This is a genomic window from Polynucleobacter sp. AP-Melu-500A-A1, assembly GCF_018882125.1.
GTDB lineage: Bacteria > Pseudomonadota > Gammaproteobacteria > Burkholderiales > Burkholderiaceae > Polynucleobacter.
This window is the reverse complement of the sequence record NZ_JACVOZ010000001.1, coordinates 224,078-281,748: the sequence shown is the minus strand read 5'-3', so window position 1 is coordinate 281,748 and position 57,671 is coordinate 224,078. Positions and strand designations below refer to the sequence as shown.

Below are 57,671 nucleotides of genomic sequence, written 5' to 3'. Positions count from 1 at the left end.
GTATCTAATCCTGTTTGCTCCCCACGCTTTCGTGCATGAGCGTCAGTGTTATCCCAGGGGGCTGCCTTCGCCATTGGTATTCCTCCACATATCTACGCATTTCACTGCTACACGTGGAATTCTACCCCCCTCTGACACACTCTAGCTATACAGTCACAGGCGCCATTCCCAGGTTAAGCCCGGGGATTTCACGCCTGTCTTGTATAACCGCCTGCGCACGCTTTACGCCCAGTAATTCCGATTAACGCTTGCACCCTACGTATTACCGCGGCTGCTGGCACGTAGTTAGCCGGTGCTTATTCTTCAGGTACCGTCATTCCCGGACTGTGTTAGAGCCGGTGTTTCTTCCCTGACAAAAGAGCTTTACAACCCGAAGGCCTTCTTCACTCACGCGGCATTGCTGGATCAGGGTTGCCCCCATTGTCCAAAATTCCCCACTGCTGCCTCCCGTAGGAGTCTGGGCCGTGTCTCAGTCCCAGTGTGGCTGATCGTCCTCTCAGACCAGCTACTGATCGTCGCCTTGGTGGGCTTTTACCCCACCAACAAGCTAATCAGGCATCGGCCGCTCTAATCGCGCGAGGTCTTTCGATCCCCCGCTTTCCCCCTCAGGGCGTATGCGGTATTAGCACAGCTTTCGCTGCGTTATCCCCCACGATAAGGTACGTTCCGATGTATTACTCACCCGTTCGCCACTCGCCACCAGGTGCAAGCACCCGTGCTGCCGTTCGACTTGCATGTGTAAGGCATGCCGCCAGCGTTCAATCTGAGCCAGGATCAAACTCTTCAGTTCAATTCCTGTGATCCTTGCGGATCGTCGCACTCATTCAAGAAATTGACTTGGTAATAAAACCAAATCTTTTTACTGTCTATGAGTACTATTTATTTACATCTGTCCCGAAGGACTGGATGCTTTCACTTAGTACCCACAATTATCGGTTGACTAATTTTTAAAGAGGGCTGACTTGTTTTGTATTTCAAATAACATTCAGCAGAGAGGTGAGACTATAGCACCCTTGTAAGGGTTCGTCAACACCTTTCGTAGTCTTTTTCTCTAATATGGCGAAGTATTTTCTGATTCAAAAAATAAACTCAATTGATTCAGGTAGATACAAACCAAAAATATATTTCACCTTTTTTAATAAGTTAAGGGTTTTGGAGCGTTTACTACTTTTTTATGGGCTAAGTCGAGGTTTTCAGTCTTCAAATGCAGTTTTTTGACTATATCCTAGGGAAAACCCTGAAACTGTCATAAAACCCTGCTAACATGTTGCTATGCACAATAAATTAGCAAATGATCACTCACCCAGAAAGCCCTATACGGCCGGACAAGCGGTCCCGGTTCGTGAGCTCCATGCTGGGCATAAAGCTGAGATCCTCAATCATTTATTGCAGCTCAATGACGAAGACCGTCGCCTTAGATTTGGTACGCAAACGCCTGATGAGGTGATTGCTCACTACGTTGAGCGTCTAGACTTTAATAAGGACAATGTATTTGGCGTGTTTGATGACGAACTGAAACTCATTGGCATGGCTCATTTAGCTTATTTACCTGAAATCAAAGGTCAAGCGCGTGCTGCAGAATTTGGTGTTTCAGTATTGCCAGAAGGGCGCTCACAAGGGCTTGGAACAGCCCTACTGCAACGCTCTGCGGTTCACTCCCGCAATACTCGCATTGAGACTTTGTATGTGCATTGCTTGGCTAACAACAAAGCAATGATGCATCTAGCTCAGAAAGCCGATATGCGTGTTGAATATGCCTATGGTGATGCAGATGCTTACCTTAAGTTATCGCCCGCAAGTCCTGCAACCATCGTTGAAGAAGCTGCTAATGAGCAATGGGCTGACTTAGATTACGCAATGAAAGCGAATCTGAAGAAATCGAATCAAGCATGGTGGTGGTTTTTAGGAAAGCCTGGCCTGGCTCGTTAATTTTCGCCTGGAGCGCCACGCAATATCCAGCTTGTTAACAAAGATAAATCAACATCGTTTAATTTTGCGTTTGCAGGCATAGGCACCACCCCCCAAGAGCCTGCGCCACCCTTCAAAATCTTATTCTTCAAAAATGATTGCGCGTTAGGATCATTTTTATATTTCAATGCAATGGATTCAAAGCTAGGGCCAACAATTTTTTTATTGGTCGCATGACAACCTAGGCATGCATTTTTTTTTGCAATTAAAAATGCACTTTGATTTTCGCTCGCTGCATGAGAGATTTGCAAATATGAAACAAGAAAAATAAAAATTATTTTCGTCAATATTTGCAGCACACTCATCCAGCTTTGTAAAAATTATTGGAACTTAGGTGGGCTAGAGGGCTGAGACTCGTCTGCCTTTCCAGCATTTTCTAAACGGGTTTTTTCTGCATTAGAAATAATGTCAAAGTATGCATAAACATCCTTTACGCCACTTGTATTGCTGGCGATTTTTTTAGCTAAGTCTGCCTCCGCTTCAGTCAAAATTCCCATAAGATAAACACTGCTTCCTTCAGCAACAATGACCATGGAGTTCGATGGTAGCTGCTGTGTAAAAATCATCTGCGTTTTTATTTTTGACTCAAGGTAAGTATCGTTGGCACGCATAGTGTAAGTACTATTAGGCCCAATGATTAATTCATTAAACACTGATCGCGCATTTTTTAAGTCCTTAATATAAGACCCTGCATCGCTTTTGATTGCGGCATCTTTTACTTCCCCAGTCAACAATACCTTCTGATTAAATGATGTCACATTGATGTGGGCACCATCGCCAAACTTTTTATCAAAAGCACCGCTTGCTTGCAATTCAATTCCTTTATCAATTGCTTGCACACCAGGCGTTCGACGATCGGCCATGATCGTCGCAGTAGCTGCAACGCCACCAACTGCAATCACACCGCAAGCCGATAATTGTGATACAGCAATTACAGCAACTAATAATTTACTCAGATTTTGAATTTGCATTTGATACTTTCTAAAATTAATCTAGCAGGAGATGGTCGACGCCATCACATAATCCGTGAAGCAACACTAAATGGGTTTCTTGTATGCGCGCAGTTCGAGTAGATGGGGCGCAGAGATGAACATCCTCCACGTCTAATAAAGTGGCAATTTTTCCGCCACCGTTACCAGTTAAAGCAATCACTTTGATGCCTATTTTTTTTGCGGCTTCAATGGCTTTAAGTACATTCTTGGAATTCCCAGAAGTAGAGATGCCCAAGAGGATATCGCCTTTTTTACCCAAGCCACGAACTTGCTTACTAAAGACTTCGTCATAGCTATAGTCGTTCCCTACGGCGGTCAATATAGAGCTGTCCGTTGTTAACGCAATTGCCGCCAACTCTTGACGCTCTCTTTCGAAGCGGCCAATAAGCTCTGCTGCAAAATGTTGAGCATCTGCGGCAGAGCCGCCATTACCGCATGCCATGATCTTGCCGCCAGCACGCAGACACTCAACCATGGCTACGACACCATGAGCAACCGACTCAGGAAGAACTCTTTCAGCCTCCTGCTTGACTGCAATGCTGTCTAAAAAATGTTGGGATGCTCTTTGGCGCAACCGTTCAATTGTGTTTTTATCCATAACAATATTATGCGCCAAAGCTCAAGCAGGGGGCTCTGCAAGGAACACAAACCAAAAGCAACGTATCCTCTTAGCTATTGACCTTTCTTACGTACAAAATACCCCTTATGGAAACTGGCGCATTCGAATTTCTAAAGCAGCAGGATTTGCCTGCTAGAGCGCTGTATATGGTTGCGACTCCCATTGGAAATTTAGGCGACGTTACCTTGCGCGCCCTACATGTTCTCAATACAGTCGATGGCATTGCCTGCGAAGATACCCGTCATAGCGCAGCTCTCTTGCAACAATTTGGGATTCACAAAAAATGTATCGCGCTACATGAACACAATGAGATTAGTGGCGCCCAAACCGTTATTCAGCATTTGGCGAACAATGAACGTTGGGCCTATATTTCTGATGCTGGTACCCCAGGGATATCTGATCCGGGTGCGCGTTTAGTGAACGAAGTTGAAAAAGCAGGCTTTAGGGTTATTCCAATTCCTGGAGCGAGTGCTATTGCAGCAGCTATTTCTGCATCTGGCTCTGCAATGTTGAGTTCTGAAGGGCGCTTTCAGTTTTTGGGTTTCTGGCCCAACAAAACCAAAGAGCGTGATGCCTATTTACAAGACATCAGTGGCAGCAAAAAAACTAGCCTATTTTTCGAGTCCCCTCATCACATTCGCGAAACACTATTATTGTTGGCAAATCATTTGGAGCCAGAGCGCAAAGTATTGGTCGGGCGTGAGCTCACTAAAAAATTTGAACAAATCGTTGCTTTGGATGCGGGTCAATTAACGCAATGGGTAAACGATGCCGAAAGCCTAAAGGGGGAGTTTGTTATTTTGGTGGCAGGCCGCCAAGGTAGCAAAGATGAGGCCTCTAACCATTCCCAACTGTTGAAGTGGGCTAAAGCATTAAGCCCCTACTTGGGCAGTAAAGAAATTGCAGCAGTTCTTTCACAAACTCTGGGCTTGACTAAAAAAGAAGCTTATCAAGCTGCACTAGATGTAAAAGAAGCTAAGAAACAATAAGCAAAAAGCTGGTGCGCAGCCAGCTCTTCATCGCTAATGATTGCCTGAACTGATTCGCCGCAGGTTTGCATAACCTTACCTAAACGTGCAGTCCATACACTATCGTCGCCAAATTTAGGCCAACTAGCAGCACAGGCGTGACCGGAAAAACAAATCTCTTTATTTAGCTACTTGCCCACCTGTTTGAGGCTCGCCCTGGACGCTAGCATCTTTAAAGTTTAATTGGCCAACAGGCTTAATGAGTTGATCGGTAGCGCTTGAGGAATCGCCACGCTTACCGTTGTTTACAAATACCATTAACAATAAAATAATGATCAGGGGCACAAAAAAGCTTGCAAACACCATGATGATGAGTTGTTTTGGGTTCTTAATTAAGTTTCCGTGCTCGTTGCTCATAGGAATTTATCGTTTGGTGGGTTTAAGGTTATCGATGAATATTATAACTAGTGAGTAGGGTTATAGACACTTACAATAGTGTGGTATCCGTTTTTTTCCTTCTGGCGCCCGTAGCTCAGTGGATAGAGTATTGGCCTCCGAAGCCAAGGGTCGCAGGTTCGATTCCTGCCGGGCGCGCCAAAACTATGGGGGATTTTTGACCTATGTCATGCGAAAAATTGTGAAAACCGCTATCATTTGTCTCTAACTTATTGAATCTTATCGTGTCTATACATCTAAATTCAGCGCTATCTGAGCCCTCTCTAACTAATCCATTGCCTCCTGAGGCGCCATTACCTCACCGAAAAATCATTCGGAGTTGGTTAATCCCAATGGCACAAGGTGAGAGTGGGCGCGCAATCATGCTACTGGCAATTGATGCGGTCTTATGGCTTGGCTGTATTGCGGGCACAGTTTTTGTTGAAAACATCCTACTCAAAATCATTTTTGGCCTCATTGCTGGGTTTGTCACAGGCCGCATTTTTATTTTGGGTCATGATGCCTGCCATCAAAGCTTCACACCGAATCGCGAGCTCAATAAAGTATTGGGTCGTATAGCCTTTTTGCCATCTTTGACCCCATATAGCCTATGGGACGTGGGGCATAACGTGGTTCATCATGGGCAAACAAACTTAAAGGGCTTCGACTTTGTTTGGGCGCCTTTATCAAAGGCAGAGTACGACGCCCTCTCCCCAGGGCGTAAGACCCTTGAGCGCCTTTATCGCAGTGGCTGGGGCCCTGTTTTCTATTACCTTATTGAGATTTGGTGGAGACGTGAGTATTTCCCAAATGCTAAAAATAAGCCTGGTGATCGTCCAATTTTCTTAAAAGACAATCTGCTCGTTACCGCATTTGCGATCGCTTGGATTGCTTGTCTTGTTGCTGGTGCTCTAGCCACTGGCCAATCCATCTGGATTGGCTTAATTACCGGTTTTGCCCTTCCTTTCCTATTCTGGAATGGCATGATTGGCTTTGTCGTCTACGTCCACCATACGCACCCTAATGTATCTTGGTATGACAAGAAATCAGAATGGTTACGGGCGCAGCCTTTTGTGTCGACTACCGTTCATCTAACATTTAACTGGATTTGGGGCTCATTAATGCACCACATCATGGAGCATACTGCCCATCACGTGGATATGAGCGTCCCCCTTTATCGCCTAAAAGAGGCTCAATCAACCCTGGAAACCATCCTTCCTGAGCGTATTTTTGTGCAAAAGTTCTCCTGGGGCTGGTATTTCGATACCGCCCGCAAATGCAAGCTTTATGACTTTGAGAACAAGGCTTGGCTTGATTTTGACGGGAATAAGACCGCTGATTCGGTCCGAGTTGTGCTGAGCCCAGCCCCAGCGGGACAAAACGGGTAAAATATCAGTCTGTACAAGATTTGCCTTACCCGGATTGCCCATGACTACCTCGACTCCAACTGCTACCCAAGACACTTCTCAGAGCCTCAAATTTTGCTCTTCTTGCAGTCGCGAAAAGCGATTAGAGGGCGGCACGTGGATTCCAACTAGCAATCGTAAGCAACGTTGGATTTGCGCTAGTTGCCTATATAACCGGACACACCGCACTGGTTCTGCAAAAACCTAATTTGTAGTTTTTGCTGTTTTCATTTTGTAGTTAAAGTCATTGGCGTAATCACACGCCATCTCCGAGCGGCCACAATTTGGTTTTGATTGCCTGAACTAAATCAGCATGATTGCCACGAGGAAAATTAGTTCTGCCAATTGAACCAGCAAATAAAACATCGCATACCTTTACATGATCGCCATCGTTTAACCACCGACATGCTGTTTGCTGAGGTAATTGATCAATCCAAAAACTATAGTCAACAGAAAAATTAATCCTGTGTTGAGAGTACTCTGTATGTGAGTGAGCATAAAATATTCCCAAAGGATACATAATGAACTCCCAAGACACTTTTAAATTTGCAGAAACTCATGAGTGGGCCGACCAAGAAGAAGATGGCCTAGTTTGGGTTGGAATTAGTCACCACGCACAAGAAGCATTGGGTGATGTCATGTTCTTTCAGGCGCCCAAGCTAGGGCAGCAAGTAGTGCAGGGGGAGGCAATTGCGACTATTGAATCTGTTAAAGCAGCAAGCGACATACATGCACCAATTAGCGGTGAAATTACTGCCCTTAACGATGCTGTGGAAGCAGCTCCTGAGCTTATCAATGAGAGGCCTTATGGCGTGTGGCTATTCAAAATCAAACCAGAATCCAAGGACTCACTCTCTTTGGAGCTCAAACAACTTATGAGTCTTGCTCAATACGAGTCAGGCCCTGGAGTTTAAACACAATCTATTAGATTGAAATTGGGTCGCGCTCAATGAGCCACCGAATGCGCTCACCCTTGCTGATTCGTCCTTGAGAATCTTCCCGTAAATCACGATCTACTGCCTCTAGTACTTCTTGAAGCACTTTGCGATTTTCGGACTCAATTACAAGTTGCGCACGCTCAGTACCAGCTACTCGCATGATTGCCTTTGGTACTGGGTCATAAACTTTAAGCCCCTTAGCAATAAGTCCCGCAGCCCGTAAGCGAGCCTTTAGATCACCCAGGAACTGAAGGGCTTTCATGAGACTTTTAGCTTCTGCATGAACCAGCCCTTGATAAGAGAAGGGCGGCAATTTTGCTTCATCTCGCTCATTAGCGGTATGGGCTAAAAATCCATCAACATCATGACGAAGTAAGTACTGAAAAACTGCCGCCTCTGGATATTGGGTTTCAATATAAATATCGCCGCCTGCCTGACCATCCAAGCCAGCCCTGCCTGCACGACCAGCCACCTGAACTAACTGCGCAAATAATCTTTCCGCTGCCCGAAAGTCTTGTGAAAATAATCTGCTATCTGCATCGAGCACGGCTACCAAACCAATGTTTTGGTAATCATGGCCCTTTGCAATCATCTGCGTTCCCACTACGAGGTCAACATTTCCGTTATGGATCTCCTGAAACAACTCTTCAGCACCCTTACTCTTCTTGCTCGAATCAGTATCAATCCTCAGTACCCGAGCATTGGGCCATATTTCCTCAATGGAGTCCTCAATTTTTTGGGTTCCTTGGCCAAGCACCTTCAGATCAGCATTTCCACAATCAGGACAATGCTCTGGGATGGCTTTGACTAAGCCACAGTGATGGCAACTCAATACTGGTCTTCTTCCTAATGCACCTGCTTTATGCATGACCATATAAGAACTACATTGCTGACACGAAGACAACCAGGAACAAGCACTACAACTCAATACTGGCGCATATCCTCTGCGATTGATCAGTATCAAACTTTGTTTTTTCTGCGTTAAATTTTGGCTAATAGCGTTTACTAAGGTTTTAGTAAGGGGGCCTTTATTTACTGGCCTTCCAGCATCACCTGGACTAAATTGATTTTGTGGATCTCGGGTATTAATTAAATGTACCTTAGGAAGGCTTGCGCCTTGGGCGCGCTGATCTAGGCGAATATATTCATAACGCCCAGCTCTAGCAGCCATCCAAGTCTCAAGTGACGGTGTTGCTGATGAGAGGAGGATGGGGGCTTTAACATCATGTGCCCGCCATATTGCTAAATCTCTAGCTGAATAACGAATGCCATCTTGTTGTTTATAAGATGGGTCATGCTCCTCATCAACTACAACTGCGCTTAAGTTTGGCATCGGAGTTAATGCAGCCAGCCTGGTGCCTAAAATGATTTGCGCCTTTCCTGTCATTGCCTCATACCAGGCTATGCCTCTTTGCTTCTCAGGAACAGCACTGTGTAACACAGCCATTTTTTTATCAGGAAAATACGCGCGTACCCGACGCTCTAATTGGGGCGTTAAATTAATTTCAGGAACAAGAATCAATACCTGTGCACTCTCATCTTCCAAAATTTCACTTAACCAATTTAGAAATACTGCTGTCTTTCCACTACCAGTTTGTCCTTGCAACAAAATTGCTTTGAATTGTTTTTTACTACTGCATTTTGCTAATGCATTTAAGGCGCGCTTTTGCTCTTCATTTAATTGTGCTGCGCTAATGTATCCCTCGCTCAACGCTTCCTGATTTTTTTTCTTTTTTCTCTCTTGTGCTGTAGCTATTTTTTTAGGAATTTTTTCCCAGTCATTTGGCTTTTTCCACATCTGCGGAATGGTAGGAATGATGGTTTCACCAAGGGCATGAATGTAGTACTGGCTGGCAAAATTCATCAGCCTTAATGCGGCAGCATCCAAAGGCGGCAATGGAGCGAGGGCCCGCACCCCTTTTAATTTTTCAATATCAAAATCGGAGTGATCACTAACTTTTATGACTATGCCAATGAGCGACGAGCGTCCAAACGGGACTTCTACCACCTGGCCGATCGCTGGCTCAAGGCCTAATTTTTGAGCATCCCACAGATAGTCAAAGCCCTGGGCTAGAGGCTTATCAACAACCACTTGGACCACGATAGGAGGACTCATTTTTACTTCAATTTTCTATTTTGCTTGTGGATAAGTCTGTGGATATCATCTGATGATTCTGATTTATGGGCCAATTTACCAGCAATCTAATTTTTCACTCATTTATAGCTTTTTAATTATTTTATATATAAATCAATGACTTATGAGATTATCGAAAAGTTAAGGATGATGTTTAGAGCCAATCTCACTGAATTTTCATTTCTGCTGCTATCTGTGCATAACTTTCAATCAGTTTTTGATTTTAAGTTAGCATTTACTTAGGATCAGCGCTTTGATCTAAGGGCTTTGGAGTGATTTATTACTGTTTCTGCCAATACAGAAACGCTCTCCGGCGGAGTAAATTGGGAAATCCCATGACCCAAATTAAAGACATGCCCATCCAAAGGATGAAGACCGGGCTTTAAAACTGGAGCGCAAGCTAAGTCATCCAAAATGAGGCTAGCCTGCTTAGCAATTTGTTGGTGCTCAGAGAAGAGAATAAGTGGGTCTAAGTTGCCCTGTAATGCCAAAGGCTTATTCAACGCCAGCAGTTGTTTGCGAGCACGACTCAGAGACATCGTCCAGTCGATTGCAATAACATCTGCGCCAGCGCCAGCCATATCGTCAAACCAAATTCCACCACCCTTGGTAAACATGATGACCGGGATTCTTTGTCCTTCATATTCACGTGGCAACAGAGCAATCACTTTTTGCATTGCTGCCAAAGACATTGATTGATACCAGCCATCTGGAAGCATGCCACCCCAGGTATCAAAAATCATTAATGCCTGTGCACCAGCCTTAACTTGTTCGGTTAGATAGGCGGAAACTGACTGAACATTGATATCCAAGATATGCTGCAATAAGTCTGGGCGACTAAACATCATTGTTTTAGCATGACGAAAATCATCTGAGCCTGAACCATCAATCATGTAGCAGGCAAGTGTCCAGGGGCTTCCAGAGAAACCAATCAAAGGAACACGTTGCTTCCCTTCGGAAATTAATGCTTTACGAATTTCTGAAACAGCATCAAACACATATTTCAGCTGACCCATATCGGCTACATGCAACTTCTTGACAGCTACTTCATCGCGCAGGGGATGATCAAAGCTAGGGCCTTCACCTCCGGTAAATTTCAAGCCCAAACCCATGGCATCGGGGATGGTCAAAATATCGGAAAACAAAATTGCAGCATCCAATGGATAGCGATCCAGAGGTTGAAGCGTTACCTCTGTTGCATATGCAGGATTTTTTGCAAGCCCTAGAAAGCTGCCTGCTCTGGCGCGCGTGGCGTTGTACTCGGGAAGATATCGACCAGCCTGACGCATAAGCCAAAGTGGTGTTTGATCAACCGCTTCGCCCAGGCACGCCTTTAAAAACCGATCATTTAACAGCAAGGGGATAACCGACGCTTACTTTTTACGACGGAAGCGAGCAATAGCAGCCAGTTGAGCTGCAGCCATAGCAAACTCAGATTGGGCTAAAGCCAAATCAAAGTCAGTACCACGATTTTGCATTGCTTCTTCTGCGCGTTTCTTTGCTTCTAATGCTTTGGCTTCGTCAAGATCGTGACCACGAATAGCAGTATCGGCCAATACGGTGACACGATCAGGCTGAACCTCTAAATAGCCACCAGCAACAAATACAAACTCTTCATCGCCGTCCGCTTTTTCAATACGAACGGAACCAGGACGAATACGCGTAATTAATGGAGTGTGCCCATGCAAAATTCCAAGCTCGCCAGTTTCGCCTGGAAGGGCTACAAACTTAGCCTCACCACTAAAAATAGACTTCTCTGCACTAACTACGTCGACATGTATGTTTGACATAATTTCCCTTGATGAGCTCGATTAAAGCTTCTTAGCTTTCTCGATGGCTTCATCAATTGAACCCACCATGTAGAACGCCTGCTCTGGCAAGTGATCCAATTCACCGCTACAAATCATCTTGAAGCCGCGGATAGTTTCTTTCAATGGTACGTATTTACCTGGTGAACCAGTAAACACTTCAGCAACGTGGAAAGGCTGTGACAAGAAACGCTGAATCTTACGAGCGCGGGATACAGCCAATTTGTCTTCTGGTGACAATTCATCCATACCCAAAATCGCAATAATGTCGCGTAATTCTTTATAGCGCTGCAAAGTCATCTGCACATCGCGAGCTACTTCATAGTGCTCTAGACCAACCACTTGTGGATCGAGCTGACGGCTAGTGGAGTCCAATGGATCAACTGCTGGATAGATACCCAAAGCAGCGATATCACGTGACAACACAACAGTGGAGTCTAGGTGCAAGAAGGTTGTTGCAGGAGATGGATCAGTTAAGTCATCCGCAGGAACGTAAACGGCCTGGATAGAAGTAACAGAACCGGTCTTAGTAGAAGTAATACGCTCTTGCAATTTACCCATTTCTTCTGCCAATGTAGGTTGATAACCCACAGCAGAAGGCATACGGCCTAGCAACGCAGATACTTCAGTACCGGCCAATGTGTAACGGTAAATGTTGTCAACGAAGAACAAAATATCACGGCCTTCGTCCCGGAATGCTTCAGCCATTGTCAAACCAGTCAACGCAACGCGCAAACGGTTGCCAGGAGGCTCATTCATTTGACCAAACACCATCGCCACTTTGTCGATAACGTTTGATTCTTTCATCTCATGATAGAAGTCATTACCTTCACGAGTACGCTCACCAACACCAGCAAACACCGACAAACCAGAGTGTTGCTTAGCAATGTTGTTAATCAATTCCATCATGTTCACAGTCTTACCTACACCAGCACCACCGAACAAGCCAACCTTACCGCCCTTAGCAAACGGGCATACCAAGTCAATAACCTTAATACCGGTTTCTAACAAGTCAACGGAAGGTGAAAGTTCATCAAACTTAGGTGCTGGCTGGTGAATTGCACGGCGCTCTTCAGTAGCAATTGGGCCTGCGTCATCAATTGGGCGGCCCAAAACGTCCATGATGCGACCCAGAGTTGCTGGGCCAACAGGCACAGAAATTGGCTTACCTGTAGATTTCACTTCCATACCACGACGCAAGCCATCGCTAGCGCCCATGGCAATTGCGCGAACTACGCCGTCACCGATTTGTTGCTGAACTTCAAAGGTCAACCCTTTTTCAGCAAATGATTTTTCGCCACTATCAACTAATGTCAGCGCATCATAGATGCTTGGCATTTTGTCGCGTGGAAACTGAATATCCACTACTGGACCGATACATTGCACGATATTTCCGTTACTCATCGCATTTCTCCGCTTTTAATTCCGTAAATTCTTTTGTATTCCTAAACGCTGACTGCTTAAACCGCAGCCGCTCCGCCAACAATTTCTGACAACTCTTTAGTAATAGCAGCTTGTCGTGTTTTGTTGTATTCCAATTGCAATTCACCAATAACATTCTTCGCGTTATCTGACGCCGCCTTCATGGAGACCATGCGCGCAGATTGCTCGGAAGCCATATTTTCGGCAACAGACTGATAAATCATCGCTTCAACGTAACGCTTTAGTAAGCCATTCAAAATCGACTCAGCGTCCGGCTCATAAATGTAATCCCAAGAATTTCCTGTCTTCTCTTCTGGAGTCAATTGTGCTGGCTCTAGGGGTAAAAGTTTTTCTAAAACAGGCTCTTGTTTCATTGCATTTACAAAGCGGGTATATGCCAAATAAACAGCATCAATCTCACCACGCTCAAATGCTTCCAACTGAGCTGTAATTGCGCCAATCAAAACATCCAAATGCGGCGTATCGCCAATTTGAATAGTTTGTGAAATGAGTTTTGCTTTCGAGCGATTCAAAAATTGCAAGCCTTTTGAACCAATTGCGGTATACGCAATCTCAATATTATTTGCCTGAAAATCACGCACTTGGTTTGCTATCAAGCGCAAAACGTTGGTATTTAAACCCCCGCACAAGCCCTTATCTGTAGTAACCAAAATCGTACCGACCCTCTTGACCTCACGAGTTGCCATGTATGCAGGGCGGAACTCGGGATTAGCTTTAGATAGGTTGGCAACAATCTCACGAATTTTTTCAGCGTAAGGGCGCGCATTACGCATGCGCTCCTGGGCGCGACGCATCTTGGATGCGGCGACCATTTCCATTGCTTTGGTGATCTTGCGCGTGTTTTGCACGCTCTTGATCTTTGATCGTATCTCTTTTGTGCTTGCCATGATTTATGCGGGCCCTCTTAGAAAGAGGCTGAACGCTTGTAATCCTCAATTGCGGCACGCAAAGCAGCTTCGTCATCTTTGCTGAGATCTTTAGTTTCTTCAATACGGCCAACTAAGTCAGCGTATTTAGATTTCAAGTGATCCTGCAAACCTTTTTCGAATGGCAATACGTTCTTCACTTCGAGGTCGTCGAAATAACCATTGTTCACTGCGTAGAGTGAAGCGGCCATTTCCCAAACTTGGAGTGGCTTGTATTGCGCTTGCTTACACAATTCAGTAACACGGCGACCACGCTCGAGCTGCTTGCGGGTTGCTTCGTCAAGGTCAGAAGCGAACTGAGCAAATGCTGCCAATTCACGATATTGCGCTAAGTCGGTACGAATACCGCCTGACAATTTTTTGATCACTTTAGTTTGTGCAGCACCACCAACGCGGGAAACAGAAATACCGGCGTTAATCGCAGGACGCACACCAGCGTTAAACAAGTCAGTTTCCAAGAAGATCTGGCCGTCAGTAATCGAAATTACGTTGGTTGGAACGAATGCAGAAACGTCACCTGCTTGCGTTTCAATAATCGGCAAGGCGGTCAAAGAACCTGTTTTGCCTTTGATTGCGCCGTTGGTGAACTTCTCAACATACTCGGCATTCACACGAGCAGCACGCTCGAGCAAGCGTGAGTGGAGGTAGAACACGTCGCCAGGATAAGCTTCGCGGCCTGGTGGGCGACGGAGCAACAAGGAGATTTGGCGATAAGCCACTGCTTGCTTGGTCAAGTCATCGTAAACAATTAAAGCGTCTTCGCCACGATCGCGGAAGTATTCGCCCATAGTGCAACCCGCATATGCAGAAAGGTACTGCATCGCTGCAGACTCAGAAGCACTCGCTGCAACAACAACGGTGTACTCCATTGCGCCCAATTCTGTAAGCTTGCGTACAACGTTCGCAATAGTGGAAGCTTTTTGACCAATCGCAACGTAAACGCAATAAACGCCTTTACCTTTTTGGTTAATGATCGCATCAACCGCAACAGCAGTCTTACCCGTTTGACGGTCACCAATGATCAACTCACGCTGACCACGGCCAATTGGAACCATCGCATCAATCGCCTTCAAACCAGTTTGAACTGGCTGGCTAACAGATTGACGTGCGATAACGCCAGGAGCAACTTTTTCAATGAAGTCAGTTAACTTAGTATTGATTGGGCCTTTGCCATCAATTGGTTGTCCGAGTGCGTTTACAACGCGACCGAGCAACTCTGGGCCAACTGGTACTTCCAAAATGCGGCCCGTACATTTAACTGGGTCACCTTCTTTAATGTGGGTGTATTCACCCAACACCACGGCGCCAACAGAATCACGCTCAAGGTTCAAAGCAAGGCCAATAGTGTTGTTTGGGAATTCCAACATTTCGCCTTGCATAACGCCTGACAAGCCATGAACGCGGCAAATACCGTCAGTCACTGAAATTACAGTGCCTTCATTACGAGACTGGGTGTCAACACCCATTTCGCTAATTCGGCTTTTGATCAGCTCGCTGATCTCGGAAGGGTTGAGTTGCATTACTTACTCCTGGGTCTTATTTCGTATGTTCTTAATAGGGATAACTTATGCGCCAAGACTTGCTTGCATTTGAGCTAACCGTGCCTTCACTGAACTATCCATTACCTCATCACCAACTTGAATGCGGACACCGCCAATCAATGCTGGATCAACATGAATAGTTGGGCGCAATTCTTTACCCCCAAAACGCTTCTTCAAACTTGACAACAAATCATTTAGCGCGGAACCCTCTAAAGGGAATGCGCTAGTAATCATTACTTCTGCTGCATCTTCACTCTTATTCTTCATTGCCTCAAATTGACTAGCAATTTCAGGAAGGGCTGCTAAACGATGGTTCTGGTTTAAAAGATTTAAAAAGCTAGCAACCTTAGGGTCTAGCTTAGTTTTCACCATGCCAGAAAGTAGTTTGCTTAAATCGTCAGCTGAAACCTTTGGATTGTTGGACAAGGCAGCAAGCTCTGGCAAAGCAGCAAGCTGAGCCAATTCGTTTAACTGCTCCAAATTTCCAGCGAGTTCAGCCGGCTTTGCACTTTGAAAAAGCGCTTCAGCATAAGGACGTGCAATGGTGGCTAATTCAGCCATATCAAAGTTCTGCCTTTAGTTGGTCAAGTAATTGGCCATGCGCTTTTGCATCAACTTCGCGACGCAAAATTTGCTCGGCGCCTTTTACAGCAAGAACAGCTACTTCAGCGCGCAATACTTCACGTGCACGGGTAACTTGCTGGTCAGCATCTTGCTTAGCTTGAGACACAATGCGCGTAGCTTCAGCTTGTGCGTTAGCGCGAATTTCGTCGGCTGACATTTGTGCACGTTTTTCTGCTTCAGCTACACGTAATGCGCCTTCTTGACGAGCTTTTGAGAGCTCTAATTCAGCAGCATTGTTAGCAAGAGCCAACTCTTCTTTTCCGCGCTCTGCGGCAGCCAAACCATCAGCAATTTTGCTTGAACGCTCGTCCAATGCCTTAACCAATGGAGGCCACACAAAACGTGCAACCACCCACCATAAGACAAAGAAGACGATCATTTGCGCGAATAGGGTCGCGTTCAGATTCACGATATTCCTTTCAGTATTGTTGAGAACGGTTGGATGACCCGGTGGTCATCCACGCCAAAACAATTACTTAATAACTGCGAGCAGTGGGTTTGCGAAAGCAAACAACATTGCAACACCAACGCCGATCAAAAACGCAGCGTCGATCAAACCAGCCAAAAGGAACATTTTGGTTTGCAATTCGTTGATGAGCTCTGGTTGGCGAGCTGCGCCTTCAATGAACTTACCGCCCATAAGGCCAATGCCCAAACAGGCACCTAAAGCGCCGAGGCCGATGATAAGGCCAATACCAATAGCGGTTAGTCCTTGAATGTTGGCTAAGAATGCTTGCATGTTTACTCCTAAGTATAGAAAGTGAGGTTAAAAATAAAAAAGTTAATGGTGACTATGAGCTTGGCCTATGTAAACCAAAGTCAACATCATGAAAATAAAAGCCTGTAACAAAATAACTAAGATGTGAAATATTGCCCAAGCAGAGCCGGCAAGTACATTCCCGACAAATCCGAGCATGTACAAATCCAGGTTAAAGGTCCACATACTTCCCAGGAGGGCGATCAACAAAAAGATCAGCTCGCCTGCATACATATTTCCAAAAAGTCGCATTCCTAAGGAAACGCCTTTTGCAATATATTCAATGATGTTGAGGATGAGATTGAATGGAGCTAAGTACCACTTTGCGCCAAAGGGGGCCGAAATAAGCTCATGCATAAATCCGCCAAAACCTTTTACCTTGAAGCTATAGAAGAAAACCAATAGCAACACCGAGAAAGATAATCCAAGGGTGGCATTCAAATCGGTAGTTGGAACAATCTTATGGTGTGGCACGTGGACGCCAAAACCTTCAATAAAGTGATTGACGCCAAAAATCCAATCCACTGGAACCAAATCAAGCGTATTTAGGAGAATGATCCAGCAAAAAACAAACAGGGCTAGAGGTGCAATATAGGATCTATCGCCATGAACAATCCCCTTGGATTGGGTCTCAACCATTTCAACCAGCATTTCAACCAAACATTGGAAGCGGCCTGGCACGCCTGGTGAAGCTCTACGAGCAGCAATTACGAGCAGGAGAACTGTGATCAAACCCATGAGGGTAGTCCAAAACATGGTATCGAAATGAATTACGCTGAAGTCAATAATCGATGGCTGTGGCCCACCAATATTGTTTAGATTTTGCAGATGCTCTGCAATGTAGGCAGTGGGTGTAAGCGCTTCTGCGGCCGCGTGGTGGCCAGCTTCTGCTGCTGCGTTAACTTCACTAGACATCACTTACTTGTCCTTGTTTATTTGCTTCTTGCTACTTCCAAAACCACGCCAACAGATAACATTTAAGCGTAGCCAAATAAGTAACAAGCAACGGGATCCATTTCAAATCAGGCTGCTTTAGAGCAAAGCCTATGAACAAAACGATAGTGGCTAGGATTTTGATAAATTCGCCAGATACTATTGCCGCCAAAAAGCCGCCGGGGCTGCGTTTGACACTCTTTCTTGCCGCCTCTAAGCGCATTAAAAACAACGTGGAGGGCAAAAATCCAATCAAACCGCCTACTAAAGCCGAATAAGTATAAACGCTTTTATCGGCTTGACCTGAAAAAACGAAGCAGGCACCGGCAATTATTAGGGTAATCGCCACCTGAGCTAAAACTATCCACCACGAATTGATGGAAGCAAAGTTACGTGGCTTTGCTGAACGCAATGCGTCCATTTCATCTTTGCTAAGGGTTTTAAAGGAATCCTCATCGATTTCGTCCCATGCGTTTTTACTCATTAGCTTTTTTTGGTTCACAAAGTTCATTTCACAAAGGGGCACTAGTCAGTCGCAATACCCAACTTTTTTAATAAGGAATCAAGCTCATCAAACTGGCTAAAGCCTATGCGGATCTCGCCGCCCTTACCTTTGAACTTAAATTGCACGTTTAATCCGATTAAATCTGCTATCTCTTGTGCTAAGCGACGTGTATCTGGATCGCGACTTACGCCCCCAGAGGTAGTGCTTTTGGCCTTTTTATCTCCGATCTGGCCCCCAGCAATGGCTAAAGCGGCAGACATTCTCTCTGTTTCACGCACTGATAGGCCTTGAGCAGCAATTCTTTGGGCTAAAGCTACTTGGCTTGCGCCCGGCAGAGGGAGAAGCGCGCGTGCGTGGCCCATATCAATATCGCCAGCCAACAACATAGCCTGCACCGGTTTTGCCAGTTGAGCCAAGCGCAATAAGTTTGTAATTGCGCTCCGAGACTTACCAACTGCTTTTGCTGCCTGTTCGTGTGTGAACCCAAACTCTTCAATAAGCCTTGCTAAACCCTGTGACTCTTCCAAAGGATTTAAGTCTTCCCGTTGCATGTTTTCAACCAAGGCCATTGCGGCGGCGGCTTGATCGTCTGCGCTCGAAACTAAAACAGGAACTTCAGTAAGGCCAGCAATCGTAGCGGCTCTGAAACGTCGTTCACCCGCAATAATTTCATACTTACCCGGGCTCACAAGACGAACCAGCAGTGGCTGCATCACACCTTGTTCGCGAATACTTTCAGCGAGCTCTTGCAGAGCGCCGGCCTCTATTTTTTGACGTGGTTGATACTTGCCTGCCTGTAATGCGCTTAATGGCAAACGGTTAATTTCTGAAGTGGCATTTGCTTGCTGCGTTTTCTCACCAAGCAATGCCTCTAATCCTCTGCCTAAACCTTTTTTCTTTATTGCAACCATGATCTTTTAATCTTTCCAGAAATTACATTTGCTTAATGCGCTCAATCATTTCAGCGCCAAACTCTAAATAGGACTTTGCGCCTCGTGATGATTTGTCGAATGCCACCCCTGGAAGCCCATAAGATGGGGCTTCTGCTAAGCGTACATTGCGAGGAATAATGGTCTTAAATACTTTGTCGCCAAAGTGCTCCAGAAGCTGTTCTGAAACTTGTTGTTGTAATGTCATGCGCGAATCAAACATCACACGCAACAGACCAATAATGACTAAGTCGGGATTTAAGTTTGCATGAACTTGTTTGATGGTGTTAACTAAATCCGATAAGCCTTCCAGCGCAAAATATTCACACTGCATAGGAACGATGACGCCGTTTGCTGCGCACAATCCATTGAGTGTCAGCAGCGATAAAGCTGGCGGACAGTCAATCAGGATGAAATCATAGTCATTGGCCACTTGCGCAAGCGCATCTTTTAAACGAGATTCGCGCGCATCGATATCCACCAATTCAATTTCTGCGCCCGCTAGATCGCGATTGGCAGGCAGCACGTCGTATGCTGAACTTTCACATCGCTGCGTGCAATCTTTTACAGCCGAAAGACCAATTAATACTTGATAAATACTGACGCTTAGATCTGCCTTTTCAATACCTGATCCCATTGTTGCATTACCTTGAGGGTCGAGGTCGACGAGCAATACACGCTGCTTAAGACCCGCTAGGCCTGCAGCTAAGTTAACAGCGGTAGTGGTTTTGCCAACCCCGCCTTTTTGATTTGCAATGCAGAATATTTTTGCCATGGCTACTTAGTAACTTTGCCTAAAAGGAGAGGGGTGATTTTCTCATGGGGCGCAGTACTAAAAAACGCCGCTCCACAGATAAATTGGGAATATGCAAGGGTTCATCAGCCAACAACTGCCAATCATCCATGCAAACTTCTTGCATTTCTTCGTCTGCGCGCTTGCCCTTCATAGCGAAGACCAGGCCATTGGGCTTGAGAAATGGCAATGAAAGATCTAAAAAGCGGGCAAGGTTTGTAAACGCGCGCGAAATGACGGCATCAAATTGTGCTTTTTGTTGCACTGCAACATCTTCAACTCGTTCGCTCAGTACTTCAATGTTTTTAAGCTTTAACTTTCCGCGAACATGTTGCAAGAATGCGGTCTTTTTGCGAACTGCCTCTATCAAGGTCAAATGCCACTCGGGCTGCACAATTGCAATCGGAACTGCTGGTAGGCCGCCGCCCGATCCAAGGTCAGCAATTTTGGGGGAAGCCTCTTTAAGAAATTGTCTCATAATAGGTAAAACAGCAATAGAATCAATAAGATGCAGCCTTATGGATTCTTGCTCGCCTTCAATAGCCGTCAAGTTATGCACCTGATTCCAACGGCCCATTTCTTGCAAAAAAAGCTCTAAATCAGCAATATTAGAATCACTTAAATTCAGGCCTAAGTCCTGAATCCCTAGAGCAAGCAGGCCCTCGTTCATGCGGTTTCTTGGGGGCGCCCCAAACCCTTTTTCAGGTGCACCAAGAGCAAGGAAAGCGCTGCAGGGGTCACCCCTGAAATTCTGCCGGCCTGACCTAGGCTTGTAGGTTTATGTAGGTTGAGCTTTTGTTGAACTTCCTTGGAGAGCCCTACCACCTTGGTGTAATCCAAAGACTCGGGAAGGGGGAAGCTTTCATTGTGTTCTTGGCGTGCAATTTCAGCCGCTTGGCGATCAATATAGCCCTGGTATTTGACTGAAATCTCTACTTGGTCGCTGATTTGCTGTGCCAAGCCAAGATCTTGGTCTAGCGATCCGGGTGACCATATGCCATCTGCAATGCCAATAATTGCCTCATAGGCAACACCAGGCCGCCTCAAAAGATCGGCCAAATTGCACTCATGGGACAAATCTTGGCCTAAGAGCTGAGAAACGGCGCTGGCTGCTTCATGTTTAGGCCCAATCCAAATATCCTGCAAACGCGATGTTTCACGTGAAACAGCCTCTTGTTTTCGGCAAAACACTTCCCAGCGGTAATCATCTACCAAGCCAAACTCACGCCCAATGGCCGTTAAGCGCATATCCGCATTATCTTCACGCAAGCTCAGGCGGTACTCTGCTCTGCTCGTAAACATCCGATAAGGCTCTTGTACCCCTCGTGTAATTAAATCGTCAACTAAAACACCAATATAAGACTCGCTTCGCTTTGGAATCCAAGGTTCTTTGCCTTTTGCAGCCAAACCAGCATTAATTCCCGCTAACATCCCTTGGGCTGCTGCCTCTTCATAGCCAGTCGTGCCATTAATCTGGCCCGCAAAATACAGGCCGCCAATAGCTCTGGTCTCAAGGCTATGGCGTAATTGGCGGGGATCAAAGAAGTCATACTCAATCGCATAACCGGGACGGACAATGACGGCCGACTCCAGGCCACGAATGCTGCGAACCAGGTCCCACTGCACATCAAAAGGAAGGCTGGTTGAGATTCCGTTTGGATAAAACTCATTGGTTGTTAGGCCTTCGGGCTCTAAAAAGATTTGGTGGCTGTTTCTGGAAGCGAAACGGTGAATCTTATCCTCAATGGAAGGGCAGTAGCGTGGTCCAACCCCCTCAATTACACCGGTATACATTGGGGAGCGATCAAGGCCACCACGAATAATGTCGTGGGTCTTTTCATTCGTATGCGAAATCCAGCAGGGGACCTGCTTTGGATGCTGTTCTGGACGGCCCAAATACGAAAAGACTGGAACTGGGTCTAAATCCCCTGGCTGCTCAAGCATCACGGAGAAATCAATAGTGCGGCCATCAATTCGAGGTGGAGTTCCTGTCTTTAGCCTTCCCTGTGGAAGCTTTAACTCTTTTAAACGTGCTGAAAGTGAAACTGCGGCCGGATCTCCAGCGCGACCGCCGGCATAGTTATTCAAGCCAACGTGAATCTTTCCATCTAAGAAGGTGCCTGCGGTTAAAACAACTTTTTTGGCTATAAATTCCAAGCCCATTTGGGTAATAACGCCCCGAACCTGGTCGCCCTGCACCAGGAGATCATCTACCGCAGCCTGAAAAAGGCTAAGGTTTTCTTGATTCTCAAGTCGGCGACGTATTGCTGCCTTATATAAAACGCGGTCTCCCTGCGCGCGGGTAGCGCGGACAGCGGGCCCTTTGCTTGAGTTCAGAATCCGGAACTGAATACCTGCCTCATCAGTGGCAGCCGCCATCGCTCCACCCATGGCATCAATTTCTTTAACTAGATGGCCCTTGCCAATTCCTCCAATAGAAGGATTGCAACTCATTGCCCCTAGATTTTCAATGCTATGGGTTATTAAAAGGGTGTCGCATCCCAAGCGCGCTGCGGCGAGGGCGGCCTCAGTCCCAGCATGACCGCCGCCAACTACGATGACATCGAAACTTTTGGAATAACGCATGATTTGCCTCAGATAGGGCGATGATCATAGCATTTTGTTTGTTTCACGTGAAACAAAAAGGGGACTAATTTGGCCTCAAAAAAACAATATATCGTAAGCTACTGATTTAATTGAGAAAATATGCGTTCCATGCAGATTTCATAATCAAGACGCTCACAATTACTAGAAAAGCTTTTCTCACAAAGGCACTTCCGTGCTGAATTGCCAATCGACTTCCAAACTGACTACCAGCAATATTAGCAATCATCATGGCTAAACCAAGTGGCCAATTAATTTGGCCAAGACTGGCCAACATCAGAATTGCCGCCAAATTCGTAGATACATTCACAAGCTTTGTGGCAGCAGAGGCATGCAAGAAGTCAAAACCGAAAAAGCGCACAAAACCAAATAACAAAAAGCTCCCGGTGCCGGGACCAAAAAATCCATCATAAAAACCAATAATGAGACCTAGCAGAACCCCTTTGAATTGCTGATAGCGACTAGCCCCTCTGGGGGCATGAGCTTTGCCAAGCGAGGGTTGAAAGAAGGTATAGAACAAAAGAAATAACAAAACGAAAGGCAGCGCCTTACGCAATGGTTCTGCTGGAAAGTTACTTACTGCATTGGCGCCCAATAGTGAACCAACAAAACCAGCAATGATGGCGGGCCCAACAATCGCCCAAGGTAGCGAAACGTGGCGCAAATATTTTCGTGCAGCATTTAAGGTTCCACCAACAGCGGAAACCTTGTTGGTCGAGAGCAGTGTTGCAGGCGGTGCATCAGGATAGGCGGCGAAAAGGGCTGGGACTTGAATCAATCCGCCGCCGCCAGCCACAGCATCTACAAGACCTGCAAAAAAGGCCATCGCCAAAAGCAATGGCCATATCAAAATAGAAAATTCGATTAGGGGCTCAATCAAAAAATATTCATAAGGTCTTACGTAGTAGCCTTATTCAAAAGGTATTTTAGTCATAGGAAATTTTAAGTGTGATTTCAGTTTTCCCTGCTATTACAATCAAAATATGGACTTCTCTTTAACGCCCAAACTAGAAGAGTTGCGGGATCGGACACGGTCATTTATACGCGATCAAATCATCCCATTTGAAAAAGACCCGCGGCAAAGCGAACATGGCCCGGGGGAAGATCTACGTAGAGAGTTAATTGAGTTAGCACGTAAAGCAGGCTTACTCACGCCACATGCCTCTATTGAAATGGGGGGATTAGGTTTAAGCCATATAGAAAAAGCCATTGTTTTTGAAGAAGCTGGCTACTCCACCTTGGGGCCGACCGCGATGAATATTCATGCCCCTGATGAAGGCAATATTCATTTACTAGAAGCCATTGGCAGTCCAGAACAAAAAGGGCGCTGGCTACGGCCTCTAGTTGCAGGAAAAATTCGCTCATGCTTTGCCATGACAGAGCCTGCTCCTGGCGCTGGCTCCGATCCTTCAATGCTCATGACAACTGCCACCAAAGATGGTGAAGACTATCTTATCAATGGCAGCAAATGGTTTATTACTGGGGCCAATGGCGCTGATTTTGTAATCATCATGGCGCGCGGTGAAGACGGGTCTGCAACTATGTTTCTCTCAGACATGATGGATCCCGGGATAAAGCTGATTCGTAATATGGATGCAATGGATAGTTGCTTTACTGGCGGGCATGGCGTTCTGGAGTTTACTAAGCTGCGCGTATCCTCCAAACAGATACTGGGCCAGCTAGGCAAAGGATTTAAGAATGCACAGATACGTCTAGCGCCGGCTCGACTAACCCATTGCATGCGCTGGCTTGGTCAAGCACAACGCGCGCACGATATTGCGGTTGCCTACGCAAGTAAAAGAGAAGCCTTTGGGAAAGTTTTGGGTGAGCATGAAGGCACTGGGTTCATGTTGGCAGATAACGATATAGATTTACAAACCTCTCGGTTAAATATTTGGCATACAGCATGGCTTTTAGATCAAGGGCAGTCTTGTAATTTTGAATCAAGCCGTGCCAAAGTAATTTGCTCCGAAGCTGAGTGGCGAGTCATTGATCGCTGCGTACAAATTTTAGGCGGCCAAGGAGTCACTGGCGAAACTGTACTCATGAAAATTTTTAAAGATATGCGTGGCTTCCGAATTTATGATGGGCCAAACGAGGTACACCGCTGGAGTATGGCGCGCAAAATTATTGCAAACAAAGAACTCAAGTAATGGATATTAATCAGCTGTTTCGCTTGGATAACAAAACAGTCTTTATTACCGGCGCCTCTAGTGGAATTGGCAAGCACTGCGCCATGCTACTGGCTCAAACAGGTGCAAAAGTAGCCCTTGCATCACGCCGCATAGAGCAACTACAGTCTGTTGTAGATGAAATCACCCTATTGGGCGGCCAAGCAAAGGCATTTGAATTAGACGTCACGAACAAAAAAAGCGTAGTGAAGTGTTTCGATGAAATGATGACATGGTCTTTGCCAACCATTGTTATTAACAACGCGGGCATGAGTATTAATAGCAAGTTGCTTGATCAAACCGAGGAAGACTGGGATCGTGTAATTGATACCAACTTAAAGGGTTCATGGCTGGTTGCAACCGAGGCTGCACGACGCTTAGTTGCCACTAATACGCCTGGCAATATTGTCAATATTTCCTCTATTTTGGGGGAGCGCGTTATTGGTGGTGTTGCCCCCTATGTCATCTCTAAGGCAGGGGTAATCCAAAGCACCAAAGTCATGGCACTAGAGCTTGCGCGCCACCAAATTCGTGTCAACGCGTTATTACCCGGTTATGTCATTACCGATCTCAATCGCGACTTTCTACTAAGTGAGGCAGGACAAAAAATTCTTGCACGTATACCTTCAAGGCGCTTCAATAATCTAGAAGACTTGAATGGGCCATTATTGCTCTTAGCCTCTGAAGCCAGCAATGCAATGACCGGGGCAACTATTGCGGTAGATGGCGGCCACCTCATCAACGGCTTATAAATACAAATCGACTATGCAAGCCCTCTCTTTTCAACAAGCGCTTGCTGAGTACTTAAATGCATTGGGGCTGACCAAGGGTCCGATAGAGCTTAACCAATTAACTGGCGGCCAATCTAACCCAACATTCAAAATTAGTAATGGCAACTCGCATTACGTGCTCAGAAAAAAACCGGGCGGTATTTTATTGCCATCAGCGCATGCGGTTGATCGAGAGCATCGCGTCATGAAAGCGCTAGCTAGTACAGATGTTCCTGTCCCCAAAATGCTGGCTTATTGTGAAGATGAAAGCATTATTGGAACGGCCTTTTTCATTATGGAATATCTTGATGGGCGGGTCTTCGTAGACCAATCTTTGCCAGGCCTTCTACCTCGCGAGCGCTATCAGATTTATGAGCAAATGAATCAGACTATCTCTGCAATACATGGATTAGATTATGTATCGCTTGGATTAGAAACCTTTGGTAAGCCTGGTAATTATTTTTCGCGGCAAATAACGCGCTGGTCTAGACAAGTGCGTGAAGCCAATATTGCCATTCCTGATTCTCTTCATAAGTTGATGAACTGGTTGCCTGAGCATATTCCAGCAGAAGATACAACTTCACTAATCCATGGTGACTTTCGCATGGACAACCTTATCTTTCACGAAACGGATTTTCGCATCATTGGGGTTTTAGATTGGGAGCTTTCTACCCTTGGCAATCCTTTGGCAGATTTTGCATATCAATGCATGGCTTGGAGAATTGCGCCCACCCTTTGGCGTGGGATACAAGGACTAGACCTCGCCACCTTAGGAATTCCTAGTGAAGCTGAATATATTGCCTTATACGAAAAACGAATTGGGCGCTCAATATCAGAGCACTGGCCCTTCCTCATGGCTTACAACTTATTCCGAATTTCAGCGATTTTGCATGGCATTACCAAACGCGCGATGGATGGCAATGCCAATGCAAGCGATGCAATTGAAAACGGAACAAAATCGGGGGCGCTTGCTGATCTAGGTTGGGCTTGTGCTCAACAGTAATTTACTGCTTTTTAGTAAAGATCCCAACCAAGCCGCGGCGAAAAGCCATTACGCAGAAAACAAATATCAAGCCCGTAACGATGGTGACTGACTCACCTAAAGAGTTAAACCAAGTCACTCCAGTAATTTGAGCCAAGAAGTTTCCAATCTCACCTACCCTGTGTTCAAGCAAAACGATTACCAAGGCTCCCACAAAAGGGCCCGCCAAAGTACCAACCCCGCCCACAAGGGTCATTAATATGACTAGGCCTGACATGCTCCAATGAACATCGGTGAGGGTCTCAAAACCCAAAACTAGCGCTTGAGCACTGCCCGCCAAGCCAGCAAGTGCAGCAGACAAAATAAATACTAAAAACTTAAAACGATTAACGTTATAGCCCAAAGATATTGCGCGAGGCTCATTTTCTTTAATGGCTTTTAATACCTGTCCAAATGGAGAAGTGATGACTCTGGCAATAAATAAAAATCCAGCAAGCACAAGAACTAAAACAAAATAGTAGAGATTTAAATCATTTTGTAAGTTGATAAAGCCAAACAACACACCTCTCGGAATGCCCTGAAAACCATCTTCCCCACCAGAGGCTGGAGCTTGTAGGCATATAAAGTAAAACATCTGTGCCAAAGCAAGGGTAATCATTGAAAAATAAATCCCTTGACGGCGAATCGCCAAGCCACCAATCAGCGCGCCCAAGGCAGCAGCAAATATGACCCCCAGCGCTATACCAAGCGCGGGTCCCGCTCCCATGTCGCGCATCAAATAGCCTGCACAATATCCCGCGCCACCAAAAAAGGCGGCATGGCCAAAAGAAAGAAGGCCGGTATATCCCAGCAATAAATTAAATGCTGCTGCAAAAAGAGCAAAGCATAAAATTTTCATTAAAAAAATCGGATAGGCAAAGAATGGCGCCGCAATTGCGACAACAAAAACAGCTAGAAAAAGCCAGAATTTAAGTGATTTCATTTTTCCCGCCCAAAAAGGCCTGCTGGCCTAAAGAGCAAAACAATCACCATGATCGCAAACACCACAGTACTTGATGCTTCTGGATAAAATACCTTAGTCAGGCCCTCAACCAATCCCAATCCTAGGCCGGTGACTATTGAGCCCATGATAGATCCCATGCCGCCAATCACCACCACAGCAAAAACAATAATGATGAGGTTAGAACCCATTAGCGGTGAAACCTGAATGATCGGCGCAGCTAGCACGCCCGAGAAAGCGGCTAGCGCCACACCAAATCCATAGGTTAAGGTTGTCATCAACGGAAAGTTCACTCCAAATGCTTGAACCAGTTTTGGGTTTTCTGTACCGGCGCGTAAATAGGCTCCAATACTGGTTTTTTCTATCACGTACCAAGTGGCAAAACACACTGTTAGAGAAGAAACCACAACCCATGCACGGTAGTTTGGCAACACCATAAAGCCCAAATCAGTAGCTCCGCGCAAAGCCTCGGGAGCGCTATAAGATAACCCAGAAGCGCCATAAATGGAGCGCAGTACGCCCTCGATAAATAGCGTTAAACCAAAAGTCAATAACAGTCCATATAAATGATCGAGTTTATATAAATGCCTGAGCAATAAACGCTCAATTAAAACGCCAACAAGGCCAACAATGATCGGCGCCAGCAACAACATCACCCAATAATTAATTCCAAAATATTGTCCAGCCATCCAAGTCACAATGGCGCCCAACATAAACATGGCGCCATGTGAAAAGTTAATCACATTTAAAAGGCCAAATATCACTGCCAACCCTAAACTCAGGATTGCATAAAAACTGCCGTTAACCAGCCCCAAAAGGAGCTGGCTTAACAAAGCAGAAATAGAAAGGCCGAAGATTTCCAAAATTACTTAATGCTGCACTGAGAATAAGACTCTGGAGCAAATGCCTTGTCACCCGGAATGGTCGCAACTAGCTTGTAGTAATCCCATGGGCTTTTAACTTCGCTTGGTGTTTTAACTTCATACAGATACATGTCATGGACCATGGTTCCATCTTTGCGGATATAGCCATTTTTTGTAAACATGTCGTTAATTTTGACCTTGCGCATTTGCTGCATCACCTTGTCTGAATCACTAGTGCCAGCAGCTTTAACAGCATTCAAATACGTCATCGTGGATGAATAATTTCCTGCTTGAACCATGGTTGGCATGCGTTTCATTTTTTCAAAGAAACGTTTTGCAAACTTACGAGTTTGGTCATTTTGATCCCAATACCAGGCCTCGGTAGCCAGTAGGCCTTGTGCATTTTGGATGCCAATTGCGTGCACATCGGTAATGAATACCAATAAACCAGCAATCCTCATGGTTTTGGTAATACCAAACTCATTGGCAGCCTTAACGGAATTAATTGTGTCGCCACCTGCATTAGCCAAACCCAAGACCTGTGCTTTTGAGGCCTGCGCCTGCAATAAATAAGATGAAAAATCGCTAGCATTTAATGGATGCTTAGATGTCCCCAAAACCTTTCCACCAAGGGCGTTAATATCATTCGTTGCGTCTTTCTCAAGGGCATATCCAAAAGCGTAGTCAGCTGTTAAAAAATACCAAGTCTTTAAGCCCTTATTCATCATCCCTCTAGCTGAGCCGTATGCCAAGGCAACCGTGTCATAGGTGTAGTGAATGGTGTAGGGGGTGCACTGCTCATTCGTTAACGCGGAAGTTCCTGCTCCATTATTAATGTAGATTCGTTTTTTCTCTGCAGCCACTTTTGAAGTTGCCAAAGCAGTTCCAGAATTGGTTCCACCAAAAATAACGCTTACGCCATCTTGGTCAATCCACTCTCTGGTTTTTGATGCTGCGATATCTGCTTTGTTTTGGTGGTCTGCAGAAACTATTTCAATTTTTTTACCTAAAACACTGCCACCAAAGTCGGCAATAGCCATTTTGATTGACTCCAAGCCACCCTGACCATCAATGTCTGAATATAGGCCCGAGACATCGGTAATAAAACCGATCTTTACGGCAGTTGGATCGGCTGCATTTGCACTACTAGAGGCTGCGGCTAAAGCCACTACTGCCATAGAAATTAAAGTCCGTTTCATTATTTTTCCTTTAAAAGTAAATACTCAACTAAACGCCCAAAAAACCATTTAAGACTTCGGCCTTCGCCTTTAAGTCTGCACGTTCCACCACCTCGACTATCAAACCGCTTTCAACCACATAATGTCTGTCCGCAAGCTCAGCTGCAAATCTAAAGTTTTGCTCCACCAGCACAATCGTAAAGCCCCTGTTTCTTAATTTAGAAACAACCTCGCCAAGTTTTTCAACAATCACAGGCGCAAGCCCTTCGGTGATCTCATCTAACAGCAAAAGTTTGGCGCCAGTTCTTAAAATCCTCGCCATCGCCAACATTTGCTGCTCGCCGCCAGAAAGCCTGGTGCCGGGACTATTTCTTCTTTCATAAAGGTTGGGGAACATCTCGTAAATTTCTTCTAATTCCATGCCACCAGAAGAAATTTTTGGAGGAAGCAGGAGGTTTTCTTGAGCATCTAGGCTACCAAAAATACCTCTTTCCTCTGGGCAATAGCCAATCCCCAGGCGTGCAATTTGATAAGTTGGTAAATTAATAGTCTCGTTACCAAAAACACGGATAGAGCCTGTTCGTTTGCTAGTCAGACCTAAAATAGTTTTAAGCATGGTACTTCTGCCAGCACCATTTCTGCCCAAAAGAGTCACAACCTCGCCATCGCGCACTGCAAAGTTTAGGCCATGCAAAATATGAGACTCCCCATACCAAGACTCTAAATTTTTAACCTCTAGCGCCATGTCGCTCATAAAGCGTCGCCTCCATGGCTGCCCATATATGCCTCGACCACTAATGGGTTTTTAGAAACCTCTTGATAGGAGCCCTCTGCTAAAACCGCCCCACGTTGGAGTACGGTAATCCGATCAGCAATAGAGGCCACCACCTTCATATTGTGCTCAACCATTAAAATAGTGCGGCCTTTAGCGACGCGGTCAATTAGCTCCGTTACACGCTCTACATCCTCATGCCCCATGCCCTGCGTAGGCTCATCTAAAAGCATTAGCTCTGGCTCCATTGCTAAGGTAGTTGCAATTTCCAATGCTCGCTTTCGGCCATACGCTAGATTTAAAGTTTGTTCGTGGGCAAATTCTTCCAAACCAACCTCATGAAGAAGCTCCATGGCGCGCCCATTTAGAACCTTGAGGGATTCACCAGATTTCCAAAAATGAAACTCTGTGCCCAACTCTCGCTGCAGTGCAACACGAACATTTTCTAAAACTGTTAAATGGGGGAAAACTGCTGAAATCTGAAAAGAGCGAATAATTCCACGTCGCGCAATCTGTGCGGGCGCCTCTTTTGTAATATCAAAACCATTAAATAGAATTTGTCCGTTTGATGGTTCAAGAAATTTTGTCAGAAGATTGAAACAGGTGGTTTTGCCGGCGCCGTTGGGCCCAATCAATGCATGAATGGTTCCCCTGGTGACGTCTAAATTAACATCACTTACTGCAGAGAAACCTTTAAAAGATTTCCCTAGCCCAATGGTTTTTAATATTGTTTCTTGCAATCTCGTACCCTCTGTCCCTTGTTTGGGGCAAGACATTGAGGATACCGCAAGATGGGCTTGCTTTATATAGCGATAACCCTAAACCCTAAAAGGTTTGGTGTTTAAGACGATTGACTTATTTTTAGAAATTTTTGAATGGCGGTTCTCGCCGTACCATCCAAAACATCCAAAGGTACGCGTTGAGCGCCCTGAACAATCATCAGCGCATAAGGCTTTGCAAGAGTGGCCGCCTCGGGGCATAAGCGCAACTCCTCGCCTTCCGCCGGAGATTGGCTGCGCCAGTAATTAATCGCCGCCTCAAGCTCTTGAATGGTTACATACAACATGATCTATGAATGCTTTATTAGTCTTCGACAGCGAGCATAGTGCCGCGACATTTCTTTGCGCCACAACGACACTCGTAATCTTTCTTCATTTGCTTAGTAACTCGGCCCTCAACATCGAGCGAGTAATCGTAAAAGAGCTCCTCACCAACCCTTAATGAGCGCTTCGCATAAATGAACACGCGGGGCTCACCATTAATTTCTTTTTCTTTTGTTTCACAACTCGGCTTGCAAGAATGATTAATCCAACGCGCTGCATTGCCGCCGTATTTAGCATCGATTACACGACCATCGTCCAAGGAAAAATAAAAGGTGTGGTTTGGATCCTTTGGATCGTGCGGGTGGCGCTTCTCTGCCAACTTCCAACTAATGCGCTCACCCTTATATTCAATAATAGCCTGACCCTTCTTAATCGGCTTAACAACAAAAACCCCTTTGCCATGTATAGGGGAGGTTTTCACAACGACAGAAGATCGGTCCACCTTCGGTGGTTTTGTTTTTTTTGATTTCATAAGTTAAACGTCTAGGTTACGTGCGATCAGCGCGTTCTTTTCAATAAAGGCACGACGCGGCTCCACATCATCGCCCATCAGGGTTGTAAAGACCTGGTCTGCAGCAATTGCATCTTCAATTTTTACTTGTAGGAGTGTGCGTGAATTTGTATCCATAGTTGTTTCCCATAGTTGCGATGGATTCATTTCACCCAAACCTTTATAGCGCTGACGACTTAGTACGCGCTCAGCTTCCGATAACAGCCAGGAGAACGCGCCCCGAAAGTTGCTGATGATTTGTTCTTTTTGATTCTTATCTGGATCTCCACGGCGCACTTTTGAGCCTGGCAAAACTTTGCCGGATAAAACGGCTGCAGCATTTGCAAGGCTTTGATAATCGTCCCCGTGAACAAAATCTGAGTTAATGGAAGATAGCTTTAGGTTTCCATGGATGCGGCGGGATAGAAGAAGCTTGAAGCGCTCTGTGCGCTCTTCTTTTTGAACAATGATTTCTGGCGGCAAGGCCAAAGGGTTTAAAGAGTCGGTCAAAGCTAACCTCAGACGCGCAGCAGATTCGTTGGCAGAGCTTTCGGTATCCAGGTTTAGTTGGGTGCCGGATGCAATGGCGCGCAACGCGTCCTCATCAATGGTGCGCGATAGCCGGTCAACAATTGACTGGATCACTTGATAGTGTTTTGCTAGCTCGTTAAGAGCTTCGCCCTCAATAATTTCGCCTGAGGGCGTTTGCAGTGACGCCGTTTCAAGCGCTATCTTTAACAGCAGCTGATTAAGCTCTGCATCATCCTTAATATATTGCTCATTTTTCCCAAACTTTACCTTGTATAGCGGCGGCTGAGCAATATAGATGTGGCCACGCTCAATTAATTCCGGCATTTGTCTATAGAAGAAAGTGAGCAAAAGGGTGCGAATATGGCTTCCATCTACATCCGCGTCGGTCATGATGATGATGCGGTGATAGCGCAACTTATCAGCCTTGTACTCTTCGATACCAATGCCGGTACCTAAAACAGTAATTAATGTGACCACCTCTTGGCTCGCCAGCATTTTGTCAAAGCGGGCTTTTTCTACGTTGAGGATTTTCCCTTTTAGAGGAAGAATTGCTTGGAAGCGGCGGTCACGCCCCTGCTTTGCAGAGCCGCCCGCTGAATCACCCTCGACAATAAACAGCTCTGATTTGGTAGGATCCTTCTCTTGGCAGTCAGCCAACTTCCCAGGCAAACCCAAACCATCTAAAACGCCCTTACGTCTTGTCATGTCGCGCGCTTTGCGTGCAGCTTCTCGCGCACGAGCAGCATCAACAATTTTTCCACAAAGAATTTTTGCGTCTGCTGGGCGCTCTTGAAGATATGCGCTTAGGGCTTCTGCAACAATTTCTTCTACCGGGCCGCGCACTTCACTAGAAACGAGCTTATCTTTAGTTTGGCTGGAGAATTTTGGCTCCGGAACCTTAACCGATAAAACGCATGCCAGACCCTCTCGCATATCGTCGCCAGAAATTTCTACTTTTGCTTTCTTTGCAACCTCATTTTCATCAATGTATTTGTTGATGACCCGAGTCATTGCCGCTCGTAAGCCGGTTAAATGAGTACCGCCATCGCGCTGAGGAATGTTGTTTGTAAAACAAAGTACTTGTTCGCTAAAGCTATCGTTCCACTGCATTGAAACTTCAGCCGTAATGTTGCCACCTAAGTCTGATGGGCGGATACCTTCGGCGTAGAAAATATTCGGGTGTAAAACAGTTTTGTTTTGGTTGATGTACTCAACAAACCCTTTAACGCCACCAGAATAAGCAAAGTCCTCTTCTTGGCCTGTACGTTGATCAATCAACTTGATGTGTACCCCATTATTTAAAAAGGAGAGTTCACGAATGCGCTTTACAAGAATTTCATAATGAAATTCTACGTTTCCAAAAATAGTTTCATCGGCTAAAAAATGCACCTCAGTACCAGATAGCTCTGTATCACCGGTCACGGTAATCGGTGAGGTTGCAACACCATTCTCTTCTTGAATATTGCGGTTTTGAATAACGCCGCGTGCAAATTCCATGTAGTGCGCTTTGCCATCGCGACGAATGGTTAGCTTTAGCCATTTGGATAGCGCGTTTACGCAACTAACTCCTACACCATGCAAACCACCTGAAACTTTATAACTGTTTTGGTCAAACTTGCCGCCAGCATGCAGCTCTGTCATCACAATTTCTGCGGCGCTTCTTTTGGGTTTGTGTTTGTCGTCGTACTTAATACCGGTTGGAACGCCACGGCCATTGTCAACAATCGAAATGGAGTTATCGGTTTGGATCACCACCGTAATTTCAGTACAGTAGCCAGCCAAGGCCTCATCAATGGAGTTGTCTAGAACCTCAAAAACAAGGTGGTGAAGGCCCGTACCATCAGAGGTATCTCCGATATACATTCCTGGGCGCTTACGAACAGCCTCAAGACCCTCTAAAATTTGAATCGATGCTGCACTATACTGCTCTACTACTTTTTTTTCTTCAGTCATTTTTTTCTAAATTAAATACGCATTGGCATCACAACATACTTAAAATTCTCTGAGCCAGGCAGAGTAATTACAGCGCTGCTGTTTGCATCACCTAAGCTAATTTGAATCTTGTCATTTTTTAGGTTGGATAGAACATCAAGTAGATAACTTACATTAAAGCCAATCTCTACCGCATCGCCACCATATTCAACTTCAATCTCCTCTTGAGCCTCTTCTTGTTCGGCATTGGTTGATTGAACGGTAATGCGATTGGGTGACAAAGAGAAACGGACACCTTTAAATTTGTCCGTAGTCAGGATGGCTGCACGTTGAAGCGCGGCTTGCAAAAGATCACGGCCCACAACCAATGAATTTTTTTGACCTTTTGGAATAACCCTCTGGAAGTCAGGAAACTTTCCCTCTACAAGTTTTGAAATTAACTCGATATCACCAAAAGAAAATTTCACCTGATTCGCTGTTAAATTGATTTCCAATATTTCGTCAGAGTCATCAAGCAGATGCTGGCACTCTAAAATTGTTTTGCGAGGAATAATAATTTCTTGTCTTTGACCAGACCCCGATGGAGCCTCAGTTAATTCCACACGTGAATACGCGAGACGATGCCCATCTGTGGCTACAGCAATAACTTCCTTACCCTCTATAACGAGCAGCATGCCATTTAGGTAATAACGAATGTCTTGCTGGGCCATTGAGAAATGGACTTGACTGATAAGCTGACGAAAGCTTTTTTGCGACATCTTCCAAGCAGCGGTAACCTCACCGACACTTTGCATTACTGGAAACTCGGTTGCAGACAAGGTTTGAAGAGAAAAACGACTCTTGCCGCTTTGAACAACCATGCGGTTATCTTTCAGATTTAAAGAAACGGGGCCCTCAGGCAGCGCTCTCAAAATATCCAATAATTTGCGTGCCGCAACCGTTGTTGTGACCTCTTCAGTACCGACACCAAAATTAGCATTTGTTGTAATTTGGATTTCAATGTCCGTGGAAATAAAGGAAACTTTCTCGCCATTCTTTTTAAATAAAAGATTTGCCAAGATAGGTAGGGTATGTCGACGTTCAACAATGCCACTAACAACCTGGAGAGGTTTTAGTAGGCTATCGCGAGAAGTGTTAACGAGTTGCATTGCTTTTAAATCCTTGTATATATCTTATTAGTAGTAATAGTAAGGGCCTATTTTTCGGTGGATAAGTCAAAAACCTTATATAAAACAACAAACTAAAGACAAAAAAACCTGTGGAAAACCTCTGTATAAACGCTGCATAAAAAGGGGATAACTTTTGTTCAGTATCCTATTTTTGCATGAAGCGTGAGCTTTCCACAATTTATCCACACACAATCCCCAAACTTATCCCTAGGCTTGTCCACAACCTTATCCACAGGCCAAAACCTAGGCTTTCAGCGTTTGTTCAATCACGTGGATTTCGTGATTCAGCTGACTATCGTGTGAGCGCTCTTCCGCAATCTTCCGAACAGCATGTAAAACGGTGGTGTGGTCGCGACCACCAAATAGTTCGCCTATCTCAGGCAGGCTTTTTTGGGTCAATTCCTTAGCCATAAACATTGCTATCTGTCGCGGGCGTGCAATATTGGCAGGACGCTTTTTGGAATACATGTCCGCCACCTTAATGCTGTAAAAGTCGGCCACCGACTTTTGGATATTTTCTACTGAAATTTGGCGATTTTGAATTGACAGTAGGTCCTTTAGGGCTGTTTTGGCAACCTCAATTGTTACTTCCCGGCCATGGAAACGGACAAAGGCCAAAATCTTACGTAGCGCGCCCTCCAGCTCCCGAACATTTGAGCGTAAGTGCTTGGCAACAAAAAACGCCACATCCTCACTCATGGGGATTCCTTCGCTAACCGCTTTTTTCATCAAAATAGCCACACGCATCTCAAGCTCTGGGGGCTCTATTGCCACCGTAAGGCCAGAGTCAAACCGCGAGATGAGTCGATCATCAATGCCAGCCATCTCCTTTGGGTACGTATCGCTAGTGATAATGACCTGTGATTTATTGCTTAAAAGTGCCTCGAAGGCATAGAAGAACTCTTCCTGGGTGCGAGACTTGCCGCTGAAGAACTGAATGTCATCAATCAACAGCAGGTCAAGTGAGTGGTAGTAGCGCTTAAAGCGATCAAAAGCCTTTTGTTGATAGGCTCGCACTACATCAGAAACATACTGCTCTGCGTGAATGTAGCGAATTCTGGCGTTGGGCTTCTCTTTTAAAAGGTGGTTGCCAATCGCATGAATTAGGTGGGTTTTGCCCAAACCAACCCCACCATATAAAAACATTGGGTTGTATGAGGTTCCTGGGTTGTGTGCCACCTGAATAGATGCTGCGCGTGCCAGTTGGTTGGCCTTACCAGTAACAAACGTTTCGAATGTTAGGTTTGGATTGAGTTTTGAGTGATCCTCAATCTCAAAAGACTGCTCTTCAACCAAAATGACAGGCTCTACTTCTCCAAGCTCTTTGGCTGCCGAAGTGCTTAGGTCGACAACAGGGCTTGGATTGGGGCTTGAGGTGAGCTCTACATTAAGTACAAAATTGACATTGATTGCCAGTCCAAAATATTGGGACGCTAGCTCTTGAAAGCGATCAGCAAAAGTCTTTTTAATCCAATCTAACTTAAAACGGTTGGGCGCACCTATTGTTAGTAAGTGATCACTCTCATCAAAAGATACCAGGGACAAGGGTTGTATCCAGGTTTTAAACTGCTGCGGCGATAGTTCGCGGGATAGAGCGCCAATAGCGCTGTCCCAAAAACCCAGTGGGCTGATTGAATTCAAGGCGGGAGGATTTTGTAAGTTACTCATATTTTTAGAGGATCCATTGTAGCGATGAGGCAAAGTTATCCACAAGCTAAAAAATCGTGGAAAAGCTGTGGATAACTTGTGTATAAAGAGAAAAACACCTTGTAAATTAGTGATTTAAGAAAAAATCTCACAAAAATAGAGAAAAACACCTACATATTCATCAGGATTGATTGACCTTTTGCTCCGCAACAAGGAAAATACTTGGTTTTCCTAGGATCTATCATGAAAAGAACATACCAACCCTCAGTAACCCGCCGTAAACGTACCCACGGTTTTCGCATCCGCATGAAAACCAAAAGCGGGCGCGCAGTTTTAAACGCACGCCGCGCAAAAGGTCGCAAACGTTTGGCCGTTTAATTTTTAGACATTGAACAGCGCAAGGATTTCTGAATTACTAAAAACACGCCCTAAGACAAGCTTGTATTGGGGTATGTATTTGGCTTCGGCCCAAGACGGAAAGCAACCGGACTTAGGAGTGGCAGTGGCTAAGAAGCTCGCTAAGCGGGCGGTTGATCGCAATCGCTTAAAGCGAATGATTCGAGAGTTAGTTTGGACGGCCCAAGCCGCAACATTGAAAAGCGATGTGGTGGTTAAGTTAAAAAAGCCAATTGGGCGTGAAACTCGGGGCAAGCTCAGAAAAAAAGAGAAAGATCTTTTGCGCCAACAAATGACGGGGCTAATTTAACGTGCGCCCTTTGAATGCCGCATCAATTAGGTTGATTAAGCTCTATCAACTGTTCTTAAGCCCCTATTTAGGCATGCACTGTAAGTATGTGCCCAGCTGCTCCCAATATGCTTGCGACTGTTTTACGCATTACGGATTTATAAAGGGCTTTGGCCTTAGTGTGTGGCGTATATTGCGTTGTAACCCTTTGTCACACGGCGGTTATGATCCCGCTGTAAAACAAACATCTCATTAACTTAAGTGAACACAAATGGATTTTAAAAAAACAATTCTTTGGGCCGTGTTTTCTATGTCGGGCCTGATGCTTTACAACAATTGGCAAGTTCACGATGGCAAGCCATCCCTGTTTGGTGGCACTCCGGTTAGTGCCCCGGTAAGCGTCGAGAAGACTTCTGTAGGCAATAAAGTAGACGCCCCTGTGCAGGCGCTTGGTAATGCAGCCAAGCCCGCTGCGCCTGTAGTAAATCCTGGCAATATTGAAAGCGCCGAAAAGTTTACTTTAAAGAATGATGTTTTGGAATTAGAAATTAGTGCGGTTGGCGCAAACGTAGTTGATGCCAAATTATTAAAAGCTTTTACTGCCGAACAAAAACCAGTAGAACTTTTTCAATACACGCCAACACATAAATACTTTGCTCGCTCTGGATTGGTGGCGCTTGGCAATGCTGACTTACCAAATCACACAAGCACTTTTAAACTACTTCAATCTGGCAAAGATGGTTCAGGTAGGCCGTTTGTTACGCTAGCGAGCGAGCGAAATGGCGTGAAGTTAGAAAAAACATTCATCCTCAACCCCGGAAGTTATGTAGTGGATGTTGGCCATCGCGTTACACAGGCAAGCGCAAACACTAGTCCGCTTGTTCTCTATACCGAGATTGTGCGTGATGCATCACAGGAACAAAAGATTGGCCCTTTTGACGGAGCGTTTTCTGCAAGCACCTTTACGGGCCCCGCCGTCTACACCGGCAAAGAAAAATTTAATAAGCTCGAATTCACCGAGATTGATAAAAATAAGATTACCATTCCAGCCCAGGCGCCCGCAGGCGATCCAGCATGGGTCGCTATGGTGCAACATTATTTTGCAAGCGCCTGGATTCCTGGTGATAAATTTGCGCGCGATATCTATGCAGGAAAAATAGATAACGGCTTGTATCGTATTGGCATCCAAACGCCTCTTGGCGATGTTGCCCCTGGCAGCACGGTTGTAGAAAAAGCACGCCTTTTTGTGGGCCCACAAGAAGAAAGCATGCTTGAAACAATCGCTCCTGGCTTCGAATTATTAAAAGACTATGGCTATCTGACTATTTTGGCCAAGCCTATTTTCTGGTTGTTAGAAAAGATTCATGGTTATGTTGGTAATTGGGGTTGGTCCATCATCTTGCTTACCATTTTGATTAAGTTGGTGTTCTTCCCGCTTTCCGCTGCAAGCTATAAATCTATGGCACGCATGAAAGAAGTGCAACCACGCCTAATGGTAATGAAAGAGCAGTACAAGGGTGAACCACAAAAGCTAAATCAAGCAATGATGGAAATGTACCGCAAAGAAAAAATTAATCCCTTAGGCGGTTGTTTGCCAGTGGTAATTCAGATACCGGTGTTTATCTCTCTTTATTGGGTGCTTTTGTCTTCTGTTGAAATGCGCGGCGCACCTTGGATTTTGTGGATACATGACCTGTCAATTCCTGACCCGTATTACATCTTGCCGCTCATCATGGCCGCTTCAATGTTTGTGCAAACGAAGTTAAATCCTACGCCACCTGACCCAGTTCAGGCCAAAATCATGATGTATATGCCGATCGTATTCTCGGTAATGTTCTTTTTCTTCCCTGCTGGTTTGGTTTTGTACTGGGTTGTTAACAACCTATTGTCAATTGCACAGCAATGGCAGATCAACCAAATGTTTGGAAAAAAACACGCCAAGTAATTTTTTAATGGCATAACAATCCAATGGAAAATGCACAGCAATGATGACAAGACAATTGCCCATCATTGCTGTAGCAACAGCTCCTGGTAAAGCTGGGGTTGGCGTAGTCCGCATTAGCGGCAAAAATTTAGAGGCTATCACTAAGGCCCTCTTTCAAAAAACACTAAAGCCAAGGCAAGCTAATTTACTGACCTTGCGCAATTCTGACGGTCAAACTATTGATCAGTTAATTGCTATTTATTTTTCATCGCCTGCATCGTTTACTGGCGAGGATGTCCTAGAGCTTCAGTGCCATGGCGGACCACAACTCCTTGAGCTAGTGATGCGACGCTGTCTTGAGCTTGGAAAAGATGAGGGCCTTGTCATTGCTGAGCCGGGAGAGTTTTCACTTCGTGCCTATCTCAATAACAAAATAGACTTGGCCCAAGCAGAGGCGATCGCAGATTTAATTGACGCACAAAGTGAGGCCGCAGTGCGTGGCGCAGCTCGTTCATTACAGGGCACCTTTTCTAATGACATCAACGCGCTGATTGAAGAGATTACGCAATTGCGGATCTTGGTGGAGTCTACCCTCGACTTTCCAGAAGAAGAAATTGAGTTTTTGGAAAATGCCCAGGCGCGTCAGCGTTTATTAGCAGTGAAAACAAAATTACAGGCTTTGCGTGCTGGCGCGAAACAGGGAAAAATTTTGCGTGATGGTATTCATATTGTTTTGGCTGGGGCACCCAATGTTGGTAAAAGCTCCCTTCTAAATAGGTTAGCAGGCGAAGAGGTGGCAATCGTTACCCCGATTGCTGGGACAACTAGAGATCGGGTAAAGGAAAGCATCAATATTGAGGGTGTTCCTATTCACATTATTGATACCGCTGGCCTCAGAGAAACGATTGATGTGCTGGAAGCCAAGGGGATCGAAAGGTCTTGGGACGCGATTCGCATGGCTGATTTGGTCATTTTTCTGAGTGATATAGAAACTCAAGCTGATGCCCATAACCTTCGAGAACAGATTTTGAGCGAGCTTTCTCCAAAGTGTCCGGTTTTAGATGTTCTGAATAAGGTAGATTTGTTTGCTGCACCACCCAGGATCGCCCAAGGCAATATTTTGTTGATTTCCGCCAAAACTGGTCATGGTGTTGAGGCCCTCAAGCAAAAAATATTGCAAGCAGTTGGTTGGGCCGGCCCCCAAGAAGGTGCCATTTTGGCTCGCTCCAGGCATTTAGATTGCATTGAGCGTGCCGCGGAACATATTGAAAAATCAGAAGAATTCGCAGCAAATGGCAACAGTTCGCTTGAATTATTCGCAGAAGAGCTATTTTTGGCTCAAAATCACCTCGGACAAATTACCGGAAAACTCCTTCCAGACGATCTTTTGGGCAAAATTTTTAGCCAATTCTGTATTGGCAAATAGAGGGTTCATCCCCCCTTGGGGATGGCCGCTTATATGACCAAAATGATAAAATCGTCGGATTAAAAAATTAAAACTTCATAGGAAAACACATGACTACTGCTACAAGCGGACAAATTAATGTCAATGCGCCAGATTACGTAAAAAATAAGCGCTTAATTGATTGGGTTGGCGAGATTGCTGCTTTGACTAAACCTGATCACATCCGTTGGTGTGACGGTTCTCAAGCTGAATATGACGAATTCTGCGAACTACTAGTACAAGCGGGTGTATTTAAGCGCTTAAACCCCGCTAAGCGTAAAAATTCATTCTTGGCCCTCTCTGATCCAGAAGATGTGGCCCGCGTTGAAGATCGAACCTTTATTTGCTCTGCTAAAAAAGAAGATGCAGGACCAACCAATAACTGGGTTGAGCCAAGCGAAATGCGCGCTACATTGCAGCCACTATTTGATGGTTGCATGCGCGGTAGAACAATGTATGTAGTGCCATTCTCAATGGGCCCAATCGGCTCTCCAATCGCACACATTGGTGTTGAGCTATCAGATAGCCCATATGTTGCAATTAACATGCGCTTGATGACCCGCATGGGCAAAGCAGTTGTGGACCAGCTTGGTACGAATGGCGAATTTGTTCCTTGTATTCATACTGTAGGTAAGCCATTGGCTGCAGGTGAAAAAGATGTTGCATGGCCAAACAATAAGAACAAGTACATCGTTCATTACCCACAAACCCGTGAGATCTGGTCTTTTGGCTCAGGCTATGGCGGCAACGCATTGCTGGGTAAAAAGTGCTTTGCCTTACGCATTGCTTCCAACATGGGGCGCGAGCAAGGTTGGCTAGCAGAACATATGTTGATCTTGGGCGTGACATCACCTGCTGGCAAGAAATACCATATCGCAGCCGCGTTCCCATCTGCTTGTGGCAAAACAAACTTCTCCATGATGATTCCTCCAAAAGGGTTTGATGGCTGGAAGGTCACTACTATTGGCGACGATATTGCATGGATCAAGCCTCGCAAAGACCCGGTTACTGGCAAAACCCGCCTGTTTGCTATTAACCCAGAATCTGGTTACTTCGGCGTGGCGCCTGGCACAAACCGTCAAACCAATCAAAACTGTATCGACTCTTTGAACCAAGATGTGATTTTCACGAACGTTGGGCTAGCTGACGATGGTGATGTTTGGTGGGAAGGTTTGACTGAAACACCCCCAGCACATTTGATCGATTGGCAAGGAAAAGACTGGACTCCTGCAGATGGCGCAGCCGGCCGTAAAGCTGCGCATCCAAATTCACGATTCACCGTTGCTGCTACCAACAACCCTGCGGTTGATCCTAAGTGGGATGATCCAGACGGTGTTCCTATTGATGCGTTCTTGTTTGGTGGGCGTCGTTCAAATACCGTGCCTTTGGTTAGCGAAGCGCGTGATTGGGTTGAAGGCGTCTACATGGCCGCAACTTTAGGCTCTGAAACCACCGCAGCAATTACTGGCCAAATTGGCGTAGTGCGTCGCGATCCATTTGCGATGATTGCATTTGCTGGCTACAACATGAGTGATTACTTTCAACATTGGCTTAACGTCGGCAAGAAGTTAGAGGCTGATGGCGCTGTACTACCTAAGATCTATTGTGTCAATTGGTTCCGCAAAGATGAAAATGGTAAGTTTGTATGGCCTGGCTTTGGCGAGAATATGCGCGTTCTTTCTTGGATCCTAGAGCGCGCAGAAGGTAAAGCAAGCGGCAAAGAAACTCCTTTTGGTATTACTCCAGAATATAGTGATATGCACTGGGGCGGTCTTGATTACTCTATTGAGAAATTTACTAAGGCGATTACAGTCGGAATTGATGACTGGAAAAATGAGCTGAAGTTACACACAGAGTTGTTTGATCACCTTGGCGATCGTTTGCCAAAAGAGATGAAAGAGACTCGCGCAAAAATCGAACAACGTTTGAACGCTTAAGTTTCATTTAGCACTAAACGATTTATCTAGATTCAGTTATATGACCAAACCCCAACACCATGAAATAGTGGTGATTGGGGCAGGCATCTGCGGAGCAACGATTGCCAATGAGTTGCTCGAGCGCGGCAAAACAGTTTGTATTGTCGATGCTGCATCTTCCCCTGCAAGCGCTTGCTCAAGCCATCCTTACGCTATCGCACACCCCCATATAGGTAAAGGCTCTCCGCGTCTATTACGCTTAACGCGCATTGCATTTTTATTGGCTGAGGGTCGTTGGGGTGCCGTGTGGAATCAACATGGAATCTTTCAGCCTACTAAAAAAGATAAAGTATTTGATAGAGCAGAAATTGCCAATTACCTTGCCTCTATAGGCCTTGATGAAAGATTGGCACAGCCCTTAAGTGCAGTAGAGGCAAAAGAAGTTTGTGGAATTACACAAAGCGGCGTTTGGTTGGCACGAGGCGCATCCTTAAATCTATTTGAGGCCACAAACCAGGCGTTAAAAAATCACGATCTTCTGACTTGTGTTTGGAATGCGCGGATTACACGACTAGAAAATCGTGATGGCCAATGGCTTCTATTGAATGAAAATAATGTGGCTATTTTGTCTGCAGATAAGTTAGTAATTGCTGCGGCAATGGATAGTAAAGCCTTGATGAGCAGCATTGGCATTAGAGTGCCCTTGAAGCCAGTGCGCGGACAATTGAGTATTTTTTCTGTCGACAAGAATGATCCTTGGGTAGAAAAATTACCAAGGGTTGGAATTTCAGGAGATGGCTACTGCCTTCCAGCAGAGCAGCAGATGGATGGTAGCTATCGTTGGATTGTGGGATCGAGTTTTGATGAGGGGGAGGATGACCTATCCCCTCGAGAGCTTAGCGATGACTTCAATCGTGAGCAGGCAAGAGGTTTAGTGAATTATGCGCAGGGTAAATCTTCAGGCTTACAAAAAGGTGGCAACTTTGTTGGAGTGCGCTGTGTAGCAGGAGACCGCTTGCCTATGATGGGAGCATTGCTCCAGCGACCAGGAATTTATTTGGCCACTGCGCTCGGCTCTAGAGGGGTTCTCTGGTCAGCTCTGGCAGCAAAGCTGATCAGCGCTCAAGTGCTAGATGAAGATTTGGCTTTGCTCACCCGCTTTGGTTTAGCTGCTGATTTGGTTGCGGCACTCGCCCCCGCTCGTTTTTTTGCGGGAGCCTTAGCGGCGCCCTCAGCTTTAGGCGCTTTGGCTTCAAACTCAAAACCTGTTTTTCCTTCTGCACCTAAAACTAAATAAGCCTTAAAGCCACGGCCAGTTCGGTTTGACTTAAAGTTGGTCAATAAGTCTGTTCTGCCCTCTTTGAGTAACTTCTGAATTTGTTCAGGAGAAATCTCTTGCTGCAGAACCACCTTGCCAGTTTTAAAGTCACACGATTTGTTAGGTCCAGTATTGTTTTCACATAGATAGCGCATGCCATCTTCATAGACTGCGCCCGAACATTTTGGACAAACCCCTAATGCAAGACGCCCTGTGAAATCAATCGCCTCAGTTTCTTCTTCTTGAGTGTTGCCAAAGTCAAACTCAAGCTTAAAGCCAGCATTAGGATAGTCGGCATCATCTTCTGGAATTTCAGATAATTTGATGATAGCGGCAAATGGACGACCTATTTTGCTGCGAAATCCTTGCAGGGGCCCAATCGTTTTTTCACGCAATAACTCTTCTACTTCAGGATATTCAAATGCACGACCACCAGGGGTTTTGCTAATAGTAAAACCGCATTTCTCGCAGGCAAAGCGACGATAGTTTTCTTTGACCGAACCCTTGCAGTGTGGGCAAGGCGTTGACAAGGTTGTGTAGTCGCCGGGAATGGTGTCACTGTCATATTCCTTTGCGCGCTTGACGATGCGCTGAGTCATCTGCGCAATCTCTTGCATAAAAGTGTCGCGATTCATCTTGCCTTGCTCAATCAAGGACAGTTTATTTTCCCAGTTGCCCGTTAGGTCAGGGCGAGTAAGCTCTTCTACATCTAGGCCCCGCAGCAATGTCATTAACTGAAAAGCTTTAGCAGTAGGAATGAGTTCACGAGCCTCGCGCACCATGTATCTTTCTGCCAGCAGGCCCTCAATAATTGCCGCGCGCGTAGCTGGAGTTCCAAGACCTTTTTCTGCCATTGCTTCACGCATCTCATCATCATCAACCCACTTGCCTGCGCTTTCCATTGCGGAGAGCAATGTTGCCTCGGTGTAGCGAGCAGGTGGTTTAGTTTTTAATGGCACAGCAGCGATAGATTCTGTTTGAACGGTTTCGCCCTCTTGAACCGGAACCAGTTCGTCATCAGCCTGATTAGATCTGCCATAGACGGTTAGCCAACCTGGATTGACAAGGACGCGCCCCTCAGTTTTAAAGTGGTGTCCAGAGGCCTCGGTGATACGAGTAGTAACGCGAAATTCGGCAGCTGGATAAAAGACCGCCAAGAAGCGTCGTACCACTAAGTCATAGAGCTTGAACTCCGGCTCACTCAAATTCTTTGGGGTTTCTAGCGTTGGAATAATCGCAAAGTGATCAGAAATTTTTGAGTTATCAAAGATGCGCTTATTGGGTTTTATCCAACCATAACCCGCCTTCGCTTTTGGATCCTTCGGATCACCTTGAAGGATTTGCTTAGCAAATAGTCGATAGTCTTGTGAATGCGCTGCCAGGTTTTCCATGGTTTGCTTCACGGTATCTAAATAATCCTCAGGTAATGCTTTTGCATCGGTACGAGGGTAGGTCAATACTTTGTGGCGTTCATAGAGGGCTTGTGCCAAGCCCAAGGTATTTTTTGCAGAAAAGCCAAAACGCGCATTCGCTTCGCGTTGCAAACTGGTTAAGTCAAATAGTTGTGGCGCCAACTGTGTTGCCGGCTTAGCCTCCTCAGTTACTGTTGCCTTTTTGTCGCGACAGGCAGCAACAATACTTTGTGCAGCAGCTTCGCTCCAGAGGCGATTTTCTCGTGCGTCAGGCTCAGTCACATCCTTTTTAAACTTAGGGTCAAACCAGCGCCCTTCATAGATGCCGGCTGATGCAATGAATTCTGCTTTTACTTCCCAGTAATCTTTTGAAACAAACTTTCGAATCAATTCTTCGCGCTCAACCACAATGGAAAGGGTTGGTGTTTGTACGCGACCTACTGTGGTTAGGAAAAAGCCACCGCTCTTGCTGTTAAAGGCCGTCATGGCGCGAGTACCATTAATGCCTACAAGCCAGTCTGCTTCAGAGCGACAACGTGCAGCGTCAGCTAGGGGTTTCATTTCAACATCAGAGCGAAGGTTTGCAAAGCCATCTCGAATAGCGGCTGGGGTCATTGACTGCAACCAGAGTCTTTGGATGGATTGCGATGCTTTGGCATGTTGTGCAATCAATCGAAAAATTAATTCGCCTTCACGTCCCGCGTCACAGGCATTAATTAATGAAGTAACGTCTTTGCGCTTAATCAGTCTTTGCAGAACCTTTAGACGCGATTCAGTTTTCACGATAGGACGTAAATCAAAGTAAGGGGGTACAACTGGCAAATTAGCAAATGACCACTTGCCTCGTTTAACGTCAAATTCTTCGGGAGCGGCGATTTCTAATAGATGGCCAACAGCAGAAGAAATAACAAAGCCATCGCTTTCAAAATAATCCTCATGCTTTGTAAATCCGCCCAGTGCTTTGGCGATGTCATTAGCAACCGAGGGTTTCTCGGCAATGATCAGCGCCTTTGGGTGATCCACAGTTGAAGTTTTGGAACTGCTTTTGGTAGATGCTTTAGCCACGCGTTTGCCTAAATTTGAGTCTGAAATGATGTTTTTAATAGCGAAAAAGGTGGATCAATTTAAACCAACTGGGGCTTTGATCCCTTCTTCACCCCTTTTTTATTATTAACCGATAAATTAAGAAAAGTCCAAAATGGCGCTATTGCAAGCTTTTGTTAATTCCCAATCCTCAACAGTTTTTTTCATTAAACCCCCTTAAAAGCACTTTAAATAGGGTTTTTTCTAAAAATTGAGCTCTTCAAGAACATCTTTTGGGGAGCATGCCAGCTTAGCCCCTTGCTGGATAAGTTTGTGGCAACCACCAGAAAGGGGATTATTAATAGCGCCTGGAAGGGCAAAAACCTCCCTTCCTAGCTCTGCCGCAAGACGTGCAGTGATGAGTGAGCCAGATTTTTCTGCGGCTTCTATGACCACTACGCCTATAGCCAGGGCTGCAATGAGGCGATTTCGCTTGGGAAAGTGGAAACGTTTAGGTCCTGCTCCCAAAGGGAGTTCTGAAATCAACAGACCCTGTTTGCTGATGGCCTTAGCAAGTCCCATATGCTCCCTGGGGTAGGTGATATCAAGACCTGTCCCACAAACGGCCAATGTTAAGTGCCCCTTCCCAAGCCCTATAGTGGCTTGATGCGCAGCCCCATCTATGCCTCGAGCAAGTCCTGAAATGATCAGAAAGCCCGCCCTTGAAAGCGCTTGCGCGAAGAGAGCGGCATTATGTAATCCACCGCTGCTGGCTGCGCGTGAGCCAACAATGGCAATCATGGGCATCTTTAATAAGCGGGCATTCCCTTGGATGAAGAGCTTACTCGGAGGGTCATATAAGTCATTTAGACGGGCGGGATATTGACTATCCTCCCGCTTGATTTGTAGGATGGGGTCGATAGATAGGTTTTGCATAAAATGATTTTGACTTCCAGAAAAATAGTGACAATCAGCACGAGCAGATTAGTCTGTTGGATAATTCCTACATGGCCTCATTAACCGTTCTTTGCTATCCCGACCCACGCTTGCATAAGGTTGCTAAACCAGTGACGCAAGTAGACTCACGTATTAAAAAAATTGTGGCTGATATGGCTGACACCATGTATGAGGCGCCCGGCGTTGGTTTGGCTGCAACCCAAGTTGACATTCATGAGCGCATTGTGGTGATTGACGTGTCGGAGGAGCAAGATGAATTGATGGTGTTTATCAACCCAGAAATTATTTGGGCCAGCCCAGAAAAAAAATCGTGGCGCGAAGGGTGTCTTTCTGTTCCAGAGTTTTACGATGAGGTAGAGAGGCCAGACCAAGTCAAGGTGAGAGCTCTGGACATCAATGGCACAGAATTTGAGATCGAGGCAGATGGCCTTTTGGCAGTGTGTATCCAGCATGAGCTTGATCATCTTCAAGGAAAAGTATTTGTTGAATACTTATCCATGCTCAAGCGCACCCGTATTTCACAAAAGTTAAAAAAGCGCACCAAAGAATTATTGGGCGAGCGCTAAGCGCCCCATGAAAATTGTCTTTGCTGGAACGCCACAATTTGCTGCGCAAGCTATGCGTGCAATTCATAATGCTGGTCATGAAATTGTGCTTGCCTTAACGCAGCCCGACCGTCGTGCGGGCAGGGGCATGCATTTCCAGACTAGCCCGGTAAAAGAATTTGCGCTGGAAAATAATATTCCTGTATTGCAGCCTCAAACTCTGAAGCGCAATAATCCAGACCCACAAAAACAATTGGAGGCAGAAGCTGCTTATCAACAGTTATCGGCAATAGACTTTGATGCAATGGTGGTAGTTGCTTACGGGCTGATTTTGCCGCAAGAGATTTTAGATGTCGCGCAGCGTCCCAAGCGGCATGGGAGTTTTAATATACATGCTTCTTTATTGCCTCGATGGCGCGGTGCGGCGCCCATTCAGAGAGCGATAGAGTCGGGCGATCCAAAAACAGGCGTCTGTATTATGAAGATGGATGCTGGTCTAGATACTGGCGATACGGTGCTTATAGAGGCGCTCGAGATTGCACCCGATGAAACCGGTGCAACACTAAATGATCGATTATCAGCATTAGGAGCCAAGCTTATTGTGGAAGCATTAAATACATTAGGTCAAAAAAAAGGGCTAACCCGCACGCCACAAAACACCAATGGCATTACTTATGCAGAAAAAATACTCAAAAGTGAAGCCGAGATAGATTGGACATTAAGCGCCCAGGAAATTGATTGCAGAATTCGTGCATTTAATCCTTTCCCCGGGGCGACAGGTACGGTCAACGATACCCCTTTAAAGTGCTGGAATTCTCGTATTCCTGCTCCAGGCCTTTATAGCGAGAACGGACATATTGGTGAAGTGTTGGGATTTAGCGAGGCGGGAGCCTTTATTCAATGTGGAAAAGGTGTGATTGAGATTTTAGAAATGCAAAGACCTGGTGGAAAAAAAATGAGCGCAACAATGTGTTTACAAACACTTTTGAACCAAGAAAAAGTTTTACGCTTTCTGGCAATCACCCAGAGCAAGTCCATTTGACCGATCAAAGCAAACTCCTCAGCCTGCCTCTTTCTGAAGCCATTACGATTGCTGCTCAGGCCGTAGGAGAAGTATTGAACGGAAGATCATTAACAGAAGTTTTAGATCAACTTGAGGCACATGAACGCCCCATTGTTCAGAGTTTAAGTTTTGATGCATTACGCAAGTGGGTGCGTTCACATGAGCTGATTAAAGAGTTCATCCCCAAGCCACCGCCACCAGAGGTAGAGCATTTATTAAGCGTTGCCATTGCACTATTTTTGCAGGGTAATGAAGATGGTAATCACTATGCTGCGCATACCATCGTGGATCAGGCCGTAAAGGCTTGCAGTGAATACGACAAGACAATGTATGCCAAAGGCTTAGTAAACGCAGTCTTGCGCAAGGTAAGTTTGACAGTACAACACTCTGAGGGCGAAAACCCATATCCACCCGATCCTATTCCAATGTTTGTACCTGCCTGGTGGCGGGCCAATCTCAAACAAAATTATCCAAAGCAGTGGCAGTCAATATTGTTTGACCAAGCCAAGCGTGCAGCATTAATTTTGCGAGTGAACCCAAAACAATATTCGCGCGATGAATATCAAGCTTTACTGCGTGAGTCTGGTATTTCATCTGCAGCAGTAGATGAGCTTGCCGGCGTGCAACTCCCTGCCGCATTGTTATTGAGTAAGCCCGTTCCCGTGGGAGAGTTGCCTGGTTTCTACACGGGCGCGGTATCCGTGCAAGATGCTGGGGCGCAGTTGGCTGCCTTATTGTTAAATCCGCAGTCCGGTGAGCAAATTTTAGATGCCTGCGCAGCTCCAGGCGGTAAGACAGCACACCTACTAGAGCTGGCTGATTGCAAGATGGTAGCGCTGGAGTTGGATCAGCAGCGCCTTGGAAAAATTGGTGGAAATTTAGATCGCTTGCGTTTACAGGAAGGTGACATTCGTATATTGCAGGGCGATGCCTCTAAAGCCCGGTGGTGGGACGGTCTTGCTTTTGACAAAATATTGCTCGATGCTCCTTGCTCTGCCTCGGGAATTGTTGCCAGGCACCCCGATATCCCTTTCTTGAGGCGCGCAGCAGACATTCAGTCTTTGCAACAAAAACAACGTGCCATCTTGAATCAAGCCTGGACGATGCTTAAGCCAGGGGGGCTAATGCTCTATGTCACCTGCTCTATCTTCCCGGAGGAGGGCGAGGAGCAGGCCCAATGGTTTGCTGCAGGGCATGGCAATGCGTTACGATTAGACGCTCCAGGGCAGATTTTGCCCTCAGCAGTTAATGACGGGTTTTTCTATGCCTTGTTTAAGAAAAATGGACCATGAGCCACAGAATTAAACAATTTACCTTTTTCTGTTTGATGCTATTAAGTATTCTTACGACTACAGCTCATGCAGAAGGAATCAAAATTAAATCCTTTGAGCTAGAAAAGGTAGAAGGGGATTGGCTATTAAATGCCTCCTTTCAGATTGAGTTGGCACCAGGCTTAGAGGATGCCGTACAAAAAGGGGTGGTCTTATATTTCCAAACAGAGTTTGAATTAACCCGTGGACGTTGGTATTGGTTTGAAGAAAAGTCAGTAATAGCCCAACGACAAACACGCCTTTCATATCAGCCACTGACACAGCAATATCGCATTGCTTCAGAGGGCTTTACATTTTCTGCCCCAACAATTTCTGAAGCCCTACAAGCAGTAGGAAGTGTTGGTGGTTGGCGAGTAATTGACAGCTCTCAGCTTGATCAAAACAAACTCTATCAGGCTTCCCTGCGCATGAGCTTAGATCTGAGTAAGTTACCAAAACCGTTTCAAGTCAATGCATTGAATAATCGTGATTGGAGCGTATCTAGCGACTGGTACCGCTTTCCGTTTTCTCCCACCGGCCCCAATTTGATTAAGCGATGAGACTATTTAAGCTCGATTTTCTAGCATCAAAGTCTTGGAGAAAAAAAGCTATTCCTATTGCGATTGGGATGATCGGTGTCTTTGCTCTACTGCTTTTAGTGTTGCTTTTCCTTGCGTCTTCAAATACACAGTTTTTTGAAGATTACTTTATTTGGCTTTATGCCGCCAATGTATTTATTGGCATTTGTTTGGCGCTAGTCATATTCACGCTAGTTGGCGTAATTGCCGTCCGTTGGCATCGTGGACATTTCGGTACGCGTTTAATTACTAAGCTAGCGATGATCTTTGCCCTAGTAGGAGTGGTCCCCGGCTTAATCTTGTATGGCGTTTCTTTGCAATTCGTGTCCCGCAGTATTGAAACTTGGTTTGACGTCAAGGTGGAATCTGCGCTAGAGGCAGGTCTAGAGCTAGGCCGCGCTACCTTAAGTAGCTCTTTGCTTGAGCTTCAAGATCAGGGGCGAATTGTGATTGATCAAATTCGCGTCACCCCCAATCAATCAAGTTCAGCCGGATTAACCTTATTGCTTTCACGCATGCGCGATCAATTTGGCATTCAAGAAATTACTATTTACGATAGTCATCAAACCGTAGTTGCCTCAGCCTCCTCAGGTGCCCTATTAAAGCAATCGCCTGCACCCAGTTCCGAGATGATGAATCAAGCATCTAAAGTTGGTGGCATCAAATTCATTGATGAGCCTTCTGCCACCAATGAATCACAACAATATCAATTACGGGTGATCTTACCGCTGGTCAAAGAAGGGGCGGCTAGTGGCCGAGGATTTGGGTTCAATACACAGTACCAAAAAGAGCTCTGGTATTTACAGTTAGTAAAAATTGTTCCAGAAGGGATCACTAAAAACAGCCTTGCAGTCCAGGCTGCCTATAGCGACTACCAAGAAAAATCCTTGGGGCGCTCAGGTTTACGAAAAATGTTTGTTGGTACGCTTACGCTGACTTTGTTCTTTGCAGTATTTGTCGCAATCACATTGGCCCTTGCTTTAGGTAGTCAGCTGGCGCGCCCCCTATTGATGTTATTAAAAGGGACTCAAGCAGTTGCGCAAGGTGATTTGTCGCCTAAGCCAGAGCTGGATACTGGCGACGAACTTGGAATGCTCACGAGACAATTTAATGTGATGACCAGGCAGCTTGCAGATACCCGAACTTCTTTACAAGAATCTAAATCCTTTTTGGAGACAGTGCTAGGTAATTTAACTGCCGGCGTATGTATTTTTGATAAAGACTACAACGTAATTTCTAGCAACGCAGGAGCAGACCGAATTTTTGGTCAAGACCTTACGAGTCTGGGCGGCCTGCCCTTAAGCCATAGTCCTGCTCTTCTAGAGTTTGAGGAAGCCATCAAGGGTGGCTTTGCCACTATCAAACTCAACGTTACTGGGGACAGCTCAGAAAAGGCCAGCAAGACTGACGGAGTACAAACTAGTGGGCCGGTTTGGCAAAAGCAAATTCAATTGCATGCCACTAATGAATATGAGAATGAGTTAGGCGTGACTTTGTTTGTGCGTGGTACAGGGTTGACTGCAGACTTACGAATGGTGGTCTTTGACGATATTACAGATGTGGTCACAGCTCAACGATCCATAGCGTGGAGCGAGGTGGCACGACGTTTGGCGCACGAGATTAAAAACCCATTGACACCGATTCAACTTTCGGCAGAAAGGCTGCAACATAAGCTAGCTGGTAAGTTAAGTCCCGAGCAAGAGGAGATGATCAATCGGAGTACAGAAACTATCATCGGCCAAGTGCAGGCTATGAAGGAAATGGTCAATGATTTCAGAGATTTTGCAAAGACACCAAGCCCACAACTCAGGCCCATCTCAATTAATAGCCTCACTAAAGACATACTGGGTTTGTATGAGGGCAGCCCAATTCAATCTGAGTTGGATCCGGAATGTCCAGATATCATGGGTGATCCTACACAATTGCGACAGGTAATTCACAATTTGCTGCAAAATGCACATGATGCTACCTTAGAAGGGGCAAATCATGATGCCCCAGTTAAAGTAAAGACAGAAATAGTTCGCTATGGCGAGCAAAGTGGACAAGTACAAAATGCAGTGCGCTTAACAATAAGTGATAGTGGAACTGGTTTTCCAGCTAAGATATTGGCAAGAGCATTTGAGCCTTATGTAACAACCAAGAGTAAGGGCACAGGATTGGGTTTGGCAGTGGTTAAAAAAATTATTGAAGATCACTCTGCCAAAATCGAAATACGAAACCGTATGCAGGGAGAGAACGTGGTTGGTGCTCAAGTATCAGTACTGTTTATGAATCTAGCAAAAGAGGCAGCCTAAGCATGGCCAGTATTTTGGTTGTTGATGACGAGATGGGAATTCGGGAGCTTCTCAATGAGATTCTTACCGATGAGGGGCACACTGTGTATGCAGCTGAAAGCGCAGTGCAAGCTAGGACTATTCGCGAACAAATGCGCCCCGATCTCGTATTACTAGACATTTGGATGCCAGAGACGGACGGCATTACTTTGCTGAAAGAGTGGTCTAAAACCGGCCAACTTACGATGCCAGTAGTAATGATGTCCGGTCATGCCACGATCGATACTGCTGTTGAGGCTACTCGCATTGGCGCTCTTAATTTCTTAGAAAAACCGATTGCACTTCAAAAGCTTCTTAAAACCGTCAACAAGGCTTTGGAGCTTTCGCCAAAATACATTGAGCCAAACGAAGAAAAAATAGTTCAATCAAATGCTAGCGTTTCACTAAAGTCAGCAGCAACCGAAGCCCCCAATCAAGCGCCCCCTGATGGCGAATACATTAGCGGCATTGCCAAAACCTATTTCGATCTTCCGTTGCGAGAAGCGCGCGATCTATTTGAGAAGGCCTACTTTGAGCATCAGATGCAAATGATGGGCGGTAGCATGACCAAAATTTCTGATTACACTGGTCTTGAGCGCACCCATTTATATCGCAAACTTAAAGCGCTAGGAATTGATACCTCGCGTAACAAAGGCGAAAGCTAGGGATATTTTCCTTTGCAGAGCAAAAGCTTGAGGCGCTAGGATGAAGGGTCAAAACAGTTGGATCCTGAACCCTTGGCTGAGAAACTTCATCTTCACACACTCGGATGTTTTGTAAAATCCAATGAATCATGAATTCAAACGAAACTAATCAGTCAATTACTTTGGCGGAGTATTACTTTCGAAATAATAATTACCCATTTGCTTCAGCAATACTCAAAAAAATTATTGAAGTAGATTTTTCTAACTCAAAAGCCAATGAACTGTTGGCATATGTTGAGTCAAACCAGGGAAACCATGAGCTAGCGCATCAACTTTTAATGAGAGCTTGCCAAGGTAAGCAGGCATCAGCAAATGCATTTTATTATCTGGGCAGTTCTTTTCTTAAAAAAAACCAGTTCCAAGAGGCAAAAGATTGTTTTACTAAAGCCTTAGATAAGGCAGGCGATTTTTTTGAAGGGCTACATGATTTAGCGACCGCATGTGCTAGCTTGGGGGAAAAAGAAGACGCCTTACTTTGGTATCAAAAAGCACTTATATTAAAAAATGATTCATATGAGGTTTTTTATAATCTCGGCAAAATTTTTGACACCCTAAAGTATCACGACAAAGCTCTAGATGCGTATGAGCATGCCATCAAGCTGAAGCCTGATTTTGCAGAAGCGTGGTTTAACAAGGGGTGCGCCCTAAATGATTTGAAGCGTTATCCCGAAGCAATTGAGGCTTTTAGAAAGGCTATTAATATTCAGCCCGAGACAATCTCTGATTGGGATTATGGGGGAATGTTATTCGCATTAACGACGACATGTAGTTGGGCTGATCTTAGTAAGAATGAAGACCTTATCCAAGGATTGCTAAGGCACAAAAAAGGCTTTAACCCCTTTTTCTCCCTCGCATTTATTGACGATCCTGTTTTTCATAAACAAGAGGCGCTAAGCTTTGTTCAAGATAAATTTCATCAAAAAGATGGCCTTGGCAAACTGCCTCGACGAAGTAAAAAAGATAAGATTCGCATTGGATATTTTTCGGCAGATTTTCATAACCATGCCACAGCTTATCTCATCGCCGAGATGCTCGAGTTGCATGATAAGGAGCGCTATGAAATACATGCCTTCTCATTTGGTCCCGATGTTTGCGATGCAATGCGTCAACGATGCGTCAGTGCCGTAGATCATTTCCATGACGTGACAAAGCTTTCTGATGAAGCCATTGCTAAATTAGCAAGAGACCTTGAAGTTGATATTGCAATCGATCTTAAGGGACACACGCAAGATGGGCGCATGGGAATCTTTGCATTAAGGGCTGCGCCTATTCAAATCGGCTACCTTGGTTATCCAGGTACTAGTGGAGCTGACTATATAGACTATTTGGTGGCCGACCCCATACTCATCCCCGATGCCAACCAAATTTTTTACACTGAGAAGATCATCTTTTTGCCCAATAGCTATCAAGCTAATGACTCTAAGAGGGCAATATCAAAAAAAATGTTTACAAAAACTGAACTAGGATTGCCTGAAAAAGGATTCATTTTTTGTTGCTTTAATGCTAGCTACAAGATAAGCCCATCAACGTTTGATGGCTGGTGCAGGATATTGAAAAAAGTAGAGGGAAGTGTTCTTTGGTTATTTGAAGGAAACCCTACTGCTAAAGAAAACCTCATTAAAGAGGCAGCGACTCGGGGCATAGAGAGTCATCGATTAGTGTTTTCTGGACATATAGAAAATTCAGAGCATCTTGCACGTCAATCTCTTGCCGATTTATTTCTAGATACCTTTCCTTACAATGCCCACACCACCTCAAGCGATGCTCTTTGGGCGGGATTGCCAGTCCTCACCTTGGCGGGACAATCTTTTGCAAGCAGAGTGTCTGCAAGCCTGCTTACCGCGATTGGGTTGCCAGAGCTTATTACGCAAACCCAAGAAGAGTATGAGAACTTGGCTATTGAGTTGGCAACTAATAGCGAAAAACTTTCTGGCATTAAAAATCAACTGAAGGCCAATCTTTTAACAGAGCCTTTGTTCAACACTCAATTATTTACTCGACATCTAGAGGCAGCATATGCCCAGGCGTATCAAAGATATCAGGACAATTTAAGCCTAGGTAATATTTATGTAAAACTCTAATTATGGGCTACTAAATACCCATTTAGTAGCCATCTAATTAAGCTCATGGGGCTTTTACTGTAGCGATAGGGTTTCAATTAAACCCCCAACCATTTCTAGTTTAGGTATATTCCCAGTATTTAGAATTTATAAAAAAGTTAAGGAGTGATGATGTTTCGCTTTACCAATCAAGCGTTGCGTATCAAGTTTATTTTCATCTCTTTTACATCTTTGCTTTGCTTGGCTGTCTTATTGAGCATTTCCAATAATGCGCATTCACAAAATAAGCCAAGCATCCCATCAATCCAAGAGTTAGAAGAGCTGAGTAAAAGTGCTTTTGAGCGGATTAATCAGCGTCGGGCTGAAGTTGGCTTGCCAGCCTTTAAATTCAATAAAAACTTGCAAGCTTCCGCTGCAGCGCATGCAAATTATATTGTGACAAATAATTCGCTTGGTCTAGAAATGCACAATGAAACTGCTGGTAAAGATGGCTTTACTGGAATCATTCCGTCTGACCGAATGAAGAGAGCCGGGTACGTTACAAATGGCACTGCTGAGAATATTGCGATGACGAACTATCCTGACGGCGCTCTATCTACTGATAACTTAATTGCCGCTCCCTTTCACCGTCAGGCTGAATTTTCAAGTTATGTAGAAGCGGGGGACGCAATGCGGGTTCAACAAGCAAGTCCTGGCTCAATGAATAATTTTGATTATGTTTATGTTATTAATTTTGGCAATCCTGGGGCCAGTGATATTCAAAAAAATATTATTGTGTACCCCGCTCCAAATCAAAAAAGTGCGCCAATAGATTGGATTGTGAATGAAGTGCCCAGTCCGTGGCCGCAAATGGACGGCAAGCGTGTTGGTTATCCAATTAGTATTGGTGTAGGCCCCTTAGTTACCTTAACCGTACAGTCCTTCTCACTTATCGTAGTTAATGGGAATGGCATTCCAATTGAAGGTAAATTAGTTACTTCAGAAGGAGGCAAAATAATGAAGAATTTTGCGTTTTGGATTCCATTAAATCCGCTGGAATTCGATACCGTATACCAGGCGCGTGTTATCGGCACAATAAATGGCAAGGCTATGGACCAAAAATGGCAATTTACTACTTTAGCAAATGTCCCATTAGCGCTCACATCATCATCCACTTCATTGTCAGCAGAGCCTGGATCTACCGTAAAAGTTCAAATAAGTGGCGGAACTAATAACGAATACAAGATTGATGAGATTGCCCAGTCCTGGTCATCCAAAGGAGCGCTAAATAAAAAAGATGTTGATTTTCTTAAGGTTGCTCACCCAAAACCAGATACTGCTGTAATTTATCGTGGTGAAACCCCATGCTCAGGAGACTTTAGTGCATGTACTGTTAGGGTATCAGGCTCAGACTCATCAGGAAAAAAAGTTAGTATTAATTTGTCTGTGAAGTAACTCAATCCCCGCTCCACGAAACCCTCAGAGGGCTCATAAATCAACCGCAATAGGA

Annotated in this window: 54 protein-coding genes, 1 tRNA gene, 1 rRNA gene and 2 pseudogenes (1 of these 58 cut by a window edge); 24 read left to right on the top strand and 34 right to left on the bottom strand. The window is 45.3% G+C overall.

Going from position 1 to position 57,671, the window contains the following annotated elements; genetic code table 11:
• Positions 1-790 (bottom strand): 16S ribosomal RNA (locus ICN38_RS01505); it reaches 743 nt to the left of the window's first position.
• A 482-nt stretch (positions 791-1,272) separates the two neighbouring features.
• On the opposite strand from ICN38_RS01505, the gene ICN38_RS01500 reads away from it, so the two are divergent.
• Complete coding sequence (locus ICN38_RS01500; RefSeq protein WP_216254204.1) at positions 1,273-1,929, top strand: GNAT family N-acetyltransferase; 657 nt, start codon at positions 1,273-1,275, stop codon at positions 1,927-1,929.
• Here the strand turns inward: ICN38_RS01500 and ICN38_RS01495 are convergent.
• From ICN38_RS01495 to ICN38_RS01485, 3 genes are all read right to left on the bottom strand, one after another.
• Positions 1,926-2,219: a c-type cytochrome gene (locus ICN38_RS01495; protein ID WP_216862681.1), complete on the bottom strand. Its 294-nt coding sequence runs from the start codon at positions 2,217-2,219 to the stop codon at positions 1,926-1,928. The two genes, ICN38_RS01500 and ICN38_RS01495, sit on opposite strands and share 4 nt — an antisense overlap.
• A 69-nt stretch (positions 2,220-2,288) precedes the next feature.
• Complete coding sequence (locus ICN38_RS01490; RefSeq protein WP_216254202.1) at positions 2,289-2,939, bottom strand: BON domain-containing protein; 651 nt, start codon at positions 2,937-2,939, stop codon at positions 2,289-2,291.
• Positions 2,940-2,955: 16 nt separating this feature from the next.
• Complete coding sequence (locus ICN38_RS01485; RefSeq protein ID WP_216254199.1) at positions 2,956-3,558, bottom strand: phosphoheptose isomerase; 603 nt, start codon at positions 3,556-3,558, stop codon at positions 2,956-2,958.
• 107 nt (positions 3,559-3,665) lie between these two features.
• On the opposite strand from ICN38_RS01485, the gene rsmI reads away from it, so the two are divergent.
• Positions 3,666-4,568, top strand: coding sequence for a 16S rRNA (cytidine(1402)-2'-O)-methyltransferase (gene rsmI, locus ICN38_RS01480; protein WP_216254197.1), 903 nt, complete (start codon positions 3,666-3,668; stop codon positions 4,566-4,568).
• Positions 4,569-4,727: 159 nt separating this feature from the next.
• On the opposite strand, the gene ICN38_RS01475 is transcribed toward rsmI, so the two are convergent.
• Positions 4,728-4,964: a hypothetical protein gene (locus ICN38_RS01475; protein ID WP_255562663.1), complete on the bottom strand. Its 237-nt coding sequence runs from the start codon at positions 4,962-4,964 to the stop codon at positions 4,728-4,730.
• A 104-nt stretch (positions 4,965-5,068) separates the two neighbouring features.
• Here ICN38_RS01475 and ICN38_RS01470 point away from each other — a divergent pair.
• The 3 genes from ICN38_RS01470 (at position 5,069) to ICN38_RS01460 (ending at position 6,596) form a co-directional block, all read left to right on the top strand.
• Positions 5,069-5,144: transfer RNA gene (locus tag ICN38_RS01470), tRNA-Arg, on the top strand.
• 71 nt (positions 5,145-5,215) lie between these two features.
• Positions 5,216-6,370 (top strand): fatty acid desaturase, encoded by a 1,155-nt coding sequence (locus tag ICN38_RS01465; RefSeq protein WP_370624348.1) that lies wholly within the window; start codon positions 5,216-5,218, stop codon positions 6,368-6,370.
• Positions 6,371-6,410: 40 nt separating this feature from the next.
• A complete protein-coding gene (locus tag ICN38_RS01460) occupies positions 6,411-6,596 on the top strand; it encodes a hypothetical protein (protein WP_216254196.1) in 186 nt (61 codons plus the stop codon).
• 51 nt (positions 6,597-6,647) lie between these two features.
• Here the strand turns inward: ICN38_RS01460 and ICN38_RS11595 are convergent.
• A pseudogene (locus ICN38_RS11595) lies at positions 6,648-6,836 on the bottom strand (MBL fold metallo-hydrolase); the annotation flags it as partial.
• Positions 6,837-6,909: 73 nt separating this feature from the next.
• Here ICN38_RS11595 and gcvH point away from each other — a divergent pair.
• A complete protein-coding gene (gcvH, locus tag ICN38_RS01455) occupies positions 6,910-7,302 on the top strand; it encodes a glycine cleavage system protein GcvH (protein ID WP_216254195.1) in 393 nt (130 codons plus the stop codon).
• A 10-nt stretch (positions 7,303-7,312) separates the two neighbouring features.
• Here the strand turns inward: gcvH and priA are convergent, their stop codons facing one another.
• The 16 genes from priA to ICN38_RS01375 all read right to left on the bottom strand — a co-directional run bounded on the left by priA (position 7,313) and on the right by ICN38_RS01375 (position 23,149).
• Positions 7,313-9,442 (bottom strand): primosomal protein N', encoded by a 2,130-nt coding sequence (priA, locus tag ICN38_RS01450; protein ID WP_216254194.1) that lies wholly within the window; start codon positions 9,440-9,442, stop codon positions 7,313-7,315.
• Positions 9,443-9,705: 263 nt separating this feature from the next.
• Positions 9,706-10,824 carry a uroporphyrinogen decarboxylase gene (gene hemE / locus ICN38_RS01445; RefSeq protein ID WP_370624358.1) on the bottom strand — a complete coding sequence of 373 codons (1,119 nt, stop codon included), beginning with the start codon at positions 10,822-10,824 and terminating at the stop codon, positions 9,706-9,708.
• A gap of 9 nt (positions 10,825-10,833) precedes the next feature.
• Positions 10,834-11,250 carry a F0F1 ATP synthase subunit epsilon gene (locus ICN38_RS01440; protein ID WP_216254192.1) on the bottom strand — a complete coding sequence of 139 codons (417 nt, stop codon included), beginning with the start codon at positions 11,248-11,250 and terminating at the stop codon, positions 10,834-10,836.
• A 21-nt stretch (positions 11,251-11,271) separates the two neighbouring features.
• Positions 11,272-12,672 (bottom strand): F0F1 ATP synthase subunit beta, encoded by a 1,401-nt coding sequence (gene atpD / locus ICN38_RS01435; protein WP_216254191.1) that lies wholly within the window; start codon positions 12,670-12,672, stop codon positions 11,272-11,274.
• A gap of 56 nt (positions 12,673-12,728) precedes the next feature.
• Positions 12,729-13,598 (bottom strand): F0F1 ATP synthase subunit gamma, encoded by an 870-nt coding sequence (atpG, locus tag ICN38_RS01430; RefSeq protein WP_216254189.1) that lies wholly within the window; start codon positions 13,596-13,598, stop codon positions 12,729-12,731.
• A 17-nt stretch (positions 13,599-13,615) separates the two neighbouring features.
• Entirely contained in the window at positions 13,616-15,157 is a 1,542-nt protein-coding gene (gene atpA, locus ICN38_RS01425; protein ID WP_216254188.1) for a F0F1 ATP synthase subunit alpha, read from the bottom strand.
• A gap of 45 nt (positions 15,158-15,202) precedes the next feature.
• Complete coding sequence (locus tag ICN38_RS01420) at positions 15,203-15,739, bottom strand: F0F1 ATP synthase subunit delta (RefSeq protein WP_216254186.1); 537 nt, start codon at positions 15,737-15,739, stop codon at positions 15,203-15,205.
• 1 nt (position 15,740) lies between these two features.
• Positions 15,741-16,211 carry a F0F1 ATP synthase subunit B gene (locus ICN38_RS01415; protein ID WP_216254184.1) on the bottom strand — a complete coding sequence of 157 codons (471 nt, stop codon included), beginning with the start codon at positions 16,209-16,211 and terminating at the stop codon, positions 15,741-15,743.
• Positions 16,212-16,274: 63 nt separating this feature from the next.
• Complete coding sequence (atpE, locus tag ICN38_RS01410; protein ID WP_028818346.1) at positions 16,275-16,541, bottom strand: F0F1 ATP synthase subunit C; 267 nt, start codon at positions 16,539-16,541, stop codon at positions 16,275-16,277.
• Positions 16,542-16,583: 42 nt separating this feature from the next.
• Positions 16,584-17,474, bottom strand: a complete 891-nt coding sequence (gene atpB, locus ICN38_RS01405) for a F0F1 ATP synthase subunit A (RefSeq protein ID WP_216254180.1) — start codon at positions 17,472-17,474, stop codon at positions 16,584-16,586.
• Positions 17,475-17,505: 31 nt separating this feature from the next.
• Complete coding sequence (locus ICN38_RS01400; protein WP_216254177.1) at positions 17,506-17,976, bottom strand: ATP synthase subunit I; 471 nt, start codon at positions 17,974-17,976, stop codon at positions 17,506-17,508.
• 41 nt (positions 17,977-18,017) lie between these two features.
• A complete protein-coding gene (locus ICN38_RS01395) occupies positions 18,018-18,908 on the bottom strand; it encodes a ParB/RepB/Spo0J family partition protein (protein WP_216254174.1) in 891 nt (296 codons plus the stop codon).
• Between the two features lie 22 nt (positions 18,909-18,930).
• Positions 18,931-19,701, bottom strand: a complete 771-nt coding sequence (locus ICN38_RS01390) for a ParA family protein (RefSeq protein WP_216254172.1) — start codon at positions 19,699-19,701, stop codon at positions 18,931-18,933.
• 19 nt (positions 19,702-19,720) lie between these two features.
• A complete protein-coding gene (rsmG, locus tag ICN38_RS01385; RefSeq protein WP_216254171.1) occupies positions 19,721-20,389 on the bottom strand; it encodes a 16S rRNA (guanine(527)-N(7))-methyltransferase RsmG in 669 nt (222 codons plus the stop codon).
• A complete protein-coding gene (mnmG, locus tag ICN38_RS01380) occupies positions 20,386-22,305 on the bottom strand; it encodes a tRNA uridine-5-carboxymethylaminomethyl(34) synthesis enzyme MnmG (protein ID WP_216254170.1) in 1,920 nt (639 codons plus the stop codon). Before mnmG ends, rsmG begins: the two co-directional genes overlap by 4 nt.
• Before the next feature lie 106 nt (positions 22,306-22,411).
• A complete protein-coding gene (locus tag ICN38_RS01375) occupies positions 22,412-23,149 on the bottom strand; it encodes a TSUP family transporter (protein ID WP_216255153.1) in 738 nt (245 codons plus the stop codon).
• A 157-nt stretch (positions 23,150-23,306) separates the two neighbouring features.
• Here ICN38_RS01375 and ICN38_RS01370 point away from each other — a divergent pair, with 157 nt between their 5' ends.
• From ICN38_RS01370 to ICN38_RS01360, 3 genes are read left to right on the top strand one after another with little or no spacing between them, the layout of a single operon-like run.
• The gene (locus ICN38_RS01370; RefSeq protein WP_216254169.1) at positions 23,307-24,476 is read left to right on the top strand and encodes an acyl-CoA dehydrogenase family protein; all 1,170 of its coding nucleotides are present in this window, start codon (positions 23,307-23,309) and stop codon (positions 24,474-24,476) included.
• Positions 24,476-25,246, top strand: coding sequence for an SDR family NAD(P)-dependent oxidoreductase (locus ICN38_RS01365; protein WP_216254168.1), 771 nt, complete (start codon positions 24,476-24,478; stop codon positions 25,244-25,246). Before ICN38_RS01370 ends, ICN38_RS01365 begins: the two co-directional genes overlap by 1 nt.
• A gap of 13 nt (positions 25,247-25,259) precedes the next feature.
• Positions 25,260-26,267: a phosphotransferase family protein gene (locus ICN38_RS01360; protein ID WP_216254166.1), complete on the top strand. Its 1,008-nt coding sequence runs from the start codon at positions 25,260-25,262 to the stop codon at positions 26,265-26,267.
• A 1-nt stretch (position 26,268) separates the two neighbouring features.
• Here ICN38_RS01360 and ICN38_RS01355 read toward each other — a convergent pair whose 3' ends face one another.
• The 10 genes from ICN38_RS01355 to dnaA form a co-directional block, all read right to left on the bottom strand.
• Positions 26,269-27,228: a branched-chain amino acid ABC transporter permease gene (locus ICN38_RS01355; RefSeq protein WP_216254163.1), complete on the bottom strand. Its 960-nt coding sequence runs from the start codon at positions 27,226-27,228 to the stop codon at positions 26,269-26,271.
• Positions 27,225-28,109, bottom strand: coding sequence for a branched-chain amino acid ABC transporter permease (locus ICN38_RS01350; RefSeq protein ID WP_216254160.1), 885 nt, complete (start codon positions 28,107-28,109; stop codon positions 27,225-27,227). The genes ICN38_RS01355 and ICN38_RS01350 overlap by 4 nt, the downstream gene beginning before the upstream one ends.
• A 2-nt stretch (positions 28,110-28,111) precedes the next feature.
• Positions 28,112-29,308: an ABC transporter substrate-binding protein gene (locus ICN38_RS01345; protein WP_216254157.1), complete on the bottom strand. Its 1,197-nt coding sequence runs from the start codon at positions 29,306-29,308 to the stop codon at positions 28,112-28,114.
• Positions 29,309-29,336: 28 nt separating this feature from the next.
• Positions 29,337-30,041, bottom strand: coding sequence for an ABC transporter ATP-binding protein (locus tag ICN38_RS01340; protein WP_216254154.1), 705 nt, complete (start codon positions 30,039-30,041; stop codon positions 29,337-29,339).
• Positions 30,038-30,835 carry an ABC transporter ATP-binding protein gene (locus ICN38_RS01335; RefSeq protein WP_216254151.1) on the bottom strand — a complete coding sequence of 266 codons (798 nt, stop codon included), beginning with the start codon at positions 30,833-30,835 and terminating at the stop codon, positions 30,038-30,040. The genes ICN38_RS01340 and ICN38_RS01335 overlap by 4 nt, the downstream gene beginning before the upstream one ends.
• A gap of 65 nt (positions 30,836-30,900) precedes the next feature.
• Positions 30,901-31,125, bottom strand: a complete 225-nt coding sequence (locus ICN38_RS01330; protein ID WP_216254148.1) for a DUF3717 domain-containing protein — start codon at positions 31,123-31,125, stop codon at positions 30,901-30,903.
• 17 nt (positions 31,126-31,142) lie between these two features.
• Positions 31,143-31,634, bottom strand: a complete 492-nt coding sequence (locus tag ICN38_RS01325; RefSeq protein ID WP_216254145.1) for an SET domain-containing protein — start codon at positions 31,632-31,634, stop codon at positions 31,143-31,145.
• Positions 31,635-31,637: 3 nt separating this feature from the next.
• Positions 31,638-34,136, bottom strand: a complete 2,499-nt coding sequence (gene gyrB / locus ICN38_RS01320; protein WP_216254143.1) for a DNA topoisomerase (ATP-hydrolyzing) subunit B — start codon at positions 34,134-34,136, stop codon at positions 31,638-31,640.
• Between the two features lie 11 nt (positions 34,137-34,147).
• A complete protein-coding gene (gene dnaN, locus ICN38_RS01315) occupies positions 34,148-35,263 on the bottom strand; it encodes a DNA polymerase III subunit beta (protein ID WP_216254140.1) in 1,116 nt (371 codons plus the stop codon).
• A 264-nt stretch (positions 35,264-35,527) separates the two neighbouring features.
• Entirely contained in the window at positions 35,528-36,952 is a 1,425-nt protein-coding gene (gene dnaA, locus ICN38_RS01310) for a chromosomal replication initiator protein DnaA (protein WP_216254138.1), read from the bottom strand.
• Positions 36,953-37,174: 222 nt separating this feature from the next.
• Here dnaA and rpmH point away from each other — a divergent pair, with 222 nt between their 5' ends.
• The 7 genes and pseudogenes from rpmH to mnmC form a co-directional block, all read left to right on the top strand.
• Entirely contained in the window at positions 37,175-37,309 is a 135-nt protein-coding gene (gene rpmH, locus ICN38_RS01305; protein WP_011903922.1) for a 50S ribosomal protein L34, read from the top strand.
• 10 nt (positions 37,310-37,319) lie between these two features.
• On the top strand, positions 37,320-37,637 hold the full coding sequence (rnpA, locus tag ICN38_RS01300; RefSeq protein WP_255562662.1) for a ribonuclease P protein component: 318 nt from the start codon (positions 37,320-37,322) through the stop codon (positions 37,635-37,637).
• 1 nt (position 37,638) lies between these two features.
• A complete protein-coding gene (yidD, locus tag ICN38_RS01295) occupies positions 37,639-37,872 on the top strand; it encodes a membrane protein insertion efficiency factor YidD (protein ID WP_216254136.1) in 234 nt (77 codons plus the stop codon).
• 15 nt (positions 37,873-37,887) lie between these two features.
• Positions 37,888-39,561, top strand: a complete 1,674-nt coding sequence (yidC, locus tag ICN38_RS01290; RefSeq protein ID WP_216254132.1) for a membrane protein insertase YidC — start codon at positions 37,888-37,890, stop codon at positions 39,559-39,561.
• A gap of 43 nt (positions 39,562-39,604) precedes the next feature.
• Complete coding sequence (mnmE, locus tag ICN38_RS01285; protein ID WP_216254128.1) at positions 39,605-40,966, top strand: tRNA uridine-5-carboxymethylaminomethyl(34) synthesis GTPase MnmE; 1,362 nt, start codon at positions 39,605-39,607, stop codon at positions 40,964-40,966.
• 89 nt (positions 40,967-41,055) lie between these two features.
• Positions 41,056-42,921, top strand: a complete 1,866-nt coding sequence (locus ICN38_RS01280; RefSeq protein WP_216254125.1) for a phosphoenolpyruvate carboxykinase (GTP) — start codon at positions 41,056-41,058, stop codon at positions 42,919-42,921.
• A gap of 40 nt (positions 42,922-42,961) precedes the next feature.
• Positions 42,962-43,963: pseudogene (gene mnmC, locus ICN38_RS11505) on the top strand (FAD-dependent 5-carboxymethylaminomethyl-2-thiouridine(34) oxidoreductase MnmC); the annotation flags it as partial.
• Between the two features lie 59 nt (positions 43,964-44,022).
• Here mnmC and ICN38_RS01275 read toward each other — a convergent pair.
• Both ICN38_RS01275 and dprA read right to left on the bottom strand, forming a co-directional pair.
• Positions 44,023-46,695: a DNA topoisomerase III gene (locus tag ICN38_RS01275; RefSeq protein WP_370624347.1), complete on the bottom strand. Its 2,673-nt coding sequence runs from the start codon at positions 46,693-46,695 to the stop codon at positions 44,023-44,025.
• Between the two features lie 222 nt (positions 46,696-46,917).
• On the bottom strand, positions 46,918-47,589 hold the full coding sequence (dprA, locus tag ICN38_RS01270) for a DNA-processing protein DprA (protein ID WP_216254122.1): 672 nt from the start codon (positions 47,587-47,589) through the stop codon (positions 46,918-46,920).
• A gap of 71 nt (positions 47,590-47,660) precedes the next feature.
• On the opposite strand from dprA, the gene def reads away from it, so the two are divergent.
• The 8 genes from def (at position 47,661) to ICN38_RS01230 (ending at position 57,616) form a co-directional block, all read left to right on the top strand.
• Complete coding sequence (gene def, locus ICN38_RS01265) at positions 47,661-48,176, top strand: peptide deformylase (RefSeq protein ID WP_216254119.1); 516 nt, start codon at positions 47,661-47,663, stop codon at positions 48,174-48,176.
• 7 nt (positions 48,177-48,183) lie between these two features.
• Entirely contained in the window at positions 48,184-49,197 is a 1,014-nt protein-coding gene (fmt, locus tag ICN38_RS01260) for a methionyl-tRNA formyltransferase (protein WP_216254114.1), read from the top strand.
• The gene (gene rsmB / locus ICN38_RS01255; RefSeq protein ID WP_370624346.1) at positions 49,125-50,510 is read left to right on the top strand and encodes a 16S rRNA (cytosine(967)-C(5))-methyltransferase RsmB; all 1,386 of its coding nucleotides are present in this window, start codon (positions 49,125-49,127) and stop codon (positions 50,508-50,510) included. Before fmt ends, rsmB begins: the two co-directional genes overlap by 73 nt.
• Complete coding sequence (locus ICN38_RS01250; RefSeq protein ID WP_255562661.1) at positions 50,507-51,088, top strand: DUF4390 domain-containing protein; 582 nt, start codon at positions 50,507-50,509, stop codon at positions 51,086-51,088. The genes rsmB and ICN38_RS01250 overlap by 4 nt, the downstream gene beginning before the upstream one ends.
• Entirely contained in the window at positions 51,085-53,400 is a 2,316-nt protein-coding gene (locus tag ICN38_RS01245; protein WP_216254111.1) for an ATP-binding protein, read from the top strand. The genes ICN38_RS01250 and ICN38_RS01245 overlap by 4 nt, the downstream gene beginning before the upstream one ends.
• Before the next feature lie 2 nt (positions 53,401-53,402).
• Complete coding sequence (locus tag ICN38_RS01240; RefSeq protein WP_216254109.1) at positions 53,403-54,083, top strand: response regulator; 681 nt, start codon at positions 53,403-53,405, stop codon at positions 54,081-54,083.
• A gap of 128 nt (positions 54,084-54,211) precedes the next feature.
• Positions 54,212-56,203, top strand: a complete 1,992-nt coding sequence (locus tag ICN38_RS01235) for a glycosyltransferase family 41 protein (protein WP_216254106.1) — start codon at positions 54,212-54,214, stop codon at positions 56,201-56,203.
• A gap of 150 nt (positions 56,204-56,353) precedes the next feature.
• Positions 56,354-57,616 (top strand): CAP domain-containing protein, encoded by a 1,263-nt coding sequence (locus ICN38_RS01230; protein ID WP_216254102.1) that lies wholly within the window; start codon positions 56,354-56,356, stop codon positions 57,614-57,616.
• Positions 57,617-57,671: the final 55 nt, after the last annotated feature.

Coding starts and splice junctions, on each gene's coding strand:
- ICN38_RS01230 (WP_216254102.1), top strand. CDS start 56,354: ATGTTTCGCTTTACCAATCAAGCGTTGCGTATCAAGTTTATTTTCATC.
- ICN38_RS01330 (WP_216254148.1), bottom strand. CDS start 31,125: ATGTTGTATGTAACCATTCAAGAGCTTGAGGCGGCGATTAATTACTGG.
- ICN38_RS01375 (WP_216255153.1), bottom strand. CDS start 23,149: ATGGCCTTTTTTGCAGGTCTTGTAGATGCTGTGGCTGGCGGCGGCGGA.
- ICN38_RS01440 (WP_216254192.1), bottom strand. CDS start 11,250: ATGTCAAACATACATGTCGACGTAGTTAGTGCAGAGAAGTCTATTTTT.
- gyrB (WP_216254143.1), bottom strand. CDS start 34,136: ATGACTGAAGAAAAAAAAGTAGTAGAGCAGTATAGTGCAGCATCGATT.
- atpA (WP_216254188.1), bottom strand. CDS start 15,157: ATGCAACTCAACCCTTCCGAGATCAGCGAGCTGATCAAAAGCCGAATT.
- rpmH (WP_011903922.1), top strand. CDS start 37,175: ATGAAAAGAACATACCAACCCTCAGTAACCCGCCGTAAACGTACCCAC.
- rsmG (WP_216254171.1), bottom strand. CDS start 20,389: ATGAACGAGGGCCTGCTTGCTCTAGGGATTCAGGACTTAGGCCTGAAT.
- ICN38_RS01245 (WP_216254111.1), top strand. CDS start 51,085: ATGAGACTATTTAAGCTCGATTTTCTAGCATCAAAGTCTTGGAGAAAA.
- ICN38_RS01390 (WP_216254172.1), bottom strand. CDS start 19,701: ATGGCAAAAATATTCTGCATTGCAAATCAAAAAGGCGGGGTTGGCAAA.
- ICN38_RS01460 (WP_216254196.1), top strand. CDS start 6,411: ATGACTACCTCGACTCCAACTGCTACCCAAGACACTTCTCAGAGCCTC.
- dprA (WP_216254122.1), bottom strand. CDS start 47,589: ATGCAAAACCTATCTATCGACCCCATCCTACAAATCAAGCGGGAGGAT.
- atpB (WP_216254180.1), bottom strand. CDS start 17,474: ATGTCTAGTGAAGTTAACGCAGCAGCAGAAGCTGGCCACCACGCGGCC.
- ICN38_RS01240 (WP_216254109.1), top strand. CDS start 53,403: ATGGCCAGTATTTTGGTTGTTGATGACGAGATGGGAATTCGGGAGCTT.
- gcvH (WP_216254195.1), top strand. CDS start 6,910: ATGAACTCCCAAGACACTTTTAAATTTGCAGAAACTCATGAGTGGGCC.
- ICN38_RS01325 (WP_216254145.1), bottom strand. CDS start 31,634: ATGAAATCAAAAAAAACAAAACCACCGAAGGTGGACCGATCTTCTGTC.
- priA (WP_216254194.1), bottom strand. CDS start 9,442: ATGAGTCCTCCTATCGTGGTCCAAGTGGTTGTTGATAAGCCTCTAGCC.
- dnaN (WP_216254140.1), bottom strand. CDS start 35,263: ATGCAACTCGTTAACACTTCTCGCGATAGCCTACTAAAACCTCTCCAG.
- ICN38_RS01340 (WP_216254154.1), bottom strand. CDS start 30,041: ATGAGCGACATGGCGCTAGAGGTTAAAAATTTAGAGTCTTGGTATGGG.
- atpE (WP_028818346.1), bottom strand. CDS start 16,541: ATGCAAGCATTCTTAGCCAACATTCAAGGACTAACCGCTATTGGTATT.
- ICN38_RS01370 (WP_216254169.1), top strand. CDS start 23,307: ATGGACTTCTCTTTAACGCCCAAACTAGAAGAGTTGCGGGATCGGACA.
- ICN38_RS01235 (WP_216254106.1), top strand. CDS start 54,212: ATGAATTCAAACGAAACTAATCAGTCAATTACTTTGGCGGAGTATTAC.
- ICN38_RS01365 (WP_216254168.1), top strand. CDS start 24,476: ATGGATATTAATCAGCTGTTTCGCTTGGATAACAAAACAGTCTTTATT.
- dnaA (WP_216254138.1), bottom strand. CDS start 36,952: ATGAGTAACTTACAAAATCCTCCCGCCTTGAATTCAATCAGCCCACTG.
- ICN38_RS01355 (WP_216254163.1), bottom strand. CDS start 27,228: ATGAAATCACTTAAATTCTGGCTTTTTCTAGCTGTTTTTGTTGTCGCA.
- def (WP_216254119.1), top strand. CDS start 47,661: ATGGCCTCATTAACCGTTCTTTGCTATCCCGACCCACGCTTGCATAAG.
- atpG (WP_216254189.1), bottom strand. CDS start 13,598: ATGGCAAGCACAAAAGAGATACGATCAAAGATCAAGAGCGTGCAAAAC.
- ICN38_RS01420 (WP_216254186.1), bottom strand. CDS start 15,739: ATGGCTGAATTAGCCACCATTGCACGTCCTTATGCTGAAGCGCTTTTT.
- ICN38_RS01485 (WP_216254199.1), bottom strand. CDS start 3,558: ATGGATAAAAACACAATTGAACGGTTGCGCCAAAGAGCATCCCAACAT.
- ICN38_RS01360 (WP_216254166.1), top strand. CDS start 25,260: ATGCAAGCCCTCTCTTTTCAACAAGCGCTTGCTGAGTACTTAAATGCA.
- ICN38_RS01475 (WP_255562663.1), bottom strand. CDS start 4,964: ATGAGCAACGAGCACGGAAACTTAATTAAGAACCCAAAACAACTCATC.
- ICN38_RS01250 (WP_255562661.1), top strand. CDS start 50,507: ATGAGCCACAGAATTAAACAATTTACCTTTTTCTGTTTGATGCTATTA.
- mnmE (WP_216254128.1), top strand. CDS start 39,605: ATGACAAGACAATTGCCCATCATTGCTGTAGCAACAGCTCCTGGTAAA.
- ICN38_RS01400 (WP_216254177.1), bottom strand. CDS start 17,976: ATGAGTAAAAACGCATGGGACGAAATCGATGAGGATTCCTTTAAAACC.
- rsmI (WP_216254197.1), top strand. CDS start 3,666: ATGGAAACTGGCGCATTCGAATTTCTAAAGCAGCAGGATTTGCCTGCT.
- ICN38_RS01395 (WP_216254174.1), bottom strand. CDS start 18,908: ATGGTTGCAATAAAGAAAAAAGGTTTAGGCAGAGGATTAGAGGCATTG.
- ICN38_RS01490 (WP_216254202.1), bottom strand. CDS start 2,939: ATGCAAATTCAAAATCTGAGTAAATTATTAGTTGCTGTAATTGCTGTA.
- ICN38_RS01280 (WP_216254125.1), top strand. CDS start 41,056: ATGACTACTGCTACAAGCGGACAAATTAATGTCAATGCGCCAGATTAC.
- ICN38_RS01345 (WP_216254157.1), bottom strand. CDS start 29,308: ATGAAACGGACTTTAATTTCTATGGCAGTAGTGGCTTTAGCCGCAGCC.
- atpD (WP_216254191.1), bottom strand. CDS start 12,672: ATGAGTAACGGAAATATCGTGCAATGTATCGGTCCAGTAGTGGATATT.
- ICN38_RS01335 (WP_216254151.1), bottom strand. CDS start 30,835: ATGTCTTGCCCCAAACAAGGGACAGAGGGTACGAGATTGCAAGAAACA.
- yidC (WP_216254132.1), top strand. CDS start 37,888: ATGGATTTTAAAAAAACAATTCTTTGGGCCGTGTTTTCTATGTCGGGC.
- fmt (WP_216254114.1), top strand. CDS start 48,184: ATGAAAATTGTCTTTGCTGGAACGCCACAATTTGCTGCGCAAGCTATG.
- mnmG (WP_216254170.1), bottom strand. CDS start 22,305: ATGCGTTATTCCAAAAGTTTCGATGTCATCGTAGTTGGCGGCGGTCAT.
- ICN38_RS01500 (WP_216254204.1), top strand. CDS start 1,273: ATGCACAATAAATTAGCAAATGATCACTCACCCAGAAAGCCCTATACG.